We start from the raw sequence: 57,671 nt of genomic DNA, 5'->3' as shown, positions 1-57,671 counted from the left end.
GCGTCCCTGACCGGCAAGGTCAGCCGCTAGGCGGCATTTCCCACCGGACGAGGCGAAGGGGCCACGGATGAGTGAATCAGCCGAAGAACGCGAGGCCATCCTCGGCGTCGTCCGGGAGTTCGCGGCCGAGCGCATCGCCCCGCACGCCGACGCGTGGGACCGCGACCACCACTTCCCCGTCGACGTGCTGCGCGAGGCGGGTGGCCTCGGCCTGGGCGGGATCTACGCGCGGGAGCAGTTCGGGGGTTCCGGGCTCGGCCGCGGGGACGCGGTGCGCATCTTCGAAGAGCTCGCCAAGGCGGATCCCAGCATTTCCGCCTACATCTCGATCCACAACATGGTCGCCTGGATGCTCGACGCGTTCGGCGACGACGCGCAACGCGCGCGCTGGCTCCCGAGCCTCGCCACCATGGAGGACCTCGCGAGCTACTGCCTCACGGAGCCCGGCGCCGGGTCCGACGCCGCGGCACTGGCCACCCGCGCGAAACGGGACGGGGACGACTACGTCCTCACGGGAGTCAAGCAGTTCATCTCCGGCGCCGGGGCATCCGCCGTTTACCTGGTCATGGCGCGGACCGCCGACACGGGCAGCCACGGGATCAGCGCCTTCATCGTTCCCGCGGGAGCGGAGGGACTCTCCTACGGTTCCCTCGAGCGGAAAATGGGGTGGAACGCGCAACCCACCCGACAAGTGGTGCTCGACGGGGTGCGCGTCCCGAAGGCAAGCCGCCTGGGTGAGGAGGGTGAGGGGTTCGGCATCGCCATGAAGGGACTCAACGGGGGCCGGATCAACATCGGGGCCTGCTCGCTGGGCGGGGGACAGGCAGCGCTGGACAAGTCGGTGACCCATCTGCACCAGCGCAACGCCTTCGGGAGGCCGCTGATCGACCAGCAGTCGCTGCTGTTCACGCTGGCCGACATGGAGACGGACCTGGAGGTGGCGCGCACGTTCCTGTGGCGCGCCGCCGACGCGCTGGACGAGGGGTCCGCCGATGCCGTGCGCCTGTGTGCCATGGCCAAACGCGTCGCGACCGACGCCGGCTTCGGCGTGGCCAACGCCGCACTGCAACTCCACGGCGGCTACGGCTACCTGGCCGAGTACGGACTGGAGAAGATTGTCCGCGACCTGCGCGTCCACCAGATCCTGGAGGGGAGCAACGAGATCATGCGCCTCGTCGTCGGCCGGATGATCGCCGAACGGTAGCCGCGACCCCCTCGGGCAGCACCGATTTGGCGGTGCGGCGAACCTCCGCTAGAGTTGATGATGCGCCGCGGGGTGGAGCAGTTCGGTAGCTCGCCGGGCTCATAACCCGGAGGTCACAGGTTCAAATCCTGTCCCCGCAACAAAATAAACGGTTCCGACCGTGGAGAAATCCACGGCCGGAACCGTTTTTTCGTTAATCCGGATCAGGCGCCATGGTAAGTGGTTTCCTCCGTGGCCGACGCGGCATCCGATGCTGCCGACCCGAGCGCCGCGGGGGACTGGCCCGCCTTGAGCGCGGCCAGGCGCGCCTCGACCTCGGTCTGCTCACCCAGATCCTCGAGTGATTCGAACTGGCTGTCCAGGGACGAGGCGGCCAACTCGTTGGCGCCGATCACGCGGGCCTCCTCGCGGCGGATCTTCTCCTCGAAACGCGACACCTCCGACGTCGGGTCCATGATGTCGATGCTCTTGATGGCATCGTTCACCTGGTTCTGGGCCTGGGCGGATTTCGCCCGCGCGACGAGCTCGTCCCGCTTGGAAACGAGCTCCTGGCGCTTGCCCTTCATCGCCTCGAGGCCGGACTTCAGCTTGGAGACGATCTCCTCCTGCGATGCGATGGTCGGCTCGACACCCGTCGCCTCGCGCTCCGACTGCATCTGCCGCTGAAGGGCTACCTTGGCGAGGTTGTCGAACTTCGCCGCGTTCCCGGCGTCGCCCGACGAGCGGTATTCATCCGCCTTTTGCGACGCCGCCAGCGCCTTGGTGCCCCAGTCGCGGGCGTTGTCCTGGTCCTCGCGGTGGTCCTGCTCGAGCATGCGCAGGTTGCCGATCGTCTGCGCGACGGCGGTTTCGGCCTCCGCGATGTTGTTCGTGTAGTCGCGGACCATCTGGTCCAGCATCTTCTGCGGGTCCTCCGCCGAATCGAGAATCGCGTTGATGTTGGCCTTGGCCAATTGCGCGACCCGACCAAAGATCGATTGTTTTACCACGGTGTCACCCTCCATTTGTCATCGATACAACCTTGAAAAAACGCCGCGGTCCCGGGCCTAGAAGTTGCCGCCTCCGCCGTCGCCGAAACCGCCGAAGCCACCGCCACCGCCGCCGCCGAAACCGCCGAAGCCGCCGCCACCGAAGACGCCGCCGCCGGAGTGGCCGCCGCCACCGCCTCCCCGCAGGATGGAGTCGATCAGGATCCCGCCGAGGATGGCGCCCCCGAGCCCGTTGCCGCCGCCACCGCCGAATCCGCCTCCGAACCCTCCGCCGCCGCCGAAGCCGCTGACGTCGTTCTCGGCCTCCCGCGCGGCCTGGTCGGCGAGGTGCGCGGCCTGGTTCGCGTATTGGAGGGCCGCCACGGGATCGTGGTTGCCCATGCGCAGTGCCTCGTCCAGGTTGCGCTCGGCCTCGGCCAGCCGTGTGCGTGCCGTGGATCCGACGCCGCCGCGCCGTGCGCGGATGAAGTCTCCGGTTCCCTCGATCTTCACCTGCGCCGTCCGAACTGCGGCCTGGAGCTGTTCCGCTGCCCGGGCCGCCTGCTGCTGCTGGTCGCGGATGGCGGAGAGCGGCGCGTCGAGCTGGGCGTGCGCGTCCTCGACGGCACCGAGCAGGGCGACGGGGTCGATGCGACCAGCTTGCACTTGCGACTTGACTCGGCCCAACGCCTGCTCGACCGCGGCGGCTGGCCCGGCCAACTCGGGCCTCCGACCGCCGGAAACCATGGCCCGAGCCTGCGCGAGATCCCGGGCGGTAGTCGCGACCGCCGACTCCAGGTCCCGGCGCGCACGGGAGAGATCATCCCCCGTCTTGTCGATGGCCTCGAGCAGCACGCGGGCCTGGTGGAGGCTCTCTTCTCCGGCACGGACGGCCACGGCCGCCTCGCTGGTGGACTGTTCCTGGATCTTCGCCTCTGCAGTGGTGATGGCGTTGTCCACGAAGTCGAGGCGTTCCGTTGCCTGGACGATGTTGTCGCGGACCTGGGTCAGCGCGGAATCGGCGTAGGAACCGGTCAGTGTCTCCAGTGCCGACTGCGCGGAGACGAGGCGTTCGCGCTGTGCCGGGGCGTCCTGACGGAGCCTGGCCACCGCCTGCGGCGCGTTGCGCTCGAGCTCGCGGAGGGCGTCGAATTCGGCGTGGTGCTCTTCGAGGGTGTCGCTCACGGCCTCGCACCGGCGGATGATGTCGCCGAGCCACGTGCGTTGCTGTTCTTCGGTGTCCGGGATGTGGTCATCCAGCTGCTGCTGGAGCTTGAAGGATTCGGTCAGGTGCGCCTTAGCCGCCTGGATGTCCTCGGCGAAGGGCTTGACGGCGCCTTCGCCGTATTGTGCCAGGGCGAAGCCCACCTCCTGCTCGCTGGACTTGATCGCGTCGTCGGCCGCGATGAGCAGGCTTCCGGCACGCTGCCGAAGCTCCTCGACGCCCAGGCCGGCCAACGGATCAACCGGCTGCCCATCGGGACCGGAGAGCGGTCCCTGTGCCGGGCCGGCCGGTGGCATCTTCCGGCGCCGCGAGAGGGCGAGCGCGGTCGCCCCGCCGGCGACGACCACGCCCCCGACGATCCACGGCGCCGCCGAACCCCCGCCGGAGTCGCCGGTTCCCGCGCCCGAATCCCCGGGATCCCCACCGGAGCCCGCGCCCAGTTCGCCGTTGACCGCCGCCTCGATACCCTCGGCGGCGCCGACCGCGGCGTTGGCCCAGTCCGCGGAGCCGATCGTACCCGATGGCAGTTCCGGGACCACATACCGCGTCCAGATCTCGTTGTCCAAGGGCGCGACCTGCTCCGTGTCGCCGGAGTCGAGGCGGCCTTGGCGCGCGTCCACGGCGATGGCCAGGATCGAGTCGCTGGCGCCCATACCCTTGGTGCCCGCCACCTCCTCGACCCAAGCGCCGGCGTCGGACGGCTGTTCGAAAGTGTCCACGAACACCACGAAGAGGGTGCGGCCCGTGTTTTCCCGAAGTTCCTGTACCGCGTCTTCGACCCGCGAGGCCTCGGAACCGAGGGCGCCGGCGCTGTCCACGACGAATTCCCCTGGCGGGATGTCGACGGGCGGTTCTGCGGCGGCGGGGCCAGCCCACGCCAGAACGGTAAACATGGCGATGCCGGCTGCCGCCGACGCCCGCCCGGGAATGGATCTCATGGATCACCCTTCGGCATCGTGGACCGCCCTCGCCGCGAATGTGGCCCGACTTTTTTTGCGGGTCACCGGCGGGGGCAGTCGCTGTTGATTCTATGGTTGCAGTGTGGGGGCGTCCACCGAGGCCGAATGCGCCGACAGCGAAAGCCCGGGCGTCCATTCGGCCAAAACACAGGCTTCGCTCAGGAAAACCTTTCGGGGAACACAGCACGGGTTGCCATAGTTGTTCCAAGGGAACCCAGAAAGGAACCAGCGATGAGCGAGCACAGGTACAACCCGGGGGACAACGCGCCCGACGGCCACGACGCCGACGCGGACGGGTCCGTGGCTGGATCCGACGTGCCGCCGCGCCCGCAGGCCCCGCCGCAGGCGCCCTACTCCTCGTGGAACGCGACCGCGCCCATCGACAGGGCGGCAAGCGGGGGAGCCGCTCCCGGTGATGCCGGCGGCCCGCCTCCGGCGTTCGGCCCGGGAAGCCACTACCCGCCGTACGGTGCGCCGCAGGCGACAGGGTCCGCCTTCGCGTCGGCCCCCGCGCAGCGCCGGAAATCCCCCAAGCGTTTCGGCGCCCCGACGCTCATCGCCGGCATGCTCGCCGCCGCGCTGGTCGGGGGCGGCTCGGCGGTGGGCGCCAACTACCTCATCGTCGGGGACGAAACGCCGGCGTCGACGTCCACCGCCCAGCCGGGCGGCGCCGTCGTCATCAACAACCCGGAGAACGTGACCGCGGTGACGGCGGCCGCGGCGAAGGCCTCGCCCAGCGTGGTCACCATCGAGGTCAACGACGGCGGACAGGGCGGATCCGGTTCCGGCATCATCCTGGACGGCGAGGGGCACATCCTCACCAACACCCACGTGGTGACGCTGGGAGGAGCCTCCGCCTCGCCCACGGTGAATGTGCGCACCAGCGACGGCACCGTGCACAAGGCCGAGATCGTTGGCACCGACCCGCTTTCCGACTTGGCCGTCATCAAGATCGACGCCGACAACCTCACCCCGGCGACCCTCGGGGAATCCGGAAAGCTCAACGTCGGCGACACCGCGATCGCCATCGGCGCGCCGCTGGGGCTCAGCGGCACCGTCACCGACGGCATCATCTCCACGCTCAACCGGACCATCAGCGTGGCGTCGTCGGCCGTGCCCGACAGCCCCGCCGAGGGGGACGCCGAAGAGGACGACGGCGGCGGTGAATTCAACTTCCAGTTCCCCGGCGAGTCGGGACAGCAGGACTCCAACTCGGGCTCCATCTACGTCAACGTCCTGCAGACGGACGCCGCCATCAACCACGGCAATTCAGGTGGTGCCCTGGTCGACGTCGAGGGCAGGATCATCGGCGTGAACGTCGCGATCGCCTCCGCCGGGAGCGGCGGCGCGGGCGGGGAGGGCGGCAGCATCGGCGTCGGCTTCGCCATCCCCATCGACTACGCCAAGCGCGTCGCCAACGACCTCATTTCCGACGGCGAGGCGTCCCACGGGCTCCTTGGTGTGACCGTGCAGGCCCAGGCGGCCGGCGACGGGGACGCCAGGACGTCGTTCAGCGTCGGCGCCGCGGTCCGCGACGTCGTTCCGGATTCGCCCGCCGAGGCCGCCGGCCTGCAGCCGGGGGACATCATCACCGGTGTCGGCGACCGGCCCATCGACGACAGCCTCTCGCTGACCGCCGCGGTCCGCGAGTACGCCGCCGGGACGAAGGCGATCGTGCACTACACGCGCGATGGCCAGGAGAACAGCGTCGAGGTCACGGTCGGGGCGTCCGAGGGCTGATTCGCCCGTGGTGCCGGCAACGAGGCGCGCGGCCCGACGATGCCGCGCGCCGCGCCACGGTTAACCACCATTAACCGAAATGGCCGTCTGGCGCGAACCTGCGGCTAGCATGGGGGAGGGCCGTATCCGGCCACACTTCCGCAGAGGAAAGGCAGCAATGAGCGAGGCAAGCGGGCCATTGAAGGTCCTGGTGCTGGTCAAGCATGTTCCCGACGCGCAGTTCGACAGGCACCTGAGCGGTCCGGGGAACACCACGGACCGCTCCGAGAGCATCCTGTCGGAGCTGGACGAATACGCGATCGAGACGGCACTGCAGCTGACGGAGTCCCGTGGCGGACCGAAGGCCGGAAACACCGTGACGGCGCTGACGATGGGCCCGGAGGCGGCCGTGAGCGCGGTGAAGAAGTCGTTGCAGATGGGCGCCACCGACGGCGTGCACCTGTGCGACCCGGCGCTCGCCGGCTCGGACGCGGCCGCGACCTCGCTCTCCCTGGCCCGCACGGTCGAGCACCTCGGCGGCTTCGACCTCGTGGTCGCCGGCATGTCCTCCACGGAGGGCGAAACGTCCCTGGTGCCGTCCCAGCTTGCGGAACGCCTCTCGCTGCCGCAGTTGACGCTGGTGTCCTCGCTGGAGCTCGCCGCCGACGGCACCCTCGTGGGCCGCCGCGACAACGGAACGGCGACACAGACGGTTCAGACGTCCCTGCCCGCGCTCGTGTCGGTCACCGACCAGTCCGAGGAGCCGCGCTACCCGAACTTCAAGGGCATCATCGGCGCCAAGAAGAAGAAAACGACCGTGCTTTCGCTCGCCGACATCGGGGTTTCCCCGGAAGAGGTCGGCCGCGCGGGGTCCTGGACCGAGGTCGTCACCGCAGATGCCCGGCCGCCACGCCAGGGCGGGACCGTCATCACGGACGAGGGGGACGCCGGCATTCAGCTGGTCGACTTCCTGGCCGCACAGAAACTGCTGTAGGAGCGAGGGGACCAACATGGCCAACATCCTGGTATTCATCGACACGCCCTCGGCTCGCCCGGGCAAGGCGCAGCGCGAGTTGCTGACGATCGCCGCGCGGCTGGGCACGCCCGTCGCCGCCATCGCCGAACCCGCGAACGACGACGCCGTTGCCGCGCTCGGCGCCCTCGGGACGCCCACCGTGTACACGGCCGCGACGAACCTCGACACCGAGCTGGTCGCGGGCAAGGCGTCCTTCGTGGCGGCCGCCGCGCGGGCCTCCGCCGCGCGGGCCGTGCTGTTGCCGAACACCGGCGAGGGCAAGGAGATCGCCGCCCGCGTGGGCATCAAGCTCGGCTCCGGCGTGATCACCGACGTCGTCGACGTCGCGGCCGACCTCACCGCCACCAAGTCGGTTCTCGCCGGCTCCTACACGGTCACGGCCCGTGTGACCCGCGGTGTTCCCGTGCTCACGGTCAAGCCCAACAGCGTGGAACCGGCGGAGGCCGTTGCGGCGCCGGCGGAGCGCGTGGAGCTGGATGCCGGCGCCGCCGGACCGGCCGCCGTGGTCACCGCCACCGAGGCCAAGGCCTCCACCGGCCGCCCGGGACTGCAGGACGCGCGCATCGTCGTGTCCGGCGGGCGCGGGTTGGACGGCGACTTCTCAACCGTGGAGCAGCTGGCCGACGCGCTCGGCGCCGCTGTCGGCGCCTCTCGGGCCGCGACGGACGCCGGGTGGATCGATCATTCGTACCAGGTGGGCCAGACCGGCCAGACGGTCTCCCCGCAGCTCTACATCTGCGCGGGCATCTCCGGAGCGGTCCAGCACAAGGCCGGGATGCAGACCTCGCAGACCATCGTGGCGATCAACAACGACCCGGACGCGCCGATCTTCGAGATCGCCGACTTCGGCATCGTGGGCGACCTGTCCAGCGTGCTGCCGCAGGCCGCCGCCGAAATCCTTCGCCGCAAGGCCTAGGCGTGCCCGTGTTCGACCCGGGGACCCAGCCGATCCGCCGGGTCCTGTGTTTCGCCGCGCACCCGGACGACCTCGACTTCGGGGCGTCCGGGACCGTGGCCGCGTGGACGGCCTCCGGCGTCGACGTCCAGTACTGCATCATGACCGACGGCGACGCCGGCGGGTTCGATCCGGCGCACCGAGAGCGGATCATCGCCACGCGCCGCGAGGAGCAGCGGCTGGCCGCCGGAATCGTCGGGGTCGAGACGGTCCATTTCCTCGGCGAACGCGACGGCTACCTGGAACCGTCCCACGAGGTGCAGCGGAAGGTCGTGGCGCTGATCAGGCGGCTGCGCCCCGACGTCGTGCTGGCCATGCACCCCGAACGGGATTGGGACCGGCTGCAACGTTCGCACCCGGACCACCTCGCGTGCGGCGAGGCCGTGACCCGGGCCGTGTACCCCGCGGCCGAGAACCCCTACGCCTACCCGGAACTCGAGGCAGAGGGTCTGGCCGCGTACAAACTCGGCTGGCTCTGGCTCTATGGTGGACCAGTGTCCCGCGACAACCACTGGGTCGACGTCACGGACACGTTCGCCCAGAAGCTCTCGGCGCTGCGCCAGCACCTGACCCAGCACCCGGACGTGGCCCGGATGGAGGCCTTCGTCGAAACGAACTCGCGCCGCAAGGCGGCCGCCGGCTCGCTGCCGGAGGGGCGGCTGGCCGAGGCCTTCCACACCGTCGCCGTCAACGCGGCGGACACCATCGCGGGGTTCTAGCCCGGTTCCGGCGGGACGCCGACGAAATCCGGCCGGCGGCTACCGCGTGGGCAGATCCACGGTCACCACGGGGTCCGAACTCGGCTTGTCCGAGCCGCCCTCGGGCTCCGACGTCAGGGCCACCCCCTGGACGTCGTCCAGCCCGCGGAATCCGGCCGTGGCCTCGACGCCCTCGACCACCTCCAAGGAGCTGAGGGCGCCCGTCTCCGCGGACACGACCCACAACTGGTACGTGGTTCCCTGCGACGGCGCGGGAAGCCCGGACACGGCGACCGAACCGGCGTCGTTGGAGGGCGAGACCGCGACGGTTGCCATCCCGCCGCCGGGGACTTCCACGGTGCGTTCGGCGCGGTCGGACGCACCGTCGACCTCGGAGGCCATGTCGCGCGGGGCGAGCGCCGAGAACAGGCTGACCACCCCGATGACGGCGACGACGGCGGCCGCGACGAGGAGCATCCACTTGCGCACCGGTGCCGCCCGGCGCTGCGGCCGGTGCTCGGCCACCTCGTCCACCAGATTCAGGCCCAGGTTCTCCTCGGGCTCGTCGTCGAAGTCGCGGGCGTCGGCGGAATCGCTCTGGCGCATGGTCCTCAATCCTTGGTTTTGCGGTGGGGGTGAATCCGGGTCCAGCTTAGGCCAGGGTGGCCGGCGGATCCGTTGGGCGTGCCGGTGGCACGGCTAGTGGGGTTTGGGGGCCGAACCGTCGAAACCGTTCTGCCGCCAGGCCTCGAACAGTGCGATGGAAGCCGCATTCGCCAGGTTCAGCGAGCGGCGGGACGGCTGCATGGGCAGTCGCACCCGCCGCGTCACGCGGGCGTCCGCCTTGACCTCCTCGGGAAGTCCCACGGACTCCGGGCCGAACAACAGGATGTCGCCGGGGCGGTAGGAGATGTCCGTGTACAGCTCTTCGCCGTCGGACGTGAAGGCGAAGACGCGCCCCGGCAGCAGGGCCTCCCAGGCGGAGGCGAGGTCGGCGTGGACGGTGACGTGGGCCAGGTCGTGGTAGTCGAGTCCGGCCCTCCGGAGCTTCGCGTCGCCGAAGTCGAAGCCCAGCGGCTCGACCAGATGCAGCTCCGCCCCCGTCACGGCGGCCAAACGGATGGCGTTGCCGGTGTTGCCGGGGATCTCGGGCGCGAAGAACAGGATGCGAAACACGGTTGCCATCCTATGCCCAGCGGCCGGTGGCCCCGAGGAGGCCGTCCTAGTACATGCCGCCGAGGAGCCGGGCCAGGACGGGCACATCGACGACGTTGGGCGTGGGCCCGGTCCCGAGGAACATCTTCAGCTCGCGCACCAGGTTCGCCGCGTTGACCACGTGCACGCTCGCCGACGACGACGGATCCGCGCCGCGGGCGTAGTCGATCACCGGTTCGTGGAGGTTGCCGTCGGGGGCGTGGATGACCGTCCATCCGGTCACGTTTAGCTCCGGGAAGAGCTCCTGCATCCTGCGCACCGACGGTGCCAGCCGGGGCGGGGTGATCCCCTTGCCGTCGCGCAGCAGGCTCTCGCCGTCCCAGCGGTAGACGCCGCGGGGGAGGAGCATCGAGTCCACGAGGGCCAGCCGGTATCCGGCGAGCACGGCGTGGTCCAGGTGCCCGTTGTCGGCAGGGGAATGCAACCCGTTCACGAGGCGGGCCGCGGGCAGCACCTCGAGCACGTTGCCGGAGAGTAGCTGGACCGTGCGGGCCTCGCGGGCCAGCCGGGCCTGCGCGCCGAAGATGCCGCGCTTGCGCGGCGCGCCGTGGATGCGTTGTGCGGCGACCGCCCGTTCGAGCACGGGCACCGTCCCGGGCTCGAACGCCGGGACGTACCGCGGCGGGGCGGTTGCGGAGGTCTTCTGCGGGGCGGGCCCGGCTGTCGGGGCGGGATCGCCGCGGTAGGAGGCGGCGTCGTCGGACGACGGCCGGCGGTAGGCGGAGGCGCCGCCGTAGCTGCGGTCGTAGGCGGCCCGTGCCGCGGTGTCGGAGAGGGTCTCGTACGCCAGCGACACCAGGCGGAATTCGGCGACGTCGCCGCCGTGGTCGGGGTGCGTGGCGCGCGCCGCCCGCCGGAAGGCGGACTTGACCTCGGCCACGCTGGCGGTCCGGGAGATGCCCAGAACCTCGTAGTGCGTGCGTTCCTGCCCCAACGGCTGCCTTTCGCTTGCGTGGCCACGCGGGTGCCCCGGCTTGGGCCGACCCGCCGAACGAATCCTACCCAAGCCCCGGTATGTGTCGATCCGGGCGTCGTGCCTCCGGGGTTAACGACGCGCCGGCCGGCAACGTTCCGGCCTCAGGCGCGGAGCCCCGGATCCGAGGGCGTGGCGGCGCCCGCCTTGCGGTACTCGAGGAAGAGCGCGCCGTCCTCCTCCAGCAGGACGTTCAGCGACATCCGCCGCGGCGCATGGCCGGACGCGCCGTCGGCGATTCGGCGGGAATCCCCTCCGACCAGCAGCGGGCTGAGCGTCAGGCACAGGCTGTCCACGAGGTCCGCGTCCTGGAAGTCGGCGAACAGCGTGGGCCCGCCCTCGGAATGGATGCACCGGTGTCCGCGACGGAGCAGTTCGGCCGCCGCGAGCCGGGGGTCCACGCGTCCGGAGCCGCAGGGCACGACGTCGGCGACCCGCTCCAGCGCCGCCTTGCGGTCCGCGGGCGCTTCCCCTGCGGTCAGGACGACCGGGCGCACCGGAGCCTCCGTGAAGAACGGCGCCGCTGGATCGAGCCCGAGGCCGGCGGAGACGACGGCGATGCCCGGGTGGGCGGGCATGCCCCGCCGACGCCGCCAGGACTGCCCCGCGGCGTCGACCAATTCGCCCGCGTAGCCTTCCGCGCGGACCGTGCCGGCGCCGACGAGGATCGTGTCCGCATGCCGGCGCAACAGGGCGAAGATCCGCTGGTCCGCGGGCGTGCCGAGTTCCCCGGACGTGCCGTCGTGCGTGGCCGCGCCGTCGAGCGTGGACACGAAGTTGAAACGCGTCCAGATCTCGCCGCCCGGTGGCGGGGCGTAGAGGGCGAGAAGCGCGTCGTCGTCCAGTGGGGCGGAGCCCGGAGTCGGCTGGTGAACCATGGGGCCAACCTAGCCCAAACGCGGGGCGCTTGGCGCCGGGTGGGCCGGATCGTTGAGCTCACCCATGTTGTGCCGGAGGTAGGCGGGCTCACGCCACCCCATGGCCGCCTCGACCAGGCGGACCGCGGAGGCCGCCTCCGGTACGTTGTGCATCCGGATGATCCGCGCCCCGTTGAGCATGCACATGGTGGCGGCCGCGAGGGACCCGGCGAGCCGTTCCGTCTTGGGGAGGTCCAGCGTCTCGCCGATGAAGTCCTTGTTGGAGACCGCCGCGAGCGACGGGTAGCCCAGGGCCGCGATCTCCTCGTACCGCCGGGTGATCTCCAGCGTGTGCCGGGTGTTCTTGTTCAGGTCGTGGCCCGGATCGATGATCAGCCTGTCGGCCGCGACGCCGAGGCCCAGCGCCGCGTCCACCTTCTCCGCGAGGTAGTCGCGGACCTCCGTGACGACGTCCCCGTAGGTCGGTCGCGGGAAGACCGTCCGTGGCGCGGCGAGGGAGTGCGTGAGCACCAGGTGCACGCCGCGTTCGGCGACCACCGAACCCAGCTCCGGGTGGCTCAGGCCCGTGGTGTCGTTGATGACGTCCGCGCCTGCTTCGATGGCTGCGGCGGCGACGCCCGGAAGGAACGTGTCCGCCGAGATCACGACGTCGGAGCGGGAACGGACCGCTTCGATGACCGGAACCACGCGTTCCGCCTCCTCTTCCCAGCCCAGCGCGGGGCCGGGGGCGAACGGGACGCCGCCGATGTCCAGCCAGTCCGCCCCGTCGTCGACCGCCTTCAGGCACGCGCGGACGGCGGCGTCGAGCGCGAAGGTGGCCCCGCCGTCGTAGAAGCTGTCCGGTGTGCGGTTGACGATCGCCATGAGCGCGACCCGGCGCGAAAAGTCGATGGTGCGGTGCGCGAAGTGGTGCACGGGGTGCAACAGTTGCGGCAGGTACATGCTCACGGCGTGGCTCCTTCGGGCGGATTACTCCATTCATACCAGCAGCCGCCGCCAACCGGCGGCCGCTAGGGTGGATGCATGGCATTGGACTTTGCCGGGCCCGGGCCCGGACGCTGGATCGTGGACGCGCTGGCCGGAACGGCGGGGGATCCGCACGCGGGGGACACGGTGGCCGGCCAGGTCCCCGCAGTCTTCGAGGCCTACGCAAGGATCTTCCACCCGGCGCTCGACGGCGACGGCCGCCCCGTGCGATGGGCGGCAATAGCCGAGCGCCGGGGCACGCGGCTCCACGGTGAGGCGCAGTTCGCGTCCGTCTCGGGCCTGGACGAATCCGGGCACCCCTGGGCGGAAGACGCGTGGGAGGGCGATCCGCCCTCCGGCGACGGCCTGCCCCAGCCGGATCTGGCCGCGCTCGCCGGCGTCCTGGCCGGACACACCGAAACGCCCGCGGAGATCTACCTGGCCCTGTGGAACGGATACGCGTTCATCCACGGCGGCGAGGCGATCTCCATCCTCTCCGCGGAGGAAGGCGCGGAAGCGACCGACGGCGATGCGCAGGCGCGCCTGGAACACCACCGGGCGCTGGAGGCGGAGGCCAAGCGGCCCGCCTTCGGCCCCGACGTGCTGGGCGGCCCCCTCCTGGAGTTGGGGCCGGCCGGGTACCGTGCGTTCTTCGTCTTCTCCGGGACCGCCGAAGACCTTGCGCGGCCCCTGTGGAAACGCGGAACGGCCTTCGAGGAGCGGCAGGCGCCGAACCTGGCCTGGCCGGCCGACCACGCCTGGCTGGTGTCGACCGAACTCTACGAGGACAGCACCGTCGTGGGCGGCAGCGCCGCGCTGGTGGCGGCGCTCGCCGAACATCCGGAACTCGAGGTGCGTGCCGTGGAGGCGGGATCGCGGCTCGACGCCGACGGGGACGCCCTTAATCCGAAACCCGAGTTGCCGATGCTGTAGTCCCGGCGGCGCCGCGGGGGACAGTCCGCCGGGAAGACGGCGCCGCCGGTCAGTCGGTAGAATCGGGGGATGCCCACCAACCAGCCCGTCTACGTGGACCATGCCGCGACCACGCCCATGGCGGCGTCCGCGCTCGCCGCGATGACGCGCGAGTTGGGCAGCACCGGCAACCCCTCGTCCCTGCACGGCGCGGGCCGGCGGGCGCACCGGGTGGTCGAGGACGCGCGGGAACGGCTCGCTGCCGCTGCCGGCGCGCACTCCTCGGAGGTGGTCTTCACCTCCGGCGGGACCGAGGCGGACAACCTGGCGATCAAGGGACTTTTCTGGAACCGCTCCGGCGCGGACGGTCGGCGCGTGCGCATCCTGTGCTCCGCCGTCGAACACCACGCGGTCCTGGATACGGTCGAATGGCTCCAGGCGCACGAGGGCGCCGAGGCGGTGTGGCTGCCCGTCGACGGTGAGGGACGCGTCGACGTGGACGTCTTGCGCGCGGAAATCGACCGGGATCCGGCGTCCGTCGCGCTGGTCGCGGTGATGTGGGCCAACAACGAGGTGGGGACCGTGCAACCCATCGACGAGGTCGTGGGCGCGGCGGCCGAGCATGGCATCCCCGTGCATTCCGACGCGGTGCAGGCCTTCACTGCGGTGCCCGTCGACTTCAGGCGCAGCGGCCTGGCGACCATGGCGGTCAGCGGGCACAAGATCGGGGGACCCGTCGGCATCGGTGCGCTGTTCGTGCGCCGCGACGTGGTCCTGACGCCCGTGCAGCACGGCGGCGGGCACGAACGCGCACTGCGTTCGGGAACGCTGAATTCAGCGGCGGCGGCGGCGTTCGCGGAGGCCGCGCGGGGCGCCGCCGCGGAACTCGACACGGAGTCCGAGCGGCTGGCCGGGCTGCGCGACCGGCTGATCGACGGCGTCCTGGCGGCCGTTCCGGAGGCACGGCTCAGCGGCGTCCGGGACCCGGGGCATGCCGGGGCGCGACTCCCGGGAAACGCCCACTTCACGTTCCCCGGGTGCGAGGGCGATTCACTGCTGTTCGTGCTGGATATGCTCGGCGTGGAGTCCTCCACGGGGTCCGCTTGCACGGCCGGGGTCCCGCGCCCGAGCCACGTCCTGTTGGCCATGGGGTTGGAAGAGGCCGTCGCGCGCGGGGCGCAGCGTTTCTCGCTCGGGCATACAACGACGGCGGCGGACGTTGATACCGTGGTGGCCGCCGTGCCCGAGGCATACGCACGGGCCCAACGGGCAGGCATGGCGGCACGACCGAGCAGCATACAAACGGCGGGAACGGGATTTACGGCATGAGGGTATTGGCAGCGATGAGCGGCGGAGTCGACTCCGCGGTGGCGGCGGCGCGCGCCGTTGATGCCGGACACGACGTCGTCGGCGTCCACCTGGCGTTGAGCCGCATGCCGGGCACCCTGCGCACCGGCAGCCGCGGCTGCTGCACGGTGGAGGACTCCAACGACGCGTGGCGCGCGTGCGACGTCCTGGGCATCCCGTACTACGTTTGGGACTTCTCCGAGCGGTTCAAGGAGGACGTCGTCGACGACTTCATCAGCGAGTACGCCGCCGGCCGGACGCCGAATCCCTGCATGCGCTGCAACGAGCGCATCAAGTTCGCCGCCCTGCTGGAGAAGGCGATCGCCCTCGGTTTCGACGCTGTCTGCACCGGGCACTACGCCAAGGTCGTCGAGGACGCGGACGGAAACCGCGAGCTCCACCGCGCCGCGGACTGGGCGAAGGACCAGTCCTACGTGTTGGGCGTACTGACCCACGAGCAGCTCAGGCATTCGCTGTTCCCGCTGGCCGAGACGCCCTCCAAGGCCGAGGTTCGCGCCGAGGCGGAAAGCCGGGGGCTGTCCGTGGCCAACAAGCCGGACAGCCACGACATCTGCTTCATCCCGGACGGGGACACGCGCGGCTGGCTCGAGGAGCGGATCGACCTCAGCGAGGGCGAAATACTCGACCACGAGGGCAATGCGTTGGGGAGCCATCCGGGGGCCAACGCATTCACGGTCGGACAGCGCAAGGGACTCAAGATCGGCCGCCCGGCGGCCGACGGGAAGCCGCGCTTCGTGCTGGAGATCCGGCCCAAGGAGAACCAGGTCATCGTGGGGCCGGAGGCGCTGTTGGAGGTCGACCGGTTGCGCGGCATCAAGGTCAGCTGGGCCGGACTGCCCATCGACGCCGCGGTGTCTGGCGACAGGTTCGAATGCATGGTGCAGGTCCGCGCCCACGCGGACCCCGTCCCGGCCACCGCGGTGGTCGAGGGCGCGGAACTGGTGGTGGACCTCAACGGACCGCTACGCGGAGTGGCGCCGGGACAAACCATGGTCCTCTACCAGGGGACGCGGGTCCTGGGCCAGGCGACGATCGACACCGCGCGCAGTCTGGCGTGGGATCCCGCGGCCGTCTCCTAACGCGGTTCGCGCGCGGGGAACCCCGTTAGACGGATTCGTCGACCACGCCGGTCATGCGGGTGCCGATCTCTTCGTATTCGCAGCGCACGCGGCCTTCCGCGACGGCGGGCAGTTCCCGCGGCGAGTGGTCCGCGCAGTGGACGAAATCGAATTCGGGCCACCATTTCTTGGGCCGCGCCGCCTCCGAATAGCCGCACACCTCACAGGTCAGATGGACCCACACCGGGCGCTTTCCCTGGCGGTTGGCACGCGACTGGACAAGCCACGCGGGCGGTTCCGCCAGAATGGCCGCGAGCTCGTCCTCGCCCAGCCGCGAGGGGATTCCGTGGCGCTGGGCCATTTCCAGCGGTATATCGAGGGCAATGGCCGCGTCGCGTCGAGTCATCATGGCCCTTAACCATAGGCGACGCGCGGCGTCGGGACGTCATGCCCGGCGGCGTAACAGGGGTCGGGACGGTCCGGGGCGGCCACTAGACTTGCAGGCATGAGCGACCAGCTGGAAACGGGCGACGCCGCGGACACCGCCGCCGCCGCGACGCCCGACTACGATCCGTCCGCGAGCTCCCTCCGGGGCGACATCGACCAGGCCGTGATGGAGGAGCTGTTGTCCGTCCGCGGCAGCATCGACAACATCGACGCCACACTCGTGTATTTGCTGGCCGAGCGGTTCAAGGCGACGCAGCGGGTGGGCTACCTCAAGGCCCGACACCAGCTTCCCGCGGCGGATCCCGGCCGGGAGGTCGCGCAGATCGCCCGCCTGCGACGGCTGGCCGAGGAGGCGCAGCTCGATCCCGCATTCGCCGAGAAGTTCCTGAACTTCATCATCAGCGAGGTCATCAGGCACCACCAGGCGATCTCGGAGTCGCATGCGCCGGATCGGGGCGAGGCATCCTGACCGGCGTCCGCGCCACCGCCCACGGGCCCATGCCCGGCGTCGACCCGGTGGAGGCGACGCGGATCGTGCGCGGCGAACTGGGGGAGCCGAACCTTCCGCACCTTGTCCAGCTCCCGGATCGCGGCGTCGGATCGGACGACGTCGGACGCAGCGCGGCCATGCTTGAGGGGCTATACGTCGACGTCCAGCCCTTCGGCTGGAGAATCGTGGATCGTCCGGGACAGGACCACCGACGGGCCGTCTCGGCTCTGTCCACGGACCTCAACGTGCTGGCGGACGTGGTGGGCGCGGAGGAAAACCCCGGGCAGGGCCTCAAGATCCAGATCCGCGGTCCGTTGGCCATGGCCAGGGACCTCTACCTGCACCACGGCGAACGCGCGCTCTCGGATGCGGGCGCACGCCGCGATGTCGCCGAGTCGCTGGCGGCGGGATCCGCCGACCACGTCCGCGACGTCATGAGGACCAGCGGCCGCCGGAAGATCACGGTCGTCATGGAGGAGCCGGGCATCTCGGATGTCCTGAACGGATCGGTCCGGACCGCAAGCGGATACCGGACGCTCCGCTCGGTGCCGCGCAACGAGGTGACGAACGCATGGTCGCTCCTCGTCGAGTCGCTCCGCGGCGCCGGCGCGTCCGCCGTCGTCCTCAAGGCGGAACCGCGCTCCGCTGATGTCAACACCGTGTTCGACGCCGTGGCGGCGGCCGCATCGGATGGCATCTGCCTGCCCATCGGCACCCTGGACGGACGCGCGTGGGAGCGCGCGGCGGGACTCGTCGAATCCGGCGGCCAACTTTGGCTGGGATTGCTGGATCCATCGAAGGAACCGCCCATGGTGGTTCGGGCGGTGGAGCGCATCCTCCGTCCCTGGCGCGAACTCGGCCTCGAGCAGGGAACCCTGGAGACGTTGACACTCTTGCCCACCGGCGGACTGGCCGACGCGAAACCCGCCGCGGTGCGGACGATCCTCACGCGGCTGACGCAGACGGCGGACGCCCTCAACCAGGTGCTCGCGGAGGCTTAGCCACCAAACGGCGCAGCCTTAGCCACCAAACCGCGCAGCCTACAGCCGTCCCGTGGCCTTGAGGCGGATATACGTGTCCGCCAGAGCCGGCGGCAGTTCGAGCGGTCCCGCGTCCACCACCTCGGCGCCGTGGGAACGCAGCTCCTCCTTGAGGGCTTCGCGCTGCTGCAGGGCGCGTTCCGCCGCGGCCGCGCGGTAGACGCCGGGTGCGGAGCCCAGCTCCGCGCGCCGGTGCTCCAGCTCCGGATCCCTGACCGCGGCGATGACCACCACGTGCTGCGCCGTCAACGCGGGCAACACCGGCAGCAGGCCCTCCTCGACGGCCCCCGAGTCCAGCGAGGTCAGCAGCACCACCAGTGAGCGGTGGCTGGAGACCAGGCGAATCTGGCCCGGAATCCGGGACCAGTCGGCCTCGATCAGTTCGGGCTCCAGCGCCGCCATGGCGTCCACCAGCTGGGTCAGCAGGTTTCCCCGGGCCGCCGACTCGACGCGGGCCCGCACGCGGCGGTCGTAGGCCAGGAAATCCACCCGGTCGCCGCCGCGCTCGGCGAGCACCGCCAGCAGCAGGGCCGCCTCGATGCCGGTGTCCAGCCTCGGTTCGTCGGCGATGCGGGCGGCAGATGTCCTGGAGGTGTCCAGCACGATCACGACGCGGCGGTCGCGTTCCGGACGCCACGTCCGCACGACGACGTTCTGCCGCCGCGCGCTCGCCCGCCAGTCGATGGATCGCACGTCGTCCCCCCGCACGTAGTCGCGCAGCGAATCGAACTCGGTGCCGGCCCCGCGGACCTGGATGGCGGCGCGGCCGTCCAGTTCCCGCAGGCGGCGGAGCTTGGAGGGGAGGTGCCGCTTTGCGTGGAAGGGCGGCAGCACGCGTAGCGTGCCCGGGGTCGGGTGCGTGAGTTGGCGCCAGGCCAGCCCCAGCGGTCCCCGGCTGCGGATGGTGGTGTGGTGGACGGACAGGTCGCCGCGGCGCCGCGGCAGCAGCCCGGTCTCGAAGACCCGCCGCTCGCCCGGCGGCAGGACCAGTTCGAAGCGCGCGGGCGCCGCCCCCGCGGACGGCTGCCACCCCTCGCGCACCTGCCCGCGCATCCGGCGTCGTCCGTTGTTCGTCACCAGCAGCCGCGAAGCGGCCGCCTCGCCGAGGCGCACGCTGCGCGGAAGGGAACGCTCGATCGTCACCCGGCGCGGCGACGGCGCCAGCAGCACGTCGGCCAGTGCCAGCGCCGCGAGGCAGCATGCGACCAGCACCACCGTCCCGGACGACGGGAACAGCACCACGGGCACCAGCCCGGCGAGGAAGAGCCAGACGAAACGCGGGGTCAGGGCCACGGTGGGCGCTCCTAGCGCGGAACCGGGACGGTCGCGAGTATCGACCGGAGGACGTCGTCCGCGGCGACGCCGTCCATCTGGGCCTCGGGCCGGAGGGCCACGCGGTGGCGAAGGCACGGCAGCGCGAGCACCTTGACGTCGTCGGGCGACACGAAATCGCGTCCGCTCAACCACGCCCAGGCGCGTGAGGTGTTCAGCAGCGCCGTGGCGCCGCGTGGGGAGACCCCCAAATGGAAGCTGGGGGCGTTCCGGGTCGCCCGGACAAGGTCCACGATGTAGCCGAGGACCTCGGGGGAGACGGTGACCCCGCGGACTGCCGCGCGGGCCTCGCCGAGGTCGGCGGCGGACGCCACCGGGGTCACGCCGGCTCCGCGCAGATCGCGCGGGTCGAACCCCTCGCTGTGCCGGCGGACGATCTCGATCTCGTCCTCGCGGGGCGGAAGGTCCATGGTCAGTTTCAGCAGGAAGCGATCCAGCTGGGCCTCGGGCAGCGGATAGGTCCCCTCGTACTCCACGGGGTTCTGCGTGGCGGCCACGATGAACGGTTCCGGGAGTGGACGGGTGACCCCGTCGGCGCTGACCTGCCGCTCCTCCATGGCTTCCAGGAGCGAGGCCTGGGTTTTCGGGGGAGTCCGGTTGATCTCGTCTGCCAGCAGGATGTTCGTGAACACCGGGCCTTCCCGGAAGCTGAAGTCCGCGGAGTTCTGGTCGTAGACCAGGGAGCCGGTGACGTCGCCGGGCATCAGGTCCGGCGTGAACTGCACGCGCTTGGTGTCCAGGCCCAAGGCGGCGGACAGAGAACGGACCAGGAGCGTCTTGGCCACCCCGGGTACGCCCTCCAACAGGACGTGGCCCTGGGCCAGGAGCGCGATGAGCAGCCCCGTGACGGTGGCGTCCTGACCGACGACGGCCTTGGCGACCTCGCCGCGGACGTCGAGGAGGGCCTGGCGTGCACGGACGGGGTCTTGGACTTGCTGGCTCACGGGATTCCGATCTCCTGTTCGAGGGTGTGTAGTTCGTTGGCCCACGCGACGAGTTGCCTCTCGGTGGTGACGGCGGAGGGGCGGAGGAGCCGGTGGAGTTCCGCGTCGGTGCGATGGCCGGCCCGGGCCAGCGTGGCGACCACCATTTCCGTGGTGGCGCCGCGGCCCAGTCCGAGGTGGTGGGACATCCGGGTGAGCGAGGCCGAACGCAGGCTGGCCGTGGCCGCGGCGACGGCGCGGGAGTCCTGGTAGAGGCGCGCGCGCCCCTCGGCCGTCTCGGCGGCCGGCACGACGACGGGGAGCGGCTCCACCACCAGCGGCCCGTCGCGCCGGGCCCGCCACAGCACGGCGACGACGCCGAACAGCATCAGCCAGGTCGCCGCGGGCCCGAACCAGCCGGGGAGGAGTTCAAAGGGCGACGCCGGGGTCCCGTGGGTCGCCAGGTCGGTCACGGTGGGCTGGTACCAGACGAGAGTCGGCTCGGCACCGAGCGTCCAGAGTGCCAGTGCCGCATGCCCCTGCGCCAAGACGTTGGCGTTGTCCAGGAACGCCGTGTGCCCAAGGACGGTGGTGCGGCCGTCCGAGGCCACCGAGTGCGCCGTGCCGCCCGCCCGCGCATGGCCGTAGCAGCCCGAACCGCCCGTGTAGGTCCTTCCGCCCGCGGCCACGCCCGCCGCCTGCGCGGCGAAGGGCGCCGCGCAACTCGCCTCCACGGGCGATGGCGTGCCGTCGCGGACCGGTCCAGCGGGGCGGATGCGGTCGGTGAAGGGACGCAGTTGTTCGAACCCCGGCTCGACGAGCACGGTGCGGTCGGCCGCGGCCGACAACCGGCCGAGTTGCCCGGCGTCGAGGATGGACTCCGGATCGTGGAGCAGCAGCGTGGCGCCTGCGCCGTCGGCGGCCATGGCGAGGGCGGCATCGAGCGAATCGGGAACCGCCACGTGGACTCCGTTTCCCGCCAGGACGCGAACCACGGCCAGGGCCCCCTCGGGGGCCGCGTTGTCCGGACCGAGGACACGGCGGTCCCCGTCGTGCCCGGACACGGCGTAGAACACCCCGACGAGGCATGCGACGGCGCCGATGGCCAGCCAGAGCCGCCAGCGCAGCCAGAGCCGACGCCACATGCGGGAGGCGCTCTCCGGCGTGGCGGCGCGCTCGGTGCGCCTGCCGTCCGCGGCCGCGCCGGTCACGGCGGCGCTCACCGCGGAGCCTGCAGGGGGTGGGGCTGCGTCCCGTCGCCGGATCCCGCGGCCGTGGCGGCGGCGAGCCGGCGCTCGAGCTCGTCGATCCTGCGCCAGTCGCCGATATCGGCTCCATGGTTTCCGTAGTGGATGGCATTGAACAGGCCGGCGGCCCATCCCAGTGCGTCCGCCTCGGTGGGAAAGAGAAGTCCCAGGCGGTCCGAAGCCTCGTACGCGGTGCGTCCGGGGTTTTCGTCCAGGAACGTCCGTTCCTCGACCCGCCTGACCATCGCACGGAAACGCTGCAGGCAGGCGGTCGCCCACTCGCGGTTCCCGGCCGCCACGGCGGCGAGTTCCCGATAGTCCCGGGCCGACATCGCACTGTCCAGGCCGAGCTCGACGTCGGCGTCGACCGGAGTCGCCCGGCCTGCCAGGCGTGGCCGCGCCAGTAGCACGGAGGCGATCGCGACGGCCACGCCCGCCACCATCAAAACGGTGACGCCCAGGCCTGGCCGGAGCGACTCGAGGCCCGCGAGCCAGTCCGTGAACGACCGCCATGCCGACTCGAGGAACTCAAGGACCGGGGTCGGAAGCGCGTCCGAGTATTCGCGGCGCGCCAGCTCGCGGGCCAACTCGCCGCGCGCCTCGTCGAGGGTAGGTTCGTAGGCACCGGTCGGCGTGGTCCCGCTGGCAGGCACGTGCGTGTCCCTAACGCGCGCCGGGTCCGGCGGCCGCCGCGCCGCCGCCGGGCAGACCGTGGTCGGTGCCCGATTCGAATTCGTCCAGCAGGGCAAGGTCGAATCCCTCGCCCCTGATGCGCAGGTCGGTGTAGAGCAGGGACGAAACGGCGCACTGGTACGCGAACCCCAGGCCGGCCGCCACGGCGCCGAGCAGCGTCATGACGACGGTTAGGTTTCCGACCAGGGCGGACAGCGCACCGGGGTCCTCCGGGGAGACGATGCCACCGGTCAGGCCGGTCGCGAAACTGACCGGCGTCGTGATCAGGCTGGTCGCGATGCTCACGATCAATCCGGTCAGCAGCAGGATGCCGAGGCAGCGCCACCAGCTGGACCGGACCAGGTTCCAGGAGCGACCCATCGAAGCGAACACGCCCAGGTTCTCGATGACCAGCGCATGGGCGGACAGCGAGAGCCGGACGGTGATCCAGATTCCCGTCGCCAGCAGGCCGAGCAGCACCAGGACGACGATCGGGATGCCGATGGCCGCGTCGCCCACCGCGACGGCCAGGACGACCACCCCCACGAAAAGCGCGGTGGCGACGAGGCCGGCCGCCGCCCAGAGCAGGCCGAGGACGACGAGCCTGCCGAGCGCCGGCCGGGCCAACGCCAACGCGCGGCCCAGGGGCGTCCGAAGGTTCAGCGTGGCACGCAGCACCGGAACGGTCACCATGCCCTGGATAAACACGAGGAAAGCCCCGGACAGGATCCCCGCCGCCAGGATTCCGACCACGAACAGGATCAGTGGTCCCACCAGCGCCGCGTCGTCGGGAGCGGCTCCGGCGAGCGCCTCCGGAGCCATCATCACGGAAAAGAGGGGTGCGCCCAGCGCCGCGATGAACACGCCGCACAGTAACTGGAGCAGGACGGACGGACCCAGAGTGGCGCCGGCGTTCCGCCGGACCGACCGGAAGGCTCCGTCCAGCATGTCGCCGAGGCCCAACGGACGCAACGGCACCACGCCCGGCTTCGGCGGCGGCGAATAGCCGTGGCGCCCGGGCGGGGGACCGCCCGGGTGCGCCGCGTGGGGATCGGCAAACGGCCGGCCCCACGCATTCGGGGCGGGCGGCGCCCAGCCCTGCTGCGGCGTGGACTCGCCGTAGGGGTTGGTCGGTTGCTGCGTCATGGCTCTGGTTCCCCCATTGTCACGAGTCGACAAGTCACGAGTCGATCTTGGACCAGCCTAGTGCCCGCGGTGCGCCGCGCGGCCCTGCCGCGCCATGGCCTCCTATAGTGTTGTTGGACGACGGCGGCCGCTCGCCGTCGTCGTGGGAAAGGGGGAGCCATGAAGGCTCGAGTACTGGTGGTTGACGACGACGAGGCGTTGGCCGAGATGATCGGCATCGTCCTTCGCAACGACGACTTCGATCCCGTGTTCTGCTACGACGGCGCCAAGGCGCTGGAGGCGTTCCGCAACGCCAAGCCGGACCTGGTGCTGCTGGACCTGATGCTGCCCGGCATGGATGGAATCGAAGTCTGCCGGCTCATCCGCGCCGAGGCAGACGTCCCGATCGTGATGCTGACAGCCAAATCGGACACGGCCGACGTCGTGCGCGGCCTGGAGTCCGGCGCGGACGACTACGTGCCCAAACCCTTCAAGCCCGCGGAACTCATCGCCCGCGTCCGGGCCCGCCTGCGCATCGGCGAGAAACACGCGCCTGAGACCCTCAAGATCGCCGACCTCACCATCGACGTGGCCGGCCACTCCGTCACGCGCGGCTCCGAACACCTCTCGCTGACGCCCCTGGAATTCGACCTGCTCGTGGCCTTGGCGCGCAAGCCCTGGCAGGTGTTCACCCGCGAGCTTCTGCTGGAACAGGTCTGGGGCTACCGGCACGCCGCCGACACGCGATTGGTGAACGTTCACGTCCAGCGGCTGCGGTCCAAGGTCGAACGTGATCCGGAGAACCCTGAAGTGGTGCTGACCGTCCGCGGTGTCGGCTACAAGGCCGGCCAAGGCTGACCTTGGGATCCGTCGCGGCGCCGGAGGAGGCGGCGGGAACCGGCGACGGAACACCGACCGTCCAGAAGCCGCGCCGCCGGGTGGCCGCTTTCCGCAACAACCGGCGCATCCAACGCGTCTCCAACGCCTGGCGCCGCTCCCTGCAGCTGCGCGCGGTTGCCGCCACCGTCCTGCTCTCGGCCTTGGCACTGGCCGGAACCGGCGCGTTCCTGTCCAACCAGATCGCCGCCGGTTTGTTCGAGGAGCGGTTCCGGCAGGTTGAAGACGAATCCGTGCGCGGGCTGAACCGGGTCAAGTCCAATTTCGAGTCGGCGGCGACCACGGACCGGTCCAGCACCGTGGCCTTCGTCAACGACACGCTGAAACTGGTCCAGGGGGACGGCGCAACCGTCCAACGGGATTTCGTGCTGACGCCCCTTCCGAGTTCCGAGAACATCTACGTCACGAACACTGCCAGTGGAGGACTCACCACCGGCGTCATTCCCGATGCGCTCGCCACGACCGTCCGGGAAAACTCGGGCGTCTTCTGGCAGTCCATCGAATACCCGCGGAATAACATCGACGTCCCCGGCCTGGCCTTCGGGACGCAGGTATCGCTCCCGCCGGGACGCGCCTACGCGTTGTATCTGGTCTACGACCTGTCCTCCGTCCAGGAAACGCTCGACCTGATCCACCGTGTGATGGGGATCGGCGGGATCGTGCTGCTCGTGGTGACCGGTGGCATCGCCTGGTACACCACGCGGCTGGTGGTCCGACCGGTCTCCAACGCGGCGCTCGTGTCCGAGAAGCTGGCCGACGGGGAACTCCAGGAACGCATGGAGGTCCACGGGGAAGACGAGATCGCCAGGCTGGGGACATCGTTCAACCGCATGGCCGCGAACCTCCAGGACCAGATCACGCAGCTGGCCAGGCTGTCGCGGATGCAGCAGCGTTTCGTCTCCGACGTGTCCCACGAACTGCGCACCCCGCTCACGACGGTGCGCATGGCGGCGGAGGTGCTCCACGACGCGCGCGCGGACTTCGACCCGGTCAACAGGCGCTCCGCGGAACTGCTCTACAACCAGGTCGAGCGTTTCCAGAACCTGCTGAACGACCTGCTGGAGGTCTCGCGGTTCGACGCCGGCGTCGCGGTGCTCGACGCCGAGGCCCTCGACATCGTCCCCATCGTCCGACGCGTCGTCGATTCCGCCCAGATGCACGCGGAGACCGCGGGCACTCCGCTGCGCATCCACGCGCCGTCGGACGGGTGCGTCGTGGAGATGGATCCGCGGCGCATCGAACGCGTCGTCCGGAACCTGGTCATGAACGCCGTGGAACACGGCGAGGGCCGCCCCATTGACATCACGGTGGCCGGGGACGACCACTCCGTCGCCGTCGTGGTGAGGGACCACGGCATCGGCATGTCGCCCGCCGACGCCGCCCGTGTCTTCGACAGGTTTTGGCGGGCGGATCCGGCACGGGCGCGGACCACCGGCGGCAGCGGCCTGGGCCTCTCGATCGCCACGGAGGACACGCGGCTCCACGGCGGCTGGCTGCAGGCATGGGGCGAGCAGGGCCACGGCGCCTCGTTCCGCCTCACGCTGCCGTGTCGGTCGGGGGGCACGGTGGAGGCCTCGCCACTGCCGCTGGTGCCGAAGGACAACACGGTCGAAAATGGGGAGAGGGATGCGACGGGAGGACAGGATGCCTAGAACGCAGGACGAGCGTAGGGGTGGTGGAAGGTTCCACGGCGTGCCGGTGCGGGCGCTGGTCGCCATGCTGGCCGCCGTCGTGCTCCTCGCCGCCGGCTGTGGCTCCATACCCGTCCGCGGGGCGGTGGGCACCATCGGACCCGAGGGCCAGACGGAGTCCGAATTCCAGTACGCCTTCACGCCGCCCGGTCCGGAAGACGGTGCCGGCCCCGTCGAGATCATCGCGGGCTTCTACCGTGCGGGCATCTCGCCGCAGGACGACTACAAGGTGGCCCGCGAATACCTGGCTCCCGAACTGGCGCGCTCCTGGCAGAGCACGGCACGAACCCTGGTCTACGACTCCGAGCCGAACGTCGTCTCCAATGTCGAGGAGGGCAGCTACACGATCGAATTGGCCGTCGTCGCGACCATCGACGAGCACGGCATCCTGACCCGCAGCCCCGAGAACGCCACCGAATCCGTGGAGGTTGCCCTGACCGAAGTGGAAGACGAATGGCGCATCTCCGCCGCGCCGGACGGAACGCTGGTGGAGCAGGGGAACTTCCCGGTGTTGTTCTCGCCCTACGCCCTGTACTTCTACGATTCGACGCTGGCCTACGCCATTCCCGACTACCGGTGGTTCGCCAACCGGCAGTCCCTTGCCGCGCCCCTTGTCGAATCCATGTTGGCGGGTCCCGCGCCTTATCTGCGCAACGCGGTGCGCACCGCGTTCCCGGAGGACAGCGAGTTGGCCCGGGCGGCCGTGCCCGTGGAGGCCCGGCACGCGACGGTGGACTTCGCGGACGGCGTGTTCGCCGACACCACGGAACTGCACCGCCAGCAGATGCAGCAGCAACTGGAGCTCACGCTGGCCGGCGTCGGGAACATCTCCTCCGTCACGATGACGGTCGGACAGCGTGCGGTCAGTCTGGGGGACACGTCGCCCGACTTCGTCAACGCCGTCGTCAACCCCGCGGTTCCGGACACGCAGGTGGCGGTTGCGGACAAGCAGTTGGTCTACTACCAGGGGAACGGCGTCCAGGCAGTGGTCGGTGTCGGGGACATCTCCGGGCACGATCCCCGCGACCCGGCCATGTCCCCGGCCGGCAACCGCTTCGCCTTCCTCAACGGCGACCGGAGCCGGCTGTTCACGGTCGGTGAGGGCGGCGCCGTCCGGCGCGGCGCATCGGGAAAAAGCCTGTTGGCGCCCAGCATCGATATCCATGGATGGACCTGGACGGTGGATCCCACCGACCGGACCCACGTGTATGCGGTGCCGGAGGACAGGGCGCGCCACGGCGAGGTCCGTGAGGTTGCGGCCGCCTGGATGGATAATGCGGTGGTCTCGTCACTGCGGATCTCCCGGGATGGCGCCCGCGCCGTCGTGGTCGCCGAAATCGATGGCGAGGCGGGCGTGTACGTCTCCGGAGTGATCAGGGACACCGAAGGCGTGCCGCGCGGATTCATCGAGCCGTCGCGCCTACCCTCGACCGTCCCCGTGGGCAAGGCCGTCTGGGACTCGGCGACCTCCGTGATCGTCATGGCGCCCGACAACGAGCAGCCGGTCGAGGCCGAACGCATCCCGCTGGCAGGGGACAGCGAAGTCTTCCAGCCGCTGCTGGGCATGACGGGAATATCGGCCGCGCCGGGCGAGCAGCGCACCGTCTACGCGGAAACGCCCGAGGGAGTCTACTCGCGGGTGAGCAACCTGTGGAAGAAGCAGGCGGGACAGGCCCGCTATTTGGCCTACCCCGGCTGACGCCCGCCTCCACGCCGAAGTCCTTCCACACGTTCCGGTCCGCGCCGCCGGTCCACAGTCCGGCGTCGCCCGAGCGCGGCACGGCCCCGCGTCGGCGACGATGGGGCCATGGACCGCCCCTTCGCACCCCACATCGCAGCGACAGTGGACGCCTGGCTTTTCCACCCCCGGGCACTCTCGGCCGTGGCGGCCTTGCGCGACTTGGCCTCGGTCCTCTCCCCGTCCGACTGCGTCGGGTGCGGGGCGTCGGACGCGGTGCTCTGCCCGCGCTGCCGGGCGGTGATCCGCGCCGCCACGGTGCGTCCCTTTCCCGCGCACGACGGCGCGGAGTCGCTACCGCTGCGGGAAGCCCTCTCACCCGTACGCGCCACCGCCCCGCCCGTGGGAGCCGGCATCGACGCCGGCGGGACGCCGGGGGGATTCCTCGAGCCGCTTCCGGCCGTCGCCGCGGGGATCTACCGGAACGAATTGGCGGCGGCGTTGTTGGCGTTCAAGAACAAACAACGCACGGGACTCGTATCCGTGTTGGGACCGGCGCTCGCCGGTGCCCTGAGAACAGCGCGCCCGGCCTGGGAACGTGACGGGCCGTCGTCCGGAGACGGAGGCGCAGACTCGGAGGTGCTGCTGGTCCCCGTTCCCTCCCGCTTCGCCGCGCGCACGCGTCGTGGATACGCCCCCGTTGACGTCCTTGCCGGGTGGGTGTCCGCGCGGGGGTTGCTTCCACGCGGAACACGGGTGGAGGGGTTGCTCGTCCAGCGCGACCTCCTTGGCCTCGGCCACGGGGCGCAGAAGGGCAAGGGGCGCCGTGCACGGGGGCAGGCCAGGGGATCCATGTCGGTGCGACGCGGCAAGGTCGCGAAAGGCCGGACCTGCGTGATTGTGGATGACGTGCTGACCACCGGCGCGACGGTTGCAGAGGCGTACCGGTGCCTTACGGAGGCCGGTGCACGGGTCGAGGCGGCCGTCTTCGTCGCCGCGACGCGTCCGCCCCGACACGCCGACTCCGCGGATGCACAGGACGGTTCAGCGGACGGTGAACGAGAAACATTTGGCAACTCCATTGAAACCGGCTAGGGGTGAACTACGGTGAGTTATGGGCACCTCGCCAGGAGGATAAGAACCCATCTTCAGCGGCTGGAAGGAGCACCCCTTTTGGCCGCTGATGTGTCACCCGAGGCAAGTAGTAGGAGGACACCATGGAGATGATGATCACCGGACGCAACCTGACGGTTTCCGACAGGTTCCGGGAGTACGCGGACGAAAAGGTCGCGAAGATCGAGCAACTGGCAACGAAGGTCCAGCGCCTCGACGTCAAGGTGACCAAGGAGCCCAACGCACGCCAGACCGACACGCAGCTCACCGTTGAGATCAGTGTCGTCGGCCGGGGACCTGCCATCCGCGCGGAGGCCAAGGCGGCGGACAAGTTCGCGGCATTCGACATCGCTTTCTCCAAACTGCTCGAGCGTCTGCGGCGCGCAAGGGACCGCAAGAAGGTCCACCACGGACGCCAGACGCCGCAGGCGGTTTTCCAGGCCACGTCCACACTCGAACCGGCGAGTTCGACCGTGCCCCTCCACGAGGAGGCCGCAAGGGACCAGGCCGAAGCAGCGGCTCCCGTGGCGGAGGCCCCCGCCGAAAACCCGGTGGAGATCCGCCGGAAGGTCTTTCCCGCGGCTTCCATGAGCGTCGACGACGCCGTCGACCGCATGGAGCTGGTGGGACACCCCTTTTACCTGTTCGTCGACGACACCACGGGCCAGCCGTCGGTGGTCTACCGCCGGAAGGGCTGGGCCTACGGCATCATCTCCCTGGACGGCGAATGCAACGACGAGGAAACGGTGGAGGTTCGCCACTACCGCGGCGCCGAGGCGGCAAACGCCTAGGACGCGGATGGCCGGTCCTAGACTGGCCGCATGACACCACGGATGACCTTGGAACAGGCACGGCGCATCGCGCTGGCGGCCCAGGGCCTATCCACACGGAGGCCCACCGGCCGGGCGAGTGCCCGACGGGTGGGCCTTGCCGTGGAGAGGCTACAACTCCTGCAGATCGACTCGGTCAATGTCCTCAGCCGCGCGCACTACCTGCCGCTCTATTCCCGCCTCGGGGACTACGACCGCGACGTGTTGGACCGGCTCGCGTCACGGCAGCCCCGGCGATTCGTGGAGTACTGGGCGCACGAGGCAAGTTTTGTCCGCCCGGAGCACTTCGCTGACCTGCGGGTTTGGCAGCGCCGCAACTGGATGGGCGAGTTCTCCAGCGACTCCGGCGAGCTCCGGCGGACCGCCGACCTGGTGCTGGAGACCCTGCACGCGTCGAGGCCCCTGACGGCCCGCCAGGTGCAGGCGCGCCTCGGACACGTGGAGGACCCGCATCCGGACAACTGGGGCTGGAACTGGTCTGCGGTCAAGAGGTCGCTCGAGGTGCTGTTTGCGGCCGGCGATGTGGGATCCGCCGGCCGCACCCAGCAGTTCGAGCGGCGCTACGCTCCCATCGCCAGCGTGCTGCCGGGTGGTTTCCCGGCCGATCCGAACCCGGACCCGGACGAAGCCATGCTGCGCTTGATCGCTGCGGCGGCGCGGGCGCACGGAATCGGCACGGTGCGCTGCTTCGCCGACTATTTCCGGGTTCCCCTGAAGCCGGCCGCGCGCGCGGTTGACCGGCTGGTGGGGCGGGGCGAGCTGGAGCCCGTCCACGTCGACGGTTGGCGCGGCGACCAATACGTGCACGTCGCTGCCGCGGTGCCGCGAACGGCGTCGGGTCGGGCTCTCCTGGGTCCCTTTGACTCCATGGTGTTCGAACGCCGGCGGCTCGAGGAGCTCTTCGGCTTCCGCTACCGGATCGAGATCTACACGCCCGAACCGAAGCGGCAGTTCGGCTACTACGTCCTGCCGTTCCTTTTGGGCCAGCGAATGGCGGCCCGCGTGGACCTGAAATCGGATCGGGCGAACGGGAAGCTGCTGGTCCGTGCCAGCCACGCGGAGACCGACGCACCACGGGAGACGGCCGGCGAGTTGGCCCGGGAACTGCGCCTGATGGCCGGGTGGCTGGGGCTCGGCGAGGTGGTGGTTGAACCGCGCGGCGACCTGGCCCCGGAACTCGCGGCGGAGGTGCGAAACGACGGCGCGGGAACCATCCCCTGAGGTCGATCGTGTCTCACGTAGACTGGCCTAGCCAGAATTCCTGTGCCTGAGATTTGGGAGCTGCCACGTGGCATCACTGCTAGAACGCGTCCTGCGAACCGGCGACAAGAAGACCTTGAAGCGCTTGCGCGGCTACGCCGACGCCGTCAACGTGCTCGACGAGGAATTCAGGTCGCTCACCGATGCCGAGCTGCGCGGTGAAACGGACAAGTTCAAGCAGCGCTACCAGGATGGCGCCACGCTGGACTCCCTGCTTCCCGAGGCGTTCGCGGCGGTACGCGAGGCCGCAGGCCGTACCCTCGGAATGCGCCACTTCGACGTCCAGCTGATGGGTGGAGCCGCGCTGCACTTGGGCAACATCGCCGAGATGAAGACCGGCGAGGGCAAGACGCTCGTGGCCACCGGTCCCGCCTACCTCAACGCGATCACCGGCGCGGGCGTGCACGTGGTGACCACGAACGACTACCTGGCGCAATACCAGTCGGACCTGATGGGCCGCGTGTACCGTTTCCTCGGCCTGACCAGCGGCTGCATCCTGTCCAACCAGGACCCCTCCGTCCGCCGCGAGCAGTACCTTGCGGACGTCACCTACGGCACGAACAACGAGTTCGGCTTCGACTACCTGCGCGACAACATGGCGTGGTCCAAGGACGAACTCGTCCAGCGCGGGCACAACTTCGCCATCGTCGACGAGGTCGACTCGATTCTCATCGACGAGGCCCGCACCCCGCTGATCATCTCCGGGCAGGCTACCGGCGACGTGAATCGTTGGTTCGGGGAGTTCGCCCGCCTCGTCACCCGGCTGAAGCTCGACGAAGACTACGAGGTCGATGAGAAGAAGCGCACTATCGGTGTCCTCGAATCCGGTATCGAGAAGGTCGAGGACTACCTCGGCATCCACAATCTCTACGAGTCCGCCAACACGCCGCTCATCGGTTTCCTGAACAACGCCATCAAGGCCAAGGAACTCTTCAAGAAGGACAAGGACTACGTCGTGATGAACGGCGATGTGATGATCGTCGACGAGCACACGGGGCGCACCCTGGCCGGACGCCGCTACAACGAGGGCATGCACCAGGCCATCGAAGCCAAAGAGGGCGTGGAAATCAAGGCCGAGAACCAGACCATGGCCACCGTCACGCTCCAGAACTACTTCCGTCTGTACTCCAAGTTGTCGGGAATGACCGGTACCGCCCAGACCGAGGCCGCCGAGTTCATGGGAACCTACAAGCTCGGTGTGGTGGAGATTCCGACGAACAAGCCGATGCAGCGCCAGGACCAGTCGGACCTCATTTATAAGAATGAAATCGCGAAGTTCGAGGCAGTGGTCAAGGACATCGCCGAACGCCACGCGGCCGGACAGCCGGTCCTGGTCGGAACGACCAGCGTCGAGAAGAGCGAGTACCTCTCCCGCAAGCTGGCGAAGGAAGGCGTCCGGCACGAGGTGCTGAACGCGAAACAGCATGCGCGCGAGGCCGCGATCATTGCACAGGCGGGCAAGAGGGCCGCCGTGACCGTGGCCACCAACATGGCCGGACGCGGAACCGACATCATGCTTGGAGGCAACGCCGAGTTCCTTGCGGTTGCCGAGATGGAACGGCGCGGTCTTGACCCGGCCACCGATTCGGAGCAGTACGAACGCGTCTGGGACGAGGTTTTCGCGGCATCGACCATGCAGGTCGAGTCCGAGGCAGAGGAGGTCCGCAAGCAGGGCGGGCTGTATGTGCTCGGCACCGAGCGCCACGAGTCCCGCCGCATCGACAATCAGCTGCGTGGACGTTCCGGCCGACAGGGCGACCCGGGCGAATCGCGGTTCTACCTGTCCATGACCGATGAGCTGATGCGCAGGTTCAACGCCAACGCGGCGCAGCGGATCATGAACAACCCGTCCATGCCGGACGATATGGCCCTGGAGTCGAAAATTGTCTCGAAGGCCATCGAAACGGCGCAGGGCCAGGTGGAATCAACGAACGCCGAGCAGCGCAAGAACGTCTTGAAGTACGACGACGTCATGAACCGCCAGCGTGAGGCCATCTATGGCGACCGGCGCCGGATTCTCGAAGGCGGCGACCTGCACGAGAAGGTCGGGCATTTCCTGGAGGATGTCGTCACCGCCATGGTCACCGAAACCACGGCCGAGGGCCACGGGGACGATTGGGACCTGGAGCGGCTCTGGACGAACCTGAAGCAGATCTATCCCGTGTCCCTCACGATCGACGAGGTGCTGGAGGAGGCCGGCGGCAAGGGAAAGCTCACCTCCGAGTTCCTCCACGAGGAGATCCTGTCCGACGCCCGGGTGCAGTACCAGATGCGCGAGGAGGCCGTGGGCGAACCGAACATGCGCGAGCTGGAGCGTCGGGTCGTGCTGAGTGTCATTGGCCGCAAGTGGCAGGAGCACCTGTATGAGATGGACTACCTCAAGGAAGGCATCGGATTGCGGGCTATGGCCCAGCGTGACCCGCTGGTCGAGTACCAGCGCGAGGGCTACACGATGTTCCAGACCATGATGGAGTCCATCCGCGAAGAAAGCATCGGTTTCCTCTTCAACGTGGAGGTCGAGGTTGCGAAGCCCGCACGGGTGACGTTGCCCGGCGTCACTGACGGCCGCGGAGCGACTCTTGCCCCCGTTCTGTCCACGCCCGGCCTCGACGCACCGGACAAGCCGGCGACCTTGCAGTACACGGCCCCCTCGGAAGACGGGGGCGCCAGTACCCACGTCGAACGCACCGCTGCGGAGGACGCGGAGTCGGCCAACCGGGCAGAACGCCGCGGCAAGAAGGGCAAGCGCAGCTAGCCGATTTCCAGGGCGGAAACCTTCCACTGTCCGCGCCGCAGCTCGATCCTCAGAGCGGCGGCGCGGACCCGTGTCTGGTCCACCACGACAAGTGACGCCTCGTAGACCCCTTCGCCGACCCGGCACAGGCGGGTCCGCCGGACCGCGGTGTTCCGGTAGAGACGTGTCCCTGCGGACTGATGCGCCGTCGTCGTGAGCTGGACGCGGTCGCAGATCTTCTCGAAGCTCTCGGGGTCCAGCCACCGGGCCAGCTGGTGGACCGGCCGGATGCCGGCCATCGATTCAAATGCGGCCTGGCCTACGACACGGGCTATCGACGCTATGTGGCGGTGTTCTGCCCGCAGGTCGATCGGCTCCGGGGGATTTGGCGACCGTACCGGCGGTTCGCGTCGGTCGCCCGCGGACGGTGAGGCGCCGGCGGAGCCTCCTGTGGATGAGCCGTATGACGGCATCACGTCGGCGAAGCGTCGGACGGCGTGGGGTTGATCGCCGCCGCTGGCTGGGCCGTGGAGTGGTCGGGACGTGATGGGGCGGGGTTCCGGCGTGGTGGTCATGATGTCCTCCCGAGACGGTTCGTTGGATTGGGTGCTTGTTGGTTATCCGGCAGGCGGAATGAGTATCGACCCGACCGACAGGTGGTCGGGGTCGGAACCGATGGTGTGGCGATTCGCGCCATACCAGCGCGGCCATTCGCGCGCGATCTCGGCCTCCGTGGCGTCGCCTCCGAGGCTCCGGGCCGCAATGGACCAGAGCGAATCGCCACGGGTCACGACGACGTCCCGTCCGGAATCCGACGGTGCGGATCCGCCGAGTACGCGGTCCATGGGTGCGGCCGGTTTCTCCGCACGCCAGCCCGGATCCGGGGCGCCTGCCGTAGCCCGCGGATTTACCGCCGATTCGGCTACCGTGTCCCTTGTTCCGACGTCGGTCGCCCAGTAGGGGACGGGGACCCCGGTGGCCTTCGCCGCCACGATCGGGGCGGACGCGGGCGCCGATGCCGCATGGGCAGCGGGCGACAGCAGCAGATTCGCGCCGAGCAGCGCCGCGACGAGGCGACGCATGAATGCGGGACTGAGGCGCGCCGTCCGACGCGCCGCCTCCGTGTGCCCCGAACGTGCCATCACGCTGGCAGCGAGCGCGGCCGCCAGCCCCACGGCCCACCAGCCCAGCACCAGCAGGCCGAGGACCATGAGTGCCAAGGCGCTCAGGCTCTCGAACTCGCTGGACGAAGCGGGAACGGCCAAGAGCGCGCGAGCACCGCCGTCCAGGGGTCCCAAGCCGCACCAGAGGAGAAACGTGCCGAGTGCGGCGATGGTAAGGCACCAGGCATAGTCGAGAGATTCGGCTCTCATTGCATTCACCGTTCTTTGGGGGATTAGAAGCTATTTGATGTCGTTTAGTATCGCTTGTGCCCATATCGTGCCATTTGTCGTGCGGGGTGTCCAGAGTGTGTCGAGTGTTCGCTAGGCTGGCGTGCATGAGATGGGATGCCCTGTTTGCCGACCTCGAAGCGCAGATGAACGGCGAAGCCGCCCGTGACCGCGTGGTCGAAATCCAGGAAATGGTCCGCATTGAGCGTTCCCAACTTCCTTTGGCTAGACGACTGGGCGGCCACCTTGGCGGGGAAGTGACCCTGCTGCTCTTGGGTGGGCTTCTGCTGCGCGGACGCCTGCAGCGGGTGGGGGCGGGGTGGCTGGGACTGGTGTCCGGAGGAGCCGAGTACGTCGTGCCGGTTGCGGCCCTCCGTTCGGTAGAGGGTGTGGGTGTCAGGGTCGCACCGGAAGAAAACGGGGGACGCCGGCTGCCGAGCCTCGGTGCCGCACTGAGGGCGCTGGTGCGGGACCGGGCACGCGTCACGCTGCATGCCCGGGACGGAGCCGTTCTCGGGACGGGGACGTTGGACCACGCTGGAGCCGATCACCTCCAGCTTGCGGCCCATCCCCTCGGTGAATTCCGGCGGGGCTCGTCCGTCCGGTCGCTCCTTCTGGTGCCGTTCGACGCCGTCGCCGCCGTCCAGCGCGACCCCTAGGTCCGCAGGGCGTGCCCTGTCCACAGGTTTGCGGTTCGCTTTTCCGTGACGGGCGTTTAACCAATAGTGTGGAATCGTGCCCTCCGCGCAGGCGGCGGTGCCGAATCATGCGGCGGGCGAGGGCCCGGAAGGCGGGGGACGACTCATGGAACCGAATACGAGCGACGGCGAGCTGCGCCGCCTGCGGAAGCCGGGGTGGAAAGATCCGCGTCTTCTGGTCGGGATCCTGCTGATGGTCGCGTCGGTTGCCGGTGTGGTGGCGTTGATCTCCAGTCTGGACAAGTCCGTGGCAATGTACGTCGCCAAGGAAGACATCTCGCTGGGAGAGAAGGTGGAAGCGTCCCGGCTGTCCGTGGTCGAGGTTCGCCTCGACGGCACCGCCGACCGCTACGCCGTCGCCGGTGGTATTCCGGAAGGGGCCCAGGCGAACACGTTGATCCGGGCTGGCGAACTTGTCCCGATGCGCGCGTTGGGGGTGCCGGATGCCACCGGACGCAAACCGGTGACGATCGAATTGCAGCAGGCCCTACCGCAGGCTGTCGTCGTCGGAACGCGCGTTGACATCTGGTCGGGCGCGAAGACGGCAGCGACGAACTCGTACGAGCAGCCCGAGCTTCTCCTCCCAGGTGCCGAGGTTTCCGCGCTACGGCCGATGGAAACCGGATTCGGCGGAACCGCCGGCATCGTGGTCGAGGTCCTTGTGGAGGACGGCAAACTCGCGCAGTTGCTCAATGCCCTGGCAAACGACGCGCGCATCACAGTGGTCCACAATCCGTCCGGTGGCACGCCGTGACGGTGTCCGCCGTGGTGTGGGCCGACACGGCCGGCGTCACGGACGCGTTGGAGCGCCTCCGCGGCGCCGTGACCGTCGTGCGGCGTTGCGACGAACTCACGGAGATCGTTGCCTTGGCGGAATCGGGCTTGGCGGATGCGGCGCTCTTGGCGGGGGATCCCCTCGATGTGGACGCGGCAACGCTGGACAGCCTTGCGCGACTCGGTGTCCCGGCGCTCGTCCTGACCGATGACGGGGCGGCTACGGAACGACTGGCCGGTTTGGGCGCCAGCGTCGAGTCGCCGAGCGCGCCGGCGCAATCGATATCGGATCTACTGGAACTGCTCTGCGGCGGCGCGGTGCGCGGAAGGATGCCGACGCCCGCCGCCGGCCCACCGGTGCAACGAGAACCTTGGGAGGATCGCGCACCCGGACGCATCACCGCAGTGTGGGGACCTCCAGGCAGCTCGGGCAGGACGACCGTAGCGGTGAACATGGCCGTCGAGGCCGCCCTCGATGGCAAGAACGTCGTGCTGGTCGACGCCGATACCTACGGCGCCAGCGTTGCCGTCCACCTCGGATTGTTGGACGAATCCGCGGGTCTCGCGCAATTATGCCGACTGGCCGACCAGGGCGTATTGGACCGGTCTGGATTCGAACGCGGGTGTTCCGTACTTGCCGTCGCCGGTGCAAGGTTGCGCGTGGCCACGGGGCTTCCGCGGCCCAGTCGGTGGCCGGAACTCCGAGCAGAGTCGATGGCCCGCGTTCTCGACTTCGCCCGCCGGCAATCGGACCTTGTCGTCGTCGACGTGGCGCCCGCCATCGAATTCGACGAGGACCTCAGCTTCGACACGTCTGCACCCCAGCGCAACGCGGCCACGGCGGCGGCCCTCGAAGCCGCCGACGAGGTCCTGGCCGTCGGAGCGGCGGACAGCGTGGGGGTTCCACGACTGGTCAAGGCCGTCGAGGAACTTGGGGACCGATTTCCGGATATCGAGCCGCGCATCGTCTTCAACAAGGTCAGGTCGGCTTCCATCGGGGCATCGCCGGAACGCCAGCTACGTGAAACCTGGGCGCGGTTCGGCCCGGACCGCCCGGTGGCGGCGTTTCTGCCCTGGGATCCGGAGGCCGCCGACGGGGCGTTACTGGCTGGCAGTCCGCTTGCCGAATCGGCGCCGGCCAGCGGCTTGAGAACCTCTGTCGCGGGCCTCGTAGGAGTGGGAATTCCGCGAAGGAAGAGCCTCTTCCGGCGGTAACCGAGACTCGATGTGAACTTGCCTGTAGACGGGATAGGCTGGACGGCATAAGACCGCAATGGCGCGGTATACACCATCACACGGAGGCTTACATTGAAGTCGTCGGGGTCCGGCATGCCCTCTGGGTTCATTGCTGACACGCTCACGCCCGCATTCGTCGAAACCTACTACGGACACGTGGCAAGGGAAGACACGGAGGGATATTCCGCGCAGGAACTGGAGGCGAGGGTGGGGGCCCACCTCTCAGTCGGACAGACGCGCGGCGCCGGGGAAGCCAAGGTTTCCGTTGGCGGGCACGCCGGAACGGCGGTGGTGTACGTCGTCACGGACGACATGCCCTTCCTCGTGGACTCCGTGACGGCGGAAGTCAGCCGCCAGCGGCAGGCCATCAACCTCGTGGTCCACCCGACATTCATCGCGCATCGCGCCGCGGACGGCACGCTGACCGACCTGGAACCCGTGTCCACAGCGGTTCCGATCTCCAGCGGTGACACCGCATCGCTCCCCAATCTCGCCCGTTTCCTGTTGCAGTCCGAGGGGCAGACTCGCGTCGAATCCTGGATATCCATCGAAATCGGCGGACAGCCATCGGACGACGCCGTCGTGGCGCTTGTCGAAGGACTCGAAAAGGTCCTGGCGGACGTGCGCGACTCCGTCGAGGACTGGCCCGCCATGCGGGCCAAGGCACACGACATCGCCGATTCGCTTGGTTCGGTGGTCAACGGACACGAAGTGCCGGACCTCCACGGCGCGAGCGAACTGCTGCGGTGGCTCGACGACGGGAACTTCACGTTTCTTGGCTACCGGGAGTACGACCTGGCAACGCAGGACGGCGAGGACGTGCTGCGCGTCCGAGCCGAGAGCGGCCTGGGCCTGTTGCGTCAGCCGTCCGTGGCCGGACAGGTCCAGATGCTGACCGCGTCGGGGAGGGCCAAGGCACGCGAAAAGCGGGCCTTGGTGATCACCAAGGCAAACTCCCGTTCCACCGTGCACAGGGCGGTCTACCTGGACTACATCGGAGTGAAGAGCTTCGACCCGCAGGGCAACGTCAACGGCGAGCGTCGATTCATCGGTCTGTTCGCCTCGAGCGCCTACACGAGGTCGGTGCGCAGCATCCCGGTGGTCCGCGAGAAGGTCGACGCCGTGATGAAACGCTCGGGTTTCGCCTCGGACTCCCATTCCGGCAAGGACGTCCTGACCATTCTCGAGTCGTACCCGCGCGACGAGCTGTTCCAGATCGAGCCGGTCGACCTGCTCGAAACAGTCCTGGGCATCCTCCGGCTTCAGGAACGACGGCGCACCAGTATTTTCCTTCGGCCGGACATCTACGGGCGCTTCATGTCGGCCCTGGTGTTCCTGCCCCGCGACAGGTACACCACGGGCGTGCGCCTGCGTATCGAGGACGAGCTCAAGAAGGCCTTCGCCGCAGACGCCATGGACTTCGAGGTCCGCATGAGCGAATCCGCACTCGTCCGACTCTTCTACCGGATCAGGCTGCCCAAGGGTGGTGACGTCCCCGCCGTCGACAGGTTGGATCTCGAGCAGCGTCTCGTGCTCGCCGTGCGGTCGTGGCCCGAGGGCATCGACCAGGCGGTCCGGGGAAAATTCGCGGACGGCGAGGCCGGCGCCCTGTCATCGCAGTGGGCCGAGGCGTTCCCGCCGGCGTATCGCGTGGACTTCGAGATCGAGGATGCGCTGGAGGACATTGAACACTTCCGCCGCCACGACGAACCAAACCACGAAGGTCCCGTCGTCAAGGTCTACGTTCCCGCCGCAACCGACGGCGAACACAACGTCGATGCGCGGCTCAAGCTCTATCTGACGGAGCCGTTGTCCCTGAGCCGCATCCTGCCCGTCCTGACGAACCTGGGACTCGAGGTGGTGGACGAGAAGCCGTTCGCGATTTCACGGGGGGACGGCAGGGACTTCTTCCTCTACGACCTCGGTCTGACCTACCCGGTCGGGGCCGACCCGCTGAGGACGAGCGACCTGGTTGCGGAGGCGTACGCCGCCGTGTCCCTGGGGAAGTCGGAGTCCGATTCGTTCGACCGGTTGATCCTGCGCGAGGGCATGCGTTGGCGCCAGGTGGCCATCCTGCGCAGCTACGCCAAGTACCTCCGGCAATTGGGCATCCCGAACTCCTACGGTTTCATCAGCGACACGCTGCTGACCAACCCCGAAGTGGCCAAGGCGCTGATCGAACTCTTCGAGGGCAGCTTCGATCCCGCACTGAGCGATGCGGCGCGTGTCCAGCGGACCGCGGAAACACGCGCCGCGCTGACCTCGGCGCTGGAGCGGGTCCCGACGCTCGACGCAGACCGGCTCCTGAGGCGCTTCGTCAACGTCATCGACTCCACGTTGCGCACCAACTACTTCCAGGGCGCGGAGCACTTGGCGTTCAAGCTGTTCCCACGGACCATCGACGGGGCACCCTACCCGCGTCCGAAGTACGAGATCTGGGTCTACTCGCCGCGCGTAGAGGGGGTTCACCTCCGCTTCGGCGAGGTGGCCCGCGGCGGATTGCGCTGGTCCGATCGCCGCGAAGATTTCAGGACCGAGATCTTGGGACTGGTCAAGGCACAGATGGTCAAGAACGCCGTGATCGTCCCGACGGGGGCCAAGGGCGGATTCTTCGCCAAGAAGCTGCCTGACCCGATGCTCGACCGGAACGCCTGGATGGAGGAGGGTAAAGCCGCCTACCGCATCTTCATCCGTTCGCTCCTGGAAATCACGGACAATCTGGTCACCACGGCGGCGGGCCAGGAGGTTGTGCCCCCGCGCGACGTCGTCCGGCTGGATGGAGACGACACGTACCTCGTCGTCGCCGCGGACAAGGGGACGGCCAGCTTCTCCGACATCGCCAACGAAATTTCGCTGGAGCGCGGACACTGGCTCGGCGACGCCTTCGCATCGGGCGGTTCCGTGGGGTATGACCACAAGGCCATGGGAATCACGGCCCGCGGCGCCTGGGAATCGGTCAAGCGGCACTTCACCGAGCTGGACCTGGATACGCAAACGCAGGACTTCACGGTGGTGGCCGTGGGGGACATGAGCGGAGACGTGTTCGGAAACGGCATGCTGTGCTCGCGGCACATCAGGTTGGTGGCCGCCTTCGACCACCGACACATCTTCCTGGATCCCAACCCGGATTCGGGGGCATCGTTCGACGAGCGCCGGCGGTTGTTCGGGTTGGCGCGCTCCAGCTGGGCGGATTACGACGCCTCGCTGATCAGCGAGGGAGGAGGCGTCCACCCGCGGGAGTCCAAGAGCATCGACATCACTCCCCAGGTCAGGGACGCCCTCGCCCTTCCAGCCGGCACCACGCGACTTTCCCCGCCGGAGCTGCTGCGCGCGATCCTCATGGCGCCGGCGGACCTGTTCTACAACGGCGGGATCGGCACATACGTCAAGTCGTCCGACGAAACCCATACCGAAGTCGGCGACCGGGCCAACGACGCGATACGCGTCGATGGAAGCGAGCTGCGCGTCAGGGTGGTCGGCGAGGGCGGCAACCTCGGCATGACCCAGTTGGGCCGCATCGAGGCCGGACTCAACGGCGTCCTGCTGAACACGGACGCCATCGACAACTCCGCCGGCGTCGACTGTTCGGACCATGAGGTAAATATCAAGATCCTGGTTGACCGCCTGGTCGCGACCGGCAAGCTGGACGCGGGGGAACGAACGGCATTCCTGCATTCCATGACCGAGGAGGTCGCCGATCTGGTGCTCAAGACGAACGTCGACCAGAACGTCCTGCTCCTTAACGACAAGCAGCGTCTGACCGAGTGGAGCCCGAGTTTCGAGCGCATGATGGATTGGCTCGAGGAGAGCGCCGACCTCAACCGCGAGATCGAGTTCCTTCCGTCGAACAAGGAGCTGGAGACCAGGCTTGAACGCGGACAGGGCCTGACCTCGCCGGAGCTCTCGGTGCTCGTCGCCTACGCCAAGATCCAGTTGGCCACGGCGCTCACGGCGACGGAACTCGCCGACGATCCGTATTTCGACGGGACGCTCCGGGACTACTTCCCGCGGCAGCTGTCGGAACGGTTCCCCGAGGAGGTCCTGATCCATCCGCTGCGCAGGGAAATCATCTCCACGGTGGTCGCCAACGACATCGTGAACATGGGTGGAATCAACTACGCGTTCCGGGTGATGGAGGAGACGGGTGCCCCGGAGTCGGTTGTGGCACGCGCTTTCGTGGCGCTGCGAGAGATCTACGCGCTGGACGGCTTCGTCTCCAGCGTGGTCGCGCTGCCGGCCGATTTCCCGACCGAGCACTGGTGCCGGCTCCAGCTCGACATGCGCCGTCTACTGGACCGCGCCACGCGCTGGTTCATCGCGCACGTCGGTCGCGGCACGTCCGTCCAGAAGGACGTCGACGCCTTCAAGGACACCGTCCTTTCCCTGCGCGACCGCCTCGGTGAGTTCCTGCGGGGCCGGGACGCGGAGCGCGTGGGGGAGTGGGAAGCCCGGGCACTGGCCTGGGGCCTCCCGCAAACTCTGGCGGAGCGCTATGCGCAGCAGTTCGAAAGTTTCGTCCTGTTGGACATCGCTCTGACAACCGCGGAAACGGGCATAGCGGCCGAGGACGTCGCCAGGACGTACTACGTCGTCTTCGACCGCTTCGGCATCGATGATCTCCTGGAGCGGATCACTAAGCTGCCCCGCGACGACCGGTGGCAGGCGCTGGCCCGCGCGGCGTTGCGCGACGACCTGTACGCAACGGTCATCGACATCACGCGTTCCGCCATCGCCGCGGCGCCGGAGCAAAACGATCCCGTGGCGCGATTGGACGCCTGGGAGGCGCTGAACGCCGACAACCTCGAACGGGTACGCAATATGTTCGACGAGGTCAACAGCCTGGAGCGCGACGACATGGCGTCTCTGTCCGTCGCCCTGCGCCTCCTGCGTTCCACGGTTCGGCGGTAGGGGTTGGCGATCTTCACCGACACGGTCCGCGAATTCGCGGACTTCGGGCCCGGGGACGAGGAGTGGCTCCACCTGCTGGTGGGGGACTGGCAGCTGGTGGCCGACTTGGCCTTTGCGGATCTGGTCCTCTGGCACCCCGCCCCGGGTGGGACGTTCGTCGCGCTGGCGCACGTTCGTCCCTCCACCAGCCACACGGTCTTCCACACGGACTTCGTGGGCGAACGCATACGCATGGACCTCAAACCGCTGGTCGAAAGCGCTTGGAGCACCCAGTCGATCCAGCGCGCGGACGAGGAACACTGGACACGGGACGCCGCCATGCGGATCGAAGCCGTTCCGATGGTCCGCAATTCACGGACGCTGGCTGTGGTGACGAGCCACATGGATCTCTCCAGTTCGCGGATGCCGTCCCGACTCGAGCTGACCTACCGCCAATGCGCGCAGGATCTCCTGAAGATGTGCAACCAGGGCCTATGGCCGGATTTCGCGACGCCGACAGGGTCCCGCCGGGGCGCGCCGCGTGTCGGCGACGGACTGATCCGGTTGGACGCGGAGGGGATCGTCCAGTACGCGAGCCCCAACGGCGTGTCCGCCTATCGGCGCCTGGGCGGGGTGGACAGCCTCGAGGGCCGCTCCTTGGCGGAGGTCACGACGGGACTGATCAAGGACCGCCGCTTGGTGGACGAGTCGCTGCCGTTGGTGGTGACCGGAAGGATGCCGTGGCGCACCGAAGTGGAATCGCGGGGCGTGAGCCTGTCCCTGCGCGCCATTCCACTGCGCGACGGCGGACACCGGTACGGCGCGTTGGTGCTGTGCCGCGACGTGACCGAACTGCGGCGGCGCGAGATGGAGCTCGTGTCCAAGGACGCGACAATCCGCGAGATCCACCACCGCGTGAAAAACAACCTGCAGACGGTCGCCGCACTCCTGCGGATGCAGTCGCGCCGGATGCAGAGCGAGGAAGGCAAGCTCGGCCTGGAACAGGCCATGCGGCGCGTCGCGACAATCGCGTTGGTCCACGACACCCTGTCGCAGGGGCTCACCCAAAACGTCGCCTTCGACGAGATGATCGACCGCCAGTTCCGGTTGGCCGCGGAGGTCGCTTCCCCGGGCCAGGTCGTGCGCACCGAACGGAAGGGATCCTTCGGGGACCTTCCCAGCGAACTGGCGACCCCGCTGTCGCTGGTGATCAACGAGTTGGTCGCCAACGCCGTCGAGCACGGGTTGGGCGAGCGGAACGGGACGGTCGCGCTGGGCGTCGAGCGCAGTACCGACCACGCCGGATCGGCACGGCTGCGCGTGACCGTATCCGACGACGGGGTCGGACTTCCAGGGGGCCCGCCGGCTGGCGGGTTGGGGCTCCAGATCGTGCGGACCCTTGTCAACAGCGAACTCTGCGGCGACATCGCCTGGGAAGCGCGGGCAGGCGGCGGCACACGCGTGGTGCTGGACCTGCCCGTCGTGGCACCCTAGCCGAAGCGGGGAACGACGACGAAGGGCCCCGGGAGCGCTCGATGCTTCCGGGGCCCTTCGGCCTTGCCCTACTTGAAGCTCTTCTGGTGTGCCAGAATGCTCCGCACGTAGCGCTTGGTGTCGTTGTACATTCCGTTGCGTTTCACGGAACCCGCTCCCTGGTAATAGCCGGCAATCGCGTCCGACTTTGAGGGGCTTGTCCGGTGCAGCGAACGGATGATCGCCACACCCGCTGTGGCGTTGTCATAGGGATTGAGTAGGTCCAGGTCGCGTCCGACCAATTGCGAGGCCCACTCTCCGGAGGACGGGATCACCTGCATCGCGCCGATGGCGTTCGCCGGGGAGACCGCGGCCATGTTGAACCCGGACTCCTGGTAGGCGTGCGCCAGGGCGAGCGAAGGATCGACGCCCATCTTGGTCGCGGTGTCGGCCACGATCCGCTTCATCGCCGCGCGGGTCGGGAGATCGCGGGACAACAGGGTGTGCTTGTTCTCGTTTGCGGACGCGACGGTCGCCTTGGGGTAGGTGTAGTGCAGGAACGTGCTGGGCACCAGCTGCTTGCGGGCCGACGACGTCGAGGAGACCGACGAGGTGCCGGAAACCTTGAGCTTCTGGCCGGGGTGGATCACCGAGGTGGATTTGATGCCGTTGGCGGACAACAGCGCGGAGAGCGGCATGTTCTTCTTGGCGGCGATACCGGAGAGCGTGTCCCCGGAGGCCACCGTGTACGATCCGGACGCGGATTTCGTGGACGTGGCCGCCCTCGGCGCGGACGAGGCGGGCTTGGCCGCGGTCGATCCGGAGAGCGTGAGCTTCTGGCCCGGGTGGATCGTGGAGCCACTGCCGATCCTGTTGGTCTTGAGCAACACGGACAGTCCCATGCCGTGGCGCTGGGCGATGCCGGAAAGGGTGTCCCCGGCGGCCACGGTGTAGGTCTTCGTGGACTTGGAGGCGCTGGAGGCGGAAGCCTTGGGCGAGGTCGAGGTCGAGGGTGACGATTCCGACGGGCCCGCGCCACTGACGCGGAGCTTCTGTCCGGGGTGGATGACCGAGCGCATGTTCAGCCCGTTGGCCTTGAGCAACACTGAGAGACCCATTCCCCGTCGCATTGCGACACCCGAGAGCGTATCGCCGGAAACCACCGTGTACCGGCCGGCGGTCGAGGACGCTCCGGAGGACGACGACTTCTTGGATGCCGTGGACTTGGTGGTCGAGCCGGTAGACAGCTTGATCTTCTGGCCCGGGTGGATCACGGAGGTGGACTTGAGGTTGTTGGCCTTCAGCAGCGTGGACAGGGCCACGTCGTGCCGGATGGAGATGTGGGAGAGCGTGTCTCCACTGCGAACGGCGACGGATTTCTGCGCGGACGCCACCACGGTCAGGCGGGAGGGAACCTGCGCGGCCACCAGATGGGCGGCGATGCGCTGCTGGGCGGCCTGCACGTTGGCGTGTGTGGCCAGCTTCGGGGTCAGCGTGGTTCCGAGTGCGGGAACCTCGGCAGCCGCGGCGGGCGCCGCGGCTCCGAAACCGGTGAGTACGACGGCGGGAATCGCCGCTGCGGCGACGGCGCCGGACAGTGCGCGGTTGCGGGGCTCGGGCATGAATCATCCTCCGGTTGGGCCGGCGCTTTAGCCGGCACACAGTGAAAGCGGGGAGCCAGGCAGGGCTCCTCGTTTCATTTGTGACGTGTGGTGCAAGTGTGACTCAAGTGAATTTACACCATGAGGTGGGCAACACGACAGCCCGTATTGGCGTCCCATCGCGGTTTAGCGCTCCGTTAACCTCGTGTTTATGGCACGCTGGTGCCGTGAGTACTATCGAAAACCTTGTCCCCGAGTGGTTGCCACTACCCGATGTTGCGGAATACCTCGGCGTTTCCATTAAGAAGGTCCACAGCCTGCTCGATGAGCGGGCGCTCGTGGAGGCACGGATTGGCGACCGCGGCATCCGGTCCGTCCCCGCCGCGTTCTTCCTCGACGGACACGTGGTCGACAGTCTCAAGGGCACCATCTCGGTTCTCATCGACGCGGGCTTCTCCGACGAGGAGCTGTTGGTCTGGTTGTTCAGCGAGGACGAATCGCTCCCGGGTACGCCTGTGCAAGCCCTTCGCGAGGGACGTAAGACGGAGATCAGGCGTCGGGCGCAGGCGCTCGCCTGGTAGCGACCCTGCTGGGACCGCCGCCCGCGTCAGGCGCGGCGCGCGATCGCGTCGAGACCGAGCCCGTGGAGTGCATCACGCACCGACGCCTCGATGGGAAGGCGGTCCAGGGCCTCGAACGCACTGTCGGACAACTCGTCGATGGCGGCCTCGGTGGCCGCGAGCGCGCCGCAGGAGCCAATGATCGAACGCATGCGATCGATGTCCGCGACCCCCAACTCGGCCGAACCGAGGCGGGCTTGGATGAAGGATCCGTCTTCCGGCTGGGCAAGCAACAGCGCATGGGCGACCAGCTCGGTCCTTTTCCCTTCGCGCAGGTCGTCTCCGGCCGGCTTGCCGGTCTCGACCGGGTCCCCGAAAACCCCGAGGACGTCGTCGCGCAGTTGGAAGGCCTTGCCGAGCGGTAGCGCGAACTCCGTGTAGCCGTCCAGCAAATCGCCCGCCGCCTCCGCGAGCGCGCCACCGATCAGCAGTGGGTTTTCCGTCGAGTACTTGGCGGACTTGTATGTGAGGATGGTCCTGGCCCGGTCCAGCGCGTTTCCGGCGCCGTACGATCTGCCGGCCGATTCCTCCAGGACATCGAGGTATTGGCCCGCCATCACCTGAGTACGCATGCGGTCGAAGACCGCGCGCGCGGACCTGTGCTCCCCGGGGATCCCGGCGAACATCTGCTCGCTATACGAGAGGCACAGGTCTCCGGCCAGCACCGAGGCAGCCTCTCCGAATCGCGACGCCACCCGGTCCCAGCCGTTCCGCTCATGGATCGACTCGAATCGCTTGTGCACGCTGGGCCGCCCGCGGCGGGTGTCGGAGCGGTCGATCAGGTCGTCGTGGATCAACGCCGCGGCCTGGAAAAGCTCCAGGGACGCTCCCGCGCGGACCACGACTTCACTGGTCGGATCGCCGCCGGCACCCACGAATCCCCAAAACGCGAACCGCGGCCGCATTCTCTTGCCCCCGCGGACAAGGTCCTGGATGCTTGCGACCAGTTCGGCGGCGTGTGGCGAGATCCCGGCAACCACCTCGTGTTGCTCCCGAAGGAAATCGGCCAGAACGGCATTCACCTCGGCGGTAAACGTGTCGGCGTCGGCGGGCTTCGCCGCCGTAGCGGGCTGCGCGGAAGGCGAATCGGTCATGCGGACCACTCTATCGGCGAAGCTCCGGAGCGCGGCCAAAGGGTCGGCGGAGGCGCCTAGGATAAAGGCATGATCGACGCTTCCGTGCCGCGCACCGTGCTCCACGTGGACATGGATGCCTTCTACGTCTCCGTCGAGCTGCTGGTGCGTCCCGAACTGGCGGGACGGGAAATCATCGTTGGCCACAAGGGGGAGCGCTCCGTCGTCCTCTCCGCCTCCTACGAGTGCCGGAGGTTGGGAGTGCGCTCGGCCATGCCCATGTCGACGGCCTTGCGCCTGGCGCCGCGCGCGACGGTGATCGAACCGGCGATGGCGAGTTACCGGCACTACTCCGCTCGCATGATGGATGTCTTCCACGACATCACGCCACTCGTGGAGCAGGTCAGTGTCGACGAGGCCTTCCTGGACGTGACCGGGAGCCTGCGCCGGCTCGGTGGCCCAGTGCAGATCGGGACGCTGATCCGTCGTCGCCTGCGCGGGGAATTGGGGCTTCCGGCAAGTGTGGGGATCGCCCGGAACAAATTCGTGGCCAAGGTCGCCTCGACACGGTCAAAGCCGGATGGGCTGCTGCGGGTGGCGCCGGAAGACACGGTGGGCTTTCTGCACGGGCTTCCCGTGGGGGCCCTATGGGGCGTGGGCGGGAAGACGTCCGAGGTGCTGGCCCGCGCCGGGATCTCCTCCGTTGCAGATCTTGCGCAGACGCCGCGGGGGACGCTGGAACGCATGTTGGGTGCGCACGGTACGGCACTGCACGCATTGGCGTGGGGCATCGACTGCAGGCCCGTGGAGCCGGTACGGGAGGAGAAGAGCATCGGCGCCGAGGAGACGTTCGCGCGGGATACCGCGGACACGGAAGTGCTGCGCCGGGAACTGCTCCGCCTGTCCTTCCGCGTCGCGGAGCGCCTCCGCGGAGCCGGCAGGGAGGCGCAGACGGTCGCCCTCAAACTTCGCTACGCGGATTTTTCCACCATCAGCCGCAGTCGCCGCCTGGGTCAGCCCGTCAACTCGGCCGCGGCCATCGGGAAGGCCGCGGAGTCTCTTCTGGATTCCCTGGGCGACCGGCCGCAATCGGTGCGGCTCCTGGGAGTCCGCGCGGAGCAGCTCGTCGATGCGGACAGCGGCTACCAGCTCAGCTTCGATCGGGCGGATGGCAATTGGAGGCAGGCCGAGGAGGCGATGGACCGGATCCGCGCAAAGTTCCCGGCTGGCACCATCCTGCCCGCCACCCTCCTGCCACCTCGGGGCGACTCTTGAACTACCTTCTGCGGGCGCCGCGGACTATCCTTTAGGTACTGGACAACGCGGGACTGCGCAGTCCTAGTTTTCGGCAGCAACAGGGAACGTTTCCGTTGAAGCTGGCGTTGATACACGTAAGGGCCACATGGCCTACGCACTAGGGGATCGGGGAAGGGAAGATGCCGCTTTCCGAACACGAGCAACGTTTGCTCGAGCAACTGGAGAAGCAATTGCATGAGGACCACAAGTTCGCGTCCTCGATGAAGTCCAGTGCGTCGCCTGGTGGGTATTCAACCCGGAACATAGCCATCGGCGCACTGGTCGGGGTCGTGGGGATCGTGGTCCTGCTGCTCGGGATATCGAGCCAGTGGATCCCGGTCGGCGTCGTGGGATTCGCGCTGATGTGTGTCGGCGTCTACATCGCGGTCTCGAAGTCTTCCCTTGGCCGCCTGGGAAAGCAGGAATCCGGCAAGGCCGCCCGACCGCGCAGCTCCTTCATGTCCGACCTCGAGTCCAAGTGGGACGCTCGACGCCGCGACGACGAGTAGCGGCGCCCTCCCCCCACTTCGCCCCACCGGGGCTCAAAGCCGACGAACGGACCCGTGATTTTCACGGGTCCAGTCGTTTTTAAGCCCTCTTTCCGGCCCGCGGGCCCCAAAACTCCTCCACGTCCCTCCATCCCCGCCCATCCCTTGTGGGGCCGGCGTTTTTTTGTGGACAGGAAACACGAATGCACCCCCGTTGCGTTGACAGTGGGGCCAAGTGGAGTAAAGTGGTGGATAGAAGAGGGCATTGGAGAATTAGGGGTGCGGGTAGCTCCTCGAATCGAGAAGGCGGTGCGCATGTTCCTCGGGACATACACTCCGCGACTCGACGAGAAGGGCCGCTTGATTCTCCCGGCGAAATACCGCGACGAACTGGGCGATGGCCTGGTTCTGACACGGGGCCAGGAGCGTTGCATCTACGTTTTCAGCCAGCAGGAGTTCGGGCGGGTCCACGAGAAAATGCGTGAAGCCCCCCTGTCCTCCCGTCAGGCGCGGGACTACACCCGCGTGTTCCTTTCAGGGGCCTCGGACGAGGTTCCCGACAAGCAGGGGCGGGTCACGATTCCGCCCTCGTTGCGTTCGTACGCCGGGCTCGACCGCGAGGTCACGGTCATCGGGGCGGGGACGCGGGCCGAGATCTGGGACACCAGCGCTTGGAACGCCTACCTGGAGGAGAAGGAAAGCACCTTCTCCGAGACGGACGAGGAAATCATTCCGGGACTCTTCTAGGGAACCGGAGGGCTTGGACGAGATCTCCAGCCGCCCGATACGCAACAACCTGGCTCACCTTCCCCGGAGCCAGGCGGGGCGAGTCGGCGCGGAGGGGGCTCTGGTCCAAGCACAGGGCATGTATAGCAGGCAGTGACACGCTGAAAGGGGAACGGTGACGACGGACGACGCGACGCCGCGACCCACCCACGAACGCCACGTACCGGTGCTGCTCGACCGCTGCGTCGGGCTGTTGGCGCCGGCGATCCAGGCAGGGATCGCCGAACGCGGCAGCGCCGTGGTGGTCGATTGCACCCTTGGGATGGGGGGCCATTCGGAGGCGATGCTGGCACGTTTCCCCGAGGTGCACCTGATCGGCCTGGACAGGGACGAACAGGCGCTCGCGCTGGCAGGAGAGCGTCTCGCGCGCTTCGCGGAACGGATTGATCTAGTCCACGCGGTCTACGACGAGATCGCCGACGTCGTCGACGATCTGGGGTTTCCCGGTGTCGACGGGATCCTCTTCGACCTCGGGGTCTCCTCGCTCCAGCTCGACGAGCGCGAGCGCGGATTCGCCTATTCCTACGATGCACCGTTGGACATGCGTATGGACACGTCCACGGGGCCGACCGCCGCGGACATCGTCAACCAGTACACCGAGGCGGATCTGATTCGGATCATCCGCGGTTGGGGCGAGGAGAAGTTCGCCGGCAGGATCGCCTCAGCGATCGTCAAAACCCGCGACGAAGCCCCCATCGAGACCACCGGGAGGCTGGTCGAGGCCATCCGTTCCGTGGTTCCGGCCGCGGCGGCCCGAACGGGCGGGCATCCGGCCAAACGCACCTTCCAAGCGTTGCGCATCGAGGTCAACGAGGAACTCGACGTGCTCGACCGCGCGGTACCGGCTGCCATGGGGACGCTCGGTGTCGCCGGTCGGGTCGTGGTCATGAGCTACCACTCGCTTGAGGACAAGATCACCAAACGCCATTTCGCCGCCGGTTCCAAGTCGTCGGCCCCCGTCGGATTCCCGGTCGAGTTGGAAGAGCACAAGGCGCAGTACCGCACGCTGACCAAGGGCACGGAAAAGCCCACGGAGCAGGAAATCAATGATAACCCCCGCGCGGCCTCGGCAAAGTTGAGGGCCGTCGAACGAATCCTGAAGAGGAGATGACCATGAGCACCCGTACTCAGACGCGTGTTCACGCGCGCGGCCCCGGCACCGAGGCCATTGACGGCGCAAATGCCCGCGCACTGTCGGCGGAGCCGGTCCGGCACGCCATCCCGGGGCGTGAGCGCACTCCGCTCTCGGTGGTCCCCTCCGTCGCGCGCAATCGGAGGGCGCACTTCGCGGTCTTCTGCTTCGCCGTCATGCTGGCCGCGTTGGCTGGCGTGCTGGTCCTCAACGTCCAGGTCTCGAGCGCGCAGTACGAGCTCGTTGGGCTCCGCAACACGGAGCGGGCCCTGGCCCAGGAGAACGAGGCGCTGACTCAGCGCGCCCAGAATCTCGAGGCTCCACAGAATGTGGCCGCCAAGGCGGCAGAATTGGGAATGGTCGTTCCCGGTTCGGTGGCCTCCATCGACCTGGGAACGCTCAAGGTCGCGGGCGTGTCGACCCCGGCCGAGAAGGAAACGACGCCGACGTCCCTTGTCGCCGCTCCGCAAGCGCCGTATGTGGCGCCGCAGGCGAAGACCGTTCCGGCCGCGCCCCAGGCGCCGGAACGGCCAGCCGCAGGGAAAGAGGCGACACGGGGGGAAACCCCCAACACCAAAACGGACAGCAAGCCGGCGGAAGCCGAACGGCAGAAGGAATCGACAAAGCCGGCGGATGCCGCTACCGGCCAACGGCCTTCCTTCTCCGAGAAGGAACTCAACGGGGGCACCATCCCGGCGCCGTCGCAGCGGGGCACGGACGGCTAGGTTTCCCGGCGGCGGTCCGGCTCGACATCACCCAACCACTCGCGACCCAGACAACCGCAACCCAAGGACGTAAACATGGTGGGCAACCGCAACGGCACCAACGGGCAGGCTCCGCGCCAGACCGCGCAGGGTCTGCCCGCCCGGCTGAGGATCGGCCTCAGCATCGCACTGGTGATGCTCGTGCTGTTAGGCGGACGCCTCTTTCTCGTTCAGGGGTTGGACCCGGAGGGCATCGCACAGGCGGCGGTGAACAACCGCATCCGCGTCGAGAACGTGGCACCGCAGCGCGGGGACATCATCGATTCCGAAAACAGGGTGCTGGCGACCAGTGTCGAGCGGTTCGACCTGGTGGTCAACCAGAAGCTCGTCAAGGACGAGTTCACCCGGAAGAACAAGGAGACCGGCGACCGCGAAAAAGTCTCCATAGATGACGCCATCGCGGAACTGAGCGCCGTCGTTGGACTCGATGTCGAGACGCTCAACTCCTCCGTCGTCGGCAAAGAGGGCGCCGAGAAGCGCGGTTATGTGCACGTGGCCAAGAACGTGACACCGGACGTGCGCAACGCCGCCATCGACGTGGGGATCCCCGCCTTGACCAGCGAGCGGAACATCGAGCGGAACTATCCGAACGGATCGGTCGCGGGAACGGTACTCGGATTCCTCAGCGCGGCGGACAAGGCGACGTCCGGCGTCGAATCGGGCGCGGAGGGCCTCGAGCTGAGCCAGGAGGGTTTGCTGCGCGGCACTCCGGGAAAGAAAACCTACGAGGTCGGCGCGGATGGCATCCGCATCCCGATGGCCACCATGCAGGAAGAGCCCGCCGTCGACGGCCAGGATGTCCGGCTGACCCTCAACAGCGACATCCAGTGGGCCGCGCAGGAAGCCGTGATGGCGAAGCAAAAGCAGTTCAACGCCGAGTGGGTCAACGCGGTCGTCGTCGAGATGAAGACGGGCAAGATCCGCGCCCTGGCGGATTCGACGTCCGTGGACCCGTCCGACCCCGGCGCCACCGATCCGCAGTACCGCACGTCGACCACCGTCACGCAGGCCTTCGAGCCGGGGTCCACGGGCAAGCTCGCCACCTTCGCGGCCGCCGTCGACGAGGGCGTCGTCAAACCCACGGACGAGTTCAAGGTTCCCAACTCCTACAAGGTCCAAAACGAGACGATCAACGACTCGCTCAAGCACGCCACATACGAGATGACAACCGCCGGGATCTTCGCCCGCTCCTACAACACCGGCACGGTGATGGTCGGCGAGAAGCTGAGCAACGAGCAGCGCCACGCGTCGATGAAGAAGCTCGGCATCGGCGAGTCGATCAACGTTGGGCTGCCCTTCAACGAGGGCATCTTCGCGCCGCCGGAGACGTGGGAACGCCGGCAGCAGTTCACGACCATGTTCGGGCAGTCCTATACCCAGACGGCGCTGCACACGGCGAAGATCTTCCAGTCGATCGGAAACGGCGGGCTTCAGGTCGAGCCCTCGCTCATCGAGGCGTACATCGACCCGGATGGGACCGAACACCCGGTCGAGGCGGCGGCGCCGAAGCGCGTCGTGTCCGAGAAGACATCCGCTCAAATGCGCCGCATGATGGAGACGGTCGTCGAAGAGGGCACCGCCGGAGGCGCCGCGATCGAGGGATACCGGGTGGGCGGCAAGACCGGTACCGCGCAGGCGGCCGGAAAGAGCGGCGGCTATGACGGCTACACCAGCTCCTTCGCCGGCATGGTGCCCATCGACGATCCCGAGTACCTCGTGGTCGTCACGATGCACCGCCCGCAGGGCAACTGGAGGAGTTGGACGGTGGCTGATACGTTCAAGCGCATCATGAACCAGACGCTAAACACCTACAATATCCCGCCGTCGTCCACCGAGCCGAACCCGTACAAGGTCTTCGTCGGGGACGAGCAGAAGTACGGCTGGGACTAATGGCGCACTCCACCCCGCGGGAGGCCGAACTGTCCTTCCGACCGTCGTCGCGCCCCGCCGTCGCGCTCCGGTCCCTGGCGGACGCCGCGTCGGGCACGGGCCTGTCCACCGCAGTGGAGGGCGACGGGTCCGTCTCGGTCCACGGCGTGTGCATGGACTCACGAGCCGTCCAACCGGGCGACCTCTACGCGGCGGCGCCCGGCGCCAACCGCCACGGCGCGGACTTCGCCTCCGCGGCGGCCGAGGCGGGAGCCGCGGCCATCCTGACCGATTCCGAGGGCGCGACTGCCGCCCGCTTGGCCGGCCTGCCCGTGTTGCTCGTGGACTCGGTCCGGGAGGCCGTGGGCGTCCTGGCCGGAATCGTCTACGGCACGGCCGGCAATGCGCCGCGGCTGCTGGGCGTCACCGGGACCAACGGGAAAACGACCACCACCTACTTCGTCCGCTCCTTGCTTAACGCCCTCGGGCACGCGACGGGTCTGATCGGCACCATCGAAATCGTCGCCGGCGACACCCCCGTCCCGAGCGTGCTCACGACGCCCGAAGCGCCACAGCTCCATGCGCTGATGGCCCGCATGCGGGAATCCGGGATCAGCGCGACGGCCATGGAGGTTTCCTCGCACTCCGTAGACTACCGCCGGATCGGCGGCCTGCACTTCGCCGTCGCCGGTTTCACCAACCTCACGCAGGACCACCTCGACCTGCACGGCAGCATGGAGGCCTACTTCGCCTCCAAGGCGGAGCTGTTCACGCCCGAGCGCACCCGGCGCGCCGTCGTCACGGTCGACGACGAGTGGGGACGCCGCTTGGCCAAAGCCCGCGGAGCAGGGGTCTGGACGCTCGCCACGGATCCCGGAAGCCAAACGGACGGGGACGACGGCGCGGACGACGCCGGAGCCGGGCACTGGCGCGTGGGCTCCGTTGCGCCGGACGGCTTGGGCCACTCCTTCGAGCTCCACGGTCCAGACGGGGCCCGGTTGCGCGCGCGCACCGGCCTGCCCGGTCTGTTCAACGTCTCCAACGCGGCCCTGGCCGTCCTGATGGTGTTGGCCTCGGGAGCCGACGCGTCGGCGCTGCAACGCGCCCTGGACGAGGCCGACCCGCTGACCGTTTCCGTGCCGGGGCGAATGCAGGTGGTCTGCGAAAGCCCCGCCGGGATCGTGGACTTCGCACACAACGCCGACGCGCTTCAGCGCGCGATCGACGCCGTCCGGGGCCCGGCGAAGGGCTCCCGCGTCATCCTGGTGTTCGGCGCCACCGGTCAGCGGGACGCAACGAAACGGCCCGTCATGGGCGCCGTCGCCGCGCGTCATGCGGATGTGGTCATCGTTACCGACGACGATCCGCACGACGAGGAGCCGGCGGGCATTCGGCGGGCCGTACTCCGCGGCGCCCGCGACGCCATCGACTCCGAGGGACTGTCCAGCGTGGTCCACGAGGAATTTCCGCGGGCCCGCGCCATCGCCGCGGCGGCGGCCATGGCGTCGCCGGAGGACACCATCCTCGTCGCCGGCCGGGGCCACGAGGTGTGGCAGGAGGTCATGGGGGAGAACCTCCCCCTCGACGACCGCGTGGAGCTGCGCAACGCGCTCGCGGAGCGTGGTTTCAAAGTCATTCCCGCGTCGGCGGATTCATCCGGCACGGCGGCCAGGGAGTAAAGTCCACTAAGCCATGATTGAACTTAACGCAGCCGAAATTGCCGCCATCACCGGTGGGCGCGCCACCACGACGGTCTCCCCCGAGACCGTCGTCGCGGGTGTCGACACCGACTCCCGCGAGTGCCGCCCGGGGTGGTTGTTCGTCGCCAAGCCCGGAGAGGCGTCCGACGGGCACCACTTCGTCGGCCAGGCCTTCGCTGCCGGCGCCGTCCTGGTGCTCGCGGAGCGCGAGACGCACGACGACGACGGCGGGGTCCACCCGGCCGTCATCGTCGACGACGCCGTGCTGGCCATGGGCCGCCTCGCCGCGCACATCGTGGCTCGGTTGCGCGACGGAGGCCTGCGGGTGGTCGGGATCACGGGGTCCGCCGGCAAGACGACGACCAAGGACCTACTGGCGGCCATCCTCGCGAAGGTGGGGGAGACGGTCGCACCCGTCGGTTCCTACAACGGCGAGGTCGGCGTCCCGCTGACCGTCTTCCGGGCGACGTCCTCGACGCGCTTCCTGGTGGTCGAGATGGGTGCCACGGGAATCGGCCACATCGAGTACCTCGCGGACATGGTGCGTCCCGAAGTCGGCGTGGTGCTCTGCGTGGGCACGGCGCACGCCGGCGAGTTCGGTGGCGTGGAGAACATCGCCCGCGCCAAGGGCGAACTCGTCGAGGCGCTGCCGGCCACGGGCACCGCCGTGCTGAATTTCGACGACCCCCAGGTCCGCGCGATGGCCGGCCGGACGGCGGCGACGGTCCTGGGCTTCGGGCCGGAATCGGAGGCCGACGGCGTCTTTGCCGCGGCTCGGGACCTGTCCGTCGACGCGGACGGGCACCCCCGGTTCACGCTGGTGATGCCCGACGGCTCGGCGCATCCGGTCCGCAGCGGACTCATCGGGCGGCACCACGTCTCCAACGTCCTGGCCGCCGCCTCGGCGGCCCACGCCCTGGGCATCGACCCGGGCACCATCGCGGGCACGCTGACGGGTCTGGGGCCCGCCAGCCGTTGGCGCATGGAGCGGACGGAACGCCCCGATGGAGTCACCGTCATCAATGACGCCTACAACGCCAACCCCGAATCCATGCGGGCAGCCCTGCGCACGCTTGCCGAACTGGGCCAGGTCGACGCCGCCGGTGGCGCGGCGCGCAGGACATGGGCCGTGCTCGGCGAAATGCTCGAGCTGGGCGACCAGTCGATCTTCGAACACGACCTCCTCGGACGCGTGGTGGTCCGCCTGAACATCAAGAAGCTGGTCGTCGTGGGCGCCGGCGCCAAGCCCCTGCACACGGCGGCGGTCCTCGAGGGCAGCTGGGGCGACGAAGCAACGTTTGTCGAAACCATCGACGACGCAGAACGGCTGCTTAACGAGCGGCTCGAACCGGGAGACATCGTGTTGTTCAAGTCCTCCAATGGGGCCGGGCTGAGGCATCTCGGCGATCGGATCGCCCTGGCGTCGTCCGAAGCAACTGTTGCCGGAGAGGGGCCGAACCGGTGATCGCACTGCTCACGGGCGCGTCCATCGCGCTGTTCCTGACCTTGGTCGGTACGCCGTTGTTCATCAAGCTCCTGGTTCGCCGCAGCTACGGCCAGTTCGTCCGCGACGACGGGCCGACGACGCACCACACCAAGCGCGGCACACCCACGATGGGCGGGGCGATCATCGTCTTCGCCGTCATCGTCGCCTACTTCGGAACGCACGCAATGCTGCGGATGTTCAGCGAGCACGCCGAGGGCCCGACGGCCAGTGGCCTCGTCCTCCTGTTCCTCATGGTCGGCATGGGGCTCGTCGGCTTCCTGGACGATTTCATCAAAATCTCGAAGCAGCGCAGCCTGGGCCTGCGCGCGTGGCAGAAGATCACCCTTCAGGCCATCGTCGGCGTGGCCTTCGCCCTTCTGGCACTGCAGTTCCCGAACGCAAAGGGGCTGGCTCCGGCATCGACGAAGATCTCGTTCATCCGGGACACGGGGTTCGACCTCGCCTTCGCCGGTCCGCTGCTCGGGGCACTGCTCTTCATCCTGTGGTCGAATCTGATCGTCACGGCCGCAACCAACGGCGTCAACGTCACCGACGGCCTGGACGGCCTGGCAACCGGCGCGTCCATCATGGTCTTCGGGGCATACACACTCATCGGCATCTGGCAGTTCAACCAAGCCTGCGGATCATCGCGCTCGATCGGTTCGGTCTGCTACGAGGTCAGGGATCCCATGGACCTGGCGTTGTTGGGCGCGATCCTGTCCGGGGCGCTGGTCGGCTTCCTCTGGTGGAACACCTCGCCAGCGGCGATCTTTATGGGCGACAC

Annotated in this window: 50 protein-coding genes and 1 tRNA gene (2 of these 51 cut by a window edge); 34 read left to right on the top strand and 17 right to left on the bottom strand. The window is 68.7% G+C overall.

Annotated features, from left to right (window positions below; all coding sequences use genetic code 11):
• The 3 genes from AC0QSG_RS06005 to AC0QSG_RS05995 form a co-directional block, all read left to right on the top strand.
• A protein-coding gene (locus tag AC0QSG_RS06005) for a cytochrome b/b6 domain-containing protein (protein ID WP_475377280.1) crosses the window boundary here: on the top strand, window positions 1-30 show its 3' end. The gene continues 855 nt to the left of window position 1, outside the view; the window shows 30 of its 885 coding nt (coding positions 856-885); its start codon lies off the left edge, out of view; the stop codon is at window positions 28-30.
• A 37-nt stretch (window positions 31-67) separates the two neighbouring features.
• Window positions 68-1,204, top strand: a complete 1,137-nt coding sequence (locus AC0QSG_RS06000; RefSeq protein ID WP_475376961.1) for an acyl-CoA dehydrogenase family protein — start codon at window positions 68-70, stop codon at window positions 1,202-1,204.
• Between the two features lie 66 nt (window positions 1,205-1,270).
• Window positions 1,271-1,344: transfer RNA gene (locus tag AC0QSG_RS05995), tRNA-Met, on the top strand.
• Window positions 1,345-1,407: 63 nt separating this feature from the next.
• On the opposite strand, the gene AC0QSG_RS05990 is transcribed toward AC0QSG_RS05995, so the two are convergent.
• Entirely contained in the window at window positions 1,408-2,193 is a 786-nt protein-coding gene (locus AC0QSG_RS05990; RefSeq protein WP_475376960.1) for a PspA/IM30 family protein, read from the bottom strand.
• Between the two features lie 57 nt (window positions 2,194-2,250).
• The gene (locus AC0QSG_RS05985; RefSeq protein ID WP_475376959.1) at window positions 2,251-4,335 is read right to left on the bottom strand and encodes a TPM domain-containing protein; all 2,085 of its coding nucleotides are present in this window, start codon (window positions 4,333-4,335) and stop codon (window positions 2,251-2,253) included.
• Window positions 4,336-4,587: 252 nt separating this feature from the next.
• Here AC0QSG_RS05985 and AC0QSG_RS05980 point away from each other — a divergent pair, with 252 nt between their 5' ends.
• The 4 genes from AC0QSG_RS05980 (at window position 4,588) to AC0QSG_RS05965 (ending at window position 8,785) form a co-directional block, all read left to right on the top strand.
• A complete protein-coding gene (locus AC0QSG_RS05980) occupies window positions 4,588-6,096 on the top strand; it encodes a S1C family serine protease (RefSeq protein ID WP_475376958.1) in 1,509 nt (502 codons plus the stop codon).
• A 157-nt stretch (window positions 6,097-6,253) separates the two neighbouring features.
• Entirely contained in the window at window positions 6,254-7,069 is an 816-nt protein-coding gene (locus AC0QSG_RS05975; RefSeq protein ID WP_475376957.1) for an electron transfer flavoprotein subunit beta/FixA family protein, read from the top strand.
• 16 nt (window positions 7,070-7,085) lie between these two features.
• Window positions 7,086-8,027 (top strand): electron transfer flavoprotein subunit alpha/FixB family protein, encoded by a 942-nt coding sequence (locus tag AC0QSG_RS05970; protein WP_475376956.1) that lies wholly within the window; start codon window positions 7,086-7,088, stop codon window positions 8,025-8,027.
• Between the two features lie 2 nt (window positions 8,028-8,029).
• Window positions 8,030-8,785 carry a PIG-L deacetylase family protein gene (locus tag AC0QSG_RS05965; RefSeq protein ID WP_435726487.1) on the top strand — a complete coding sequence of 252 codons (756 nt, stop codon included), beginning with the start codon at window positions 8,030-8,032 and terminating at the stop codon, window positions 8,783-8,785.
• 39 nt (window positions 8,786-8,824) lie between these two features.
• Here the strand turns inward: AC0QSG_RS05965 and AC0QSG_RS05960 are convergent, their stop codons facing one another.
• From AC0QSG_RS05960 to folP, 5 genes are all read right to left on the bottom strand, one after another.
• On the bottom strand, window positions 8,825-9,370 hold the full coding sequence (locus AC0QSG_RS05960) for an anti-sigma factor (RefSeq protein ID WP_475376955.1): 546 nt from the start codon (window positions 9,368-9,370) through the stop codon (window positions 8,825-8,827).
• A 93-nt stretch (window positions 9,371-9,463) separates the two neighbouring features.
• Window positions 9,464-9,940, bottom strand: coding sequence for a tRNA (cytidine(34)-2'-O)-methyltransferase (locus tag AC0QSG_RS05955; protein ID WP_435726489.1), 477 nt, complete (start codon window positions 9,938-9,940; stop codon window positions 9,464-9,466).
• A gap of 46 nt (window positions 9,941-9,986) precedes the next feature.
• Window positions 9,987-10,913, bottom strand: a complete 927-nt coding sequence (locus tag AC0QSG_RS05950; protein WP_475376954.1) for a J domain-containing protein — start codon at window positions 10,911-10,913, stop codon at window positions 9,987-9,989.
• 143 nt (window positions 10,914-11,056) lie between these two features.
• Window positions 11,057-11,830, bottom strand: coding sequence for a pyrimidine reductase family protein (locus AC0QSG_RS05945; protein WP_475376953.1), 774 nt, complete (start codon window positions 11,828-11,830; stop codon window positions 11,057-11,059).
• Window positions 11,831-11,839: 9 nt separating this feature from the next.
• Window positions 11,840-12,772: a dihydropteroate synthase gene (gene folP / locus AC0QSG_RS05940; protein WP_435726596.1), complete on the bottom strand. Its 933-nt coding sequence runs from the start codon at window positions 12,770-12,772 to the stop codon at window positions 11,840-11,842.
• Window positions 12,773-12,853: 81 nt separating this feature from the next.
• On the opposite strand from folP, the gene AC0QSG_RS05935 reads away from it, so the two are divergent.
• From AC0QSG_RS05935 to mnmA, 3 genes are all read left to right on the top strand, one after another.
• Window positions 12,854-13,729, top strand: coding sequence for a hypothetical protein (locus AC0QSG_RS05935; RefSeq protein WP_475376952.1), 876 nt, complete (start codon window positions 12,854-12,856; stop codon window positions 13,727-13,729).
• 69 nt (window positions 13,730-13,798) lie between these two features.
• Entirely contained in the window at window positions 13,799-15,037 is a 1,239-nt protein-coding gene (locus AC0QSG_RS05930) for a cysteine desulfurase family protein (RefSeq protein WP_475376951.1), read from the top strand.
• On the top strand, window positions 15,034-16,155 hold the full coding sequence (gene mnmA, locus AC0QSG_RS05925; RefSeq protein ID WP_475376950.1) for a tRNA 2-thiouridine(34) synthase MnmA: 1,122 nt from the start codon (window positions 15,034-15,036) through the stop codon (window positions 16,153-16,155). Before AC0QSG_RS05930 ends, mnmA begins: the two co-directional genes overlap by 4 nt.
• A 25-nt stretch (window positions 16,156-16,180) precedes the next feature.
• On the opposite strand, the gene AC0QSG_RS05920 is transcribed toward mnmA, so the two are convergent.
• Entirely contained in the window at window positions 16,181-16,543 is a 363-nt protein-coding gene (locus AC0QSG_RS05920) for a hypothetical protein (protein ID WP_435726495.1), read from the bottom strand.
• Window positions 16,544-16,639: 96 nt separating this feature from the next.
• Between AC0QSG_RS05920 and AC0QSG_RS05915 the strand changes: the two genes are divergently transcribed.
• Together AC0QSG_RS05915 and AC0QSG_RS05910 are read left to right on the top strand one after the other, a co-directional pair.
• Window positions 16,640-17,050, top strand: coding sequence for a chorismate mutase (locus AC0QSG_RS05915; protein WP_435726496.1), 411 nt, complete (start codon window positions 16,640-16,642; stop codon window positions 17,048-17,050).
• Between the two features lie 29 nt (window positions 17,051-17,079).
• Window positions 17,080-18,072: a uroporphyrinogen decarboxylase/cobalamine-independent methonine synthase family protein gene (locus AC0QSG_RS05910; protein ID WP_475376949.1), complete on the top strand. Its 993-nt coding sequence runs from the start codon at window positions 17,080-17,082 to the stop codon at window positions 18,070-18,072.
• Between the two features lie 39 nt (window positions 18,073-18,111).
• Here AC0QSG_RS05910 and AC0QSG_RS05905 read toward each other — a convergent pair whose 3' ends face one another.
• The 5 genes from AC0QSG_RS05905 to AC0QSG_RS05885 are packed head-to-tail and all read right to left on the bottom strand — an operon-like array spanning window position 18,112 to window position 23,431.
• Window positions 18,112-19,404 carry a DUF58 domain-containing protein gene (locus tag AC0QSG_RS05905; RefSeq protein WP_475376948.1) on the bottom strand — a complete coding sequence of 431 codons (1,293 nt, stop codon included), beginning with the start codon at window positions 19,402-19,404 and terminating at the stop codon, window positions 18,112-18,114.
• 11 nt (window positions 19,405-19,415) lie between these two features.
• Complete coding sequence (locus AC0QSG_RS05900; RefSeq protein WP_475376947.1) at window positions 19,416-20,387, bottom strand: AAA family ATPase; 972 nt, start codon at window positions 20,385-20,387, stop codon at window positions 19,416-19,418.
• Window positions 20,384-21,589 carry a DUF4350 domain-containing protein gene (locus AC0QSG_RS05895; RefSeq protein ID WP_475376946.1) on the bottom strand — a complete coding sequence of 402 codons (1,206 nt, stop codon included), beginning with the start codon at window positions 21,587-21,589 and terminating at the stop codon, window positions 20,384-20,386. Before AC0QSG_RS05895 ends, AC0QSG_RS05900 begins: the two co-directional genes overlap by 4 nt.
• A complete protein-coding gene (locus AC0QSG_RS05890) occupies window positions 21,586-22,266 on the bottom strand; it encodes a DUF4129 domain-containing protein (RefSeq protein WP_475376945.1) in 681 nt (226 codons plus the stop codon). The genes AC0QSG_RS05895 and AC0QSG_RS05890 overlap by 4 nt, the downstream gene beginning before the upstream one ends.
• A 10-nt stretch (window positions 22,267-22,276) precedes the next feature.
• Window positions 22,277-23,431, bottom strand: coding sequence for a DUF7847 domain-containing protein (locus AC0QSG_RS05885; protein WP_475376944.1), 1,155 nt, complete (start codon window positions 23,429-23,431; stop codon window positions 22,277-22,279).
• A 159-nt stretch (window positions 23,432-23,590) separates the two neighbouring features.
• Between AC0QSG_RS05885 and mtrA the strand changes: the two genes are divergently transcribed.
• The 7 genes from mtrA (at window position 23,591) to secA (ending at window position 33,634) form a co-directional block, all read left to right on the top strand.
• Window positions 23,591-24,268 carry an MtrAB system response regulator MtrA gene (gene mtrA / locus AC0QSG_RS05880; RefSeq protein WP_435726503.1) on the top strand — a complete coding sequence of 226 codons (678 nt, stop codon included), beginning with the start codon at window positions 23,591-23,593 and terminating at the stop codon, window positions 24,266-24,268.
• A 2-nt stretch (window positions 24,269-24,270) separates the two neighbouring features.
• The gene (mtrB, locus tag AC0QSG_RS05875) at window positions 24,271-25,959 is read left to right on the top strand and encodes an MtrAB system histidine kinase MtrB (protein WP_475376943.1); all 1,689 of its coding nucleotides are present in this window, start codon (window positions 24,271-24,273) and stop codon (window positions 25,957-25,959) included.
• On the top strand, window positions 25,952-27,697 hold the full coding sequence (locus tag AC0QSG_RS05870) for an LpqB family beta-propeller domain-containing protein (protein WP_475376942.1): 1,746 nt from the start codon (window positions 25,952-25,954) through the stop codon (window positions 27,695-27,697). The genes mtrB and AC0QSG_RS05870 overlap by 8 nt, the downstream gene beginning before the upstream one ends.
• A 108-nt stretch (window positions 27,698-27,805) precedes the next feature.
• Window positions 27,806-28,771 (top strand): ComF family protein, encoded by a 966-nt coding sequence (locus AC0QSG_RS05865; protein ID WP_475376941.1) that lies wholly within the window; start codon window positions 27,806-27,808, stop codon window positions 28,769-28,771.
• A gap of 122 nt (window positions 28,772-28,893) precedes the next feature.
• Complete coding sequence (gene hpf / locus AC0QSG_RS05860) at window positions 28,894-29,580, top strand: ribosome hibernation-promoting factor, HPF/YfiA family (protein WP_475376940.1); 687 nt, start codon at window positions 28,894-28,896, stop codon at window positions 29,578-29,580.
• Between the two features lie 30 nt (window positions 29,581-29,610).
• Entirely contained in the window at window positions 29,611-30,840 is a 1,230-nt protein-coding gene (locus tag AC0QSG_RS05855) for a winged helix-turn-helix domain-containing protein (RefSeq protein WP_475376939.1), read from the top strand.
• Window positions 30,841-30,907: 67 nt separating this feature from the next.
• Complete coding sequence (secA, locus tag AC0QSG_RS05850) at window positions 30,908-33,634, top strand: preprotein translocase subunit SecA (RefSeq protein WP_475376938.1); 2,727 nt, start codon at window positions 30,908-30,910, stop codon at window positions 33,632-33,634.
• On the opposite strand, the gene AC0QSG_RS05845 is transcribed toward secA, so the two are convergent.
• Window positions 33,631-33,912: an Rv3235 family protein gene (locus tag AC0QSG_RS05845; RefSeq protein WP_475376937.1), complete on the bottom strand. Its 282-nt coding sequence runs from the start codon at window positions 33,910-33,912 to the stop codon at window positions 33,631-33,633. The two genes, secA and AC0QSG_RS05845, sit on opposite strands and share 4 nt — an antisense overlap.
• Window positions 33,913-34,230: 318 nt before the next feature.
• Entirely contained in the window at window positions 34,231-34,986 is a 756-nt protein-coding gene (locus AC0QSG_RS05840) for a LysM peptidoglycan-binding domain-containing protein (protein WP_475376936.1), read from the bottom strand.
• 125 nt (window positions 34,987-35,111) lie between these two features.
• Between AC0QSG_RS05840 and AC0QSG_RS05835 the strand changes: the two genes are divergently transcribed.
• The 5 genes from AC0QSG_RS05835 (at window position 35,112) to AC0QSG_RS05815 (ending at window position 44,093) form a co-directional block, all read left to right on the top strand.
• Window positions 35,112-35,663 (top strand): hypothetical protein, encoded by a 552-nt coding sequence (locus tag AC0QSG_RS05835; protein ID WP_435726512.1) that lies wholly within the window; start codon window positions 35,112-35,114, stop codon window positions 35,661-35,663.
• Window positions 35,664-35,739: 76 nt separating this feature from the next.
• On the top strand, window positions 35,740-36,456 hold the full coding sequence (locus AC0QSG_RS05830) for a hypothetical protein (RefSeq protein ID WP_475376935.1): 717 nt from the start codon (window positions 35,740-35,742) through the stop codon (window positions 36,454-36,456).
• 11 nt (window positions 36,457-36,467) lie between these two features.
• Window positions 36,468-37,691: a CpaE/TadZ family protein gene (locus AC0QSG_RS05825; RefSeq protein ID WP_475376934.1), complete on the top strand. Its 1,224-nt coding sequence runs from the start codon at window positions 36,468-36,470 to the stop codon at window positions 37,689-37,691.
• A 114-nt stretch (window positions 37,692-37,805) separates the two neighbouring features.
• Window positions 37,806-42,620 carry an NAD-glutamate dehydrogenase gene (locus tag AC0QSG_RS05820; RefSeq protein WP_475376933.1) on the top strand — a complete coding sequence of 1,605 codons (4,815 nt, stop codon included), beginning with the start codon at window positions 37,806-37,808 and terminating at the stop codon, window positions 42,618-42,620.
• Between the two features lie 3 nt (window positions 42,621-42,623).
• A complete protein-coding gene (locus AC0QSG_RS05815) occupies window positions 42,624-44,093 on the top strand; it encodes a sensor histidine kinase (protein WP_435726516.1) in 1,470 nt (489 codons plus the stop codon).
• Between the two features lie 68 nt (window positions 44,094-44,161).
• Here AC0QSG_RS05815 and AC0QSG_RS05810 read toward each other — a convergent pair whose 3' ends face one another.
• Window positions 44,162-45,694 (bottom strand): LysM peptidoglycan-binding domain-containing protein, encoded by a 1,533-nt coding sequence (locus tag AC0QSG_RS05810; protein WP_475376932.1) that lies wholly within the window; start codon window positions 45,692-45,694, stop codon window positions 44,162-44,164.
• Between the two features lie 206 nt (window positions 45,695-45,900).
• On the opposite strand from AC0QSG_RS05810, the gene AC0QSG_RS05805 reads away from it, so the two are divergent.
• Window positions 45,901-46,254, top strand: a complete 354-nt coding sequence (locus AC0QSG_RS05805) for an Rv2175c family DNA-binding protein (RefSeq protein ID WP_475376931.1) — start codon at window positions 45,901-45,903, stop codon at window positions 46,252-46,254.
• A 26-nt stretch (window positions 46,255-46,280) separates the two neighbouring features.
• On the opposite strand, the gene AC0QSG_RS05800 is transcribed toward AC0QSG_RS05805, so the two are convergent.
• Complete coding sequence (locus AC0QSG_RS05800; RefSeq protein ID WP_435726519.1) at window positions 46,281-47,387, bottom strand: polyprenyl synthetase family protein; 1,107 nt, start codon at window positions 47,385-47,387, stop codon at window positions 46,281-46,283.
• 69 nt (window positions 47,388-47,456) lie between these two features.
• Here AC0QSG_RS05800 and dinB point away from each other — a divergent pair, with 69 nt between their 5' ends.
• The 9 genes from dinB to mraY all read left to right on the top strand — a co-directional run.
• On the top strand, window positions 47,457-48,641 hold the full coding sequence (dinB, locus tag AC0QSG_RS05795) for a DNA polymerase IV (RefSeq protein WP_475376930.1): 1,185 nt from the start codon (window positions 47,457-47,459) through the stop codon (window positions 48,639-48,641).
• 161 nt (window positions 48,642-48,802) lie between these two features.
• Window positions 48,803-49,171, top strand: a complete 369-nt coding sequence (locus tag AC0QSG_RS05790) for a DUF3040 domain-containing protein (RefSeq protein WP_435726521.1) — start codon at window positions 48,803-48,805, stop codon at window positions 49,169-49,171.
• Window positions 49,172-49,465: 294 nt separating this feature from the next.
• Entirely contained in the window at window positions 49,466-49,897 is a 432-nt protein-coding gene (gene mraZ / locus AC0QSG_RS05785) for a division/cell wall cluster transcriptional repressor MraZ (protein ID WP_475376929.1), read from the top strand.
• 154 nt (window positions 49,898-50,051) lie between these two features.
• A complete protein-coding gene (gene rsmH, locus AC0QSG_RS05780; RefSeq protein ID WP_475376928.1) occupies window positions 50,052-51,047 on the top strand; it encodes a 16S rRNA (cytosine(1402)-N(4))-methyltransferase RsmH in 996 nt (331 codons plus the stop codon).
• A 2-nt stretch (window positions 51,048-51,049) separates the two neighbouring features.
• On the top strand, window positions 51,050-51,793 hold the full coding sequence (ftsL, locus tag AC0QSG_RS05775) for a cell division protein FtsL (protein WP_475376927.1): 744 nt from the start codon (window positions 51,050-51,052) through the stop codon (window positions 51,791-51,793).
• 75 nt (window positions 51,794-51,868) lie between these two features.
• Window positions 51,869-53,722, top strand: coding sequence for a peptidoglycan D,D-transpeptidase FtsI family protein (locus tag AC0QSG_RS05770; protein ID WP_475376926.1), 1,854 nt, complete (start codon window positions 51,869-51,871; stop codon window positions 53,720-53,722).
• The gene (locus tag AC0QSG_RS05765) at window positions 53,722-55,380 is read left to right on the top strand and encodes a UDP-N-acetylmuramoyl-L-alanyl-D-glutamate--2,6-diaminopimelate ligase (protein WP_475376925.1); all 1,659 of its coding nucleotides are present in this window, start codon (window positions 53,722-53,724) and stop codon (window positions 55,378-55,380) included. Before AC0QSG_RS05770 ends, AC0QSG_RS05765 begins: the two co-directional genes overlap by 1 nt.
• 13 nt (window positions 55,381-55,393) lie before the next feature.
• A complete protein-coding gene (locus AC0QSG_RS05760; protein ID WP_475376924.1) occupies window positions 55,394-56,866 on the top strand; it encodes a UDP-N-acetylmuramoyl-tripeptide--D-alanyl-D-alanine ligase in 1,473 nt (490 codons plus the stop codon).
• A protein-coding gene (mraY, locus tag AC0QSG_RS05755; protein WP_435726528.1) for a phospho-N-acetylmuramoyl-pentapeptide-transferase crosses the window boundary here: on the top strand, window positions 56,863-57,671 show its 5' portion. 298 nt of this gene lie beyond the right edge of the window; 809 of the gene's 1,107 nt are visible here — the first part of the coding sequence; its start codon is at window positions 56,863-56,865; the stop codon falls past the right edge of the window. The genes AC0QSG_RS05760 and mraY overlap by 4 nt, the downstream gene beginning before the upstream one ends.

This window comes from Arthrobacter sp. LT660 (genome assembly GCF_056172845.1).
This window is presented reverse-complemented; position numbering and strand designations above follow the sequence as displayed.

Bases quoted from the DNA above. Each gene is read 5' to 3' on its own strand.
- AC0QSG_RS06000 (WP_475376961.1), top strand. From the start codon at position 68: ATGAGTGAATCAGCCGAAGAACGCGAGGCCATCCTCGGCGTCGTCCGG.
- AC0QSG_RS05985 (WP_475376959.1), bottom strand. From the start codon at position 4,335: ATGAGATCCATTCCCGGGCGGGCGTCGGCGGCAGCCGGCATCGCCATG.
- AC0QSG_RS05980 (WP_475376958.1), top strand. From the start codon at position 4,588: ATGAGCGAGCACAGGTACAACCCGGGGGACAACGCGCCCGACGGCCAC.
- AC0QSG_RS05975 (WP_475376957.1), top strand. From the start codon at position 6,254: ATGAGCGAGGCAAGCGGGCCATTGAAGGTCCTGGTGCTGGTCAAGCAT.
- AC0QSG_RS05970 (WP_475376956.1), top strand. From the start codon at position 7,086: ATGGCCAACATCCTGGTATTCATCGACACGCCCTCGGCTCGCCCGGGC.
- AC0QSG_RS05960 (WP_475376955.1), bottom strand. From the start codon at position 9,370: ATGCGCCAGAGCGATTCCGCCGACGCCCGCGACTTCGACGACGAGCCC.
- AC0QSG_RS05945 (WP_475376953.1), bottom strand. From the start codon at position 11,830: ATGGTTCACCAGCCGACTCCGGGCTCCGCCCCACTGGACGACGACGCG.
- folP (WP_435726596.1), bottom strand. From the start codon at position 12,772: ATGTACCTGCCGCAACTGTTGCACCCCGTGCACCACTTCGCGCACCGC.
- AC0QSG_RS05935 (WP_475376952.1), top strand. From the start codon at position 12,854: ATGGCATTGGACTTTGCCGGGCCCGGGCCCGGACGCTGGATCGTGGAC.
- AC0QSG_RS05930 (WP_475376951.1), top strand. From the start codon at position 13,799: ATGCCCACCAACCAGCCCGTCTACGTGGACCATGCCGCGACCACGCCC.
- mnmA (WP_475376950.1), top strand. From the start codon at position 15,034: ATGAGGGTATTGGCAGCGATGAGCGGCGGAGTCGACTCCGCGGTGGCG.
- AC0QSG_RS05920 (WP_435726495.1), bottom strand. From the start codon at position 16,543: ATGATGACTCGACGCGACGCGGCCATTGCCCTCGATATACCGCTGGAA.
- AC0QSG_RS05915 (WP_435726496.1), top strand. From the start codon at position 16,640: ATGAGCGACCAGCTGGAAACGGGCGACGCCGCGGACACCGCCGCCGCC.
- AC0QSG_RS05910 (WP_475376949.1), top strand. From the start codon at position 17,080: ATGCCCGGCGTCGACCCGGTGGAGGCGACGCGGATCGTGCGCGGCGAA.
- AC0QSG_RS05885 (WP_475376944.1), bottom strand. From the start codon at position 23,431: ATGACGCAGCAACCGACCAACCCCTACGGCGAGTCCACGCCGCAGCAG.
- mtrA (WP_435726503.1), top strand. From the start codon at position 23,591: ATGAAGGCTCGAGTACTGGTGGTTGACGACGACGAGGCGTTGGCCGAG.
- AC0QSG_RS05870 (WP_475376942.1), top strand. From the start codon at position 25,952: ATGCCTAGAACGCAGGACGAGCGTAGGGGTGGTGGAAGGTTCCACGGC.
- AC0QSG_RS05865 (WP_475376941.1), top strand. From the start codon at position 27,806: ATGGACCGCCCCTTCGCACCCCACATCGCAGCGACAGTGGACGCCTGG.
- hpf (WP_475376940.1), top strand. From the start codon at position 28,894: ATGGAGATGATGATCACCGGACGCAACCTGACGGTTTCCGACAGGTTC.
- AC0QSG_RS05855 (WP_475376939.1), top strand. From the start codon at position 29,611: ATGACACCACGGATGACCTTGGAACAGGCACGGCGCATCGCGCTGGCG.
- AC0QSG_RS05845 (WP_475376937.1), bottom strand. From the start codon at position 33,912: ATGGCCGGCATCCGGCCGGTCCACCAGCTGGCCCGGTGGCTGGACCCC.
- AC0QSG_RS05840 (WP_475376936.1), bottom strand. From the start codon at position 34,986: ATGAGAGCCGAATCTCTCGACTATGCCTGGTGCCTTACCATCGCCGCA.
- AC0QSG_RS05835 (WP_435726512.1), top strand. From the start codon at position 35,112: ATGAGATGGGATGCCCTGTTTGCCGACCTCGAAGCGCAGATGAACGGC.
- AC0QSG_RS05820 (WP_475376933.1), top strand. From the start codon at position 37,806: ATGCCCTCTGGGTTCATTGCTGACACGCTCACGCCCGCATTCGTCGAA.
- AC0QSG_RS05810 (WP_475376932.1), bottom strand. From the start codon at position 45,694: ATGCCCGAGCCCCGCAACCGCGCACTGTCCGGCGCCGTCGCCGCAGCG.
- AC0QSG_RS05800 (WP_435726519.1), bottom strand. From the start codon at position 47,387: ATGACCGATTCGCCTTCCGCGCAGCCCGCTACGGCGGCGAAGCCCGCC.
- dinB (WP_475376930.1), top strand. From the start codon at position 47,457: ATGATCGACGCTTCCGTGCCGCGCACCGTGCTCCACGTGGACATGGAT.
- AC0QSG_RS05790 (WP_435726521.1), top strand. From the start codon at position 48,803: ATGCCGCTTTCCGAACACGAGCAACGTTTGCTCGAGCAACTGGAGAAG.
- mraZ (WP_475376929.1), top strand. From the start codon at position 49,466: ATGTTCCTCGGGACATACACTCCGCGACTCGACGAGAAGGGCCGCTTG.
- ftsL (WP_475376927.1), top strand. From the start codon at position 51,050: ATGAGCACCCGTACTCAGACGCGTGTTCACGCGCGCGGCCCCGGCACC.
- AC0QSG_RS05770 (WP_475376926.1), top strand. From the start codon at position 51,869: ATGGTGGGCAACCGCAACGGCACCAACGGGCAGGCTCCGCGCCAGACC.
- AC0QSG_RS05765 (WP_475376925.1), top strand. From the start codon at position 53,722: ATGGCGCACTCCACCCCGCGGGAGGCCGAACTGTCCTTCCGACCGTCG.
- AC0QSG_RS05760 (WP_475376924.1), top strand. From the start codon at position 55,394: ATGATTGAACTTAACGCAGCCGAAATTGCCGCCATCACCGGTGGGCGC.